Source organism: Streptomyces pseudovenezuelae, assembly GCF_029892565.1.
In the GTDB taxonomy this organism is placed as follows: domain Bacteria; phylum Actinomycetota; class Actinomycetes; order Streptomycetales; family Streptomycetaceae; genus Streptomyces; species Streptomyces pseudovenezuelae_A.
This window is the reverse complement of record NZ_JARXVH010000017.1, coordinates 56,680-114,350: the sequence shown is the minus strand read 5'-3', so window position 1 is coordinate 114,350 and position 57,671 is coordinate 56,680. Positions and strand designations below refer to the sequence as shown.

General features: G+C 70.6%; 48 protein-coding genes, 2 tRNA genes and 1 riboswitch (1 of these 51 running past the window's edge). Of the genes, 19 read left to right on the top strand and 31 right to left on the bottom strand.

Going from position 1 to position 57,671, the window contains the following annotated elements:
* Nucleotides 1–52 precede the first annotated feature (52 nt).
* From M2283_RS39460 to M2283_RS39435, 6 genes are all read right to left on the bottom strand, one after another.
* Entirely contained in the window at nucleotides 53–946 is an 894-nt protein-coding gene (locus tag M2283_RS39460; protein ID WP_280881344.1) for a Bax inhibitor-1/YccA family protein, read from the bottom strand.
* A gap of 176 nt (nucleotides 947–1,122) precedes the next feature.
* Entirely contained in the window at nucleotides 1,123–2,295 is a 1,173-nt protein-coding gene (locus tag M2283_RS39455) for a 4-hydroxybenzoate 3-monooxygenase (protein WP_280881343.1), read from the bottom strand.
* Nucleotides 2,296–2,484: 189 nt separating this feature from the next.
* Entirely contained in the window at nucleotides 2,485–3,156 is a 672-nt protein-coding gene (locus M2283_RS39450) for a hypothetical protein (RefSeq protein WP_280881342.1), read from the bottom strand.
* 109 nt (nucleotides 3,157–3,265) lie between these two features.
* Nucleotides 3,266–5,185: a hypothetical protein gene (locus tag M2283_RS39445; RefSeq protein ID WP_280881341.1), complete on the bottom strand. Its 1,920-nt coding sequence runs from the start codon at nucleotides 5,183–5,185 to the stop codon at nucleotides 3,266–3,268.
* A gap of 123 nt (nucleotides 5,186–5,308) precedes the next feature.
* Nucleotides 5,309–5,527 carry a hypothetical protein gene (locus M2283_RS39440; RefSeq protein ID WP_280881340.1) on the bottom strand — a complete coding sequence of 73 codons (219 nt, stop codon included), beginning with the start codon at nucleotides 5,525–5,527 and terminating at the stop codon, nucleotides 5,309–5,311.
* A gap of 54 nt (nucleotides 5,528–5,581) precedes the next feature.
* A complete protein-coding gene (locus M2283_RS39435; RefSeq protein ID WP_280881339.1) occupies nucleotides 5,582–5,797 on the bottom strand; it encodes a hypothetical protein in 216 nt (71 codons plus the stop codon).
* A 232-nt stretch (nucleotides 5,798–6,029) separates the two neighbouring features.
* Between M2283_RS39435 and M2283_RS39430 the strand changes: the two genes are divergently transcribed.
* From M2283_RS39430 to M2283_RS39420, 3 genes are all read left to right on the top strand, one after another.
* Complete coding sequence (locus M2283_RS39430) at nucleotides 6,030–6,437, top strand: helix-turn-helix transcriptional regulator (RefSeq protein WP_280881338.1); 408 nt, start codon at nucleotides 6,030–6,032, stop codon at nucleotides 6,435–6,437.
* A 183-nt stretch (nucleotides 6,438–6,620) separates the two neighbouring features.
* Entirely contained in the window at nucleotides 6,621–6,872 is a 252-nt protein-coding gene (locus tag M2283_RS39425) for a hypothetical protein (protein WP_280881337.1), read from the top strand.
* A gap of 138 nt (nucleotides 6,873–7,010) precedes the next feature.
* Nucleotides 7,011–7,424 carry a glycosyl hydrolase gene (locus tag M2283_RS39420; protein WP_280881336.1) on the top strand — a complete coding sequence of 138 codons (414 nt, stop codon included), beginning with the start codon at nucleotides 7,011–7,013 and terminating at the stop codon, nucleotides 7,422–7,424.
* Nucleotides 7,425–7,549: 125 nt separating this feature from the next.
* Here M2283_RS39420 and M2283_RS39415 read toward each other — a convergent pair.
* A tRNA-Leu gene (locus M2283_RS39415) sits at nucleotides 7,550–7,633 on the bottom strand.
* 426 nt (nucleotides 7,634–8,059) lie between these two features.
* Here M2283_RS39415 and M2283_RS39410 point away from each other — a divergent pair.
* Nucleotides 8,060–8,860 (top strand): ABC transporter ATP-binding protein, encoded by an 801-nt coding sequence (locus M2283_RS39410; RefSeq protein WP_280881335.1) that lies wholly within the window; start codon nucleotides 8,060–8,062, stop codon nucleotides 8,858–8,860.
* Nucleotides 8,860–11,388: an ABC transporter permease gene (locus M2283_RS39405; protein ID WP_280881334.1), complete on the top strand. Its 2,529-nt coding sequence runs from the start codon at nucleotides 8,860–8,862 to the stop codon at nucleotides 11,386–11,388. The genes M2283_RS39410 and M2283_RS39405 overlap by 1 nt, the downstream gene beginning before the upstream one ends.
* Nucleotides 11,389–11,499: 111 nt before the next feature.
* Here the strand turns inward: M2283_RS39405 and M2283_RS39400 are convergent, their stop codons facing one another.
* From M2283_RS39400 to M2283_RS39330, 15 genes are all read right to left on the bottom strand, one after another.
* Nucleotides 11,500–12,789 carry a cyclopropane-fatty-acyl-phospholipid synthase family protein gene (locus M2283_RS39400; RefSeq protein ID WP_280881333.1) on the bottom strand — a complete coding sequence of 430 codons (1,290 nt, stop codon included), beginning with the start codon at nucleotides 12,787–12,789 and terminating at the stop codon, nucleotides 11,500–11,502.
* A gap of 245 nt (nucleotides 12,790–13,034) precedes the next feature.
* Nucleotides 13,035–14,423 carry an NAD(P)/FAD-dependent oxidoreductase gene (locus M2283_RS39395; protein WP_280881332.1) on the bottom strand — a complete coding sequence of 463 codons (1,389 nt, stop codon included), beginning with the start codon at nucleotides 14,421–14,423 and terminating at the stop codon, nucleotides 13,035–13,037.
* Between the two features lie 443 nt (nucleotides 14,424–14,866).
* Entirely contained in the window at nucleotides 14,867–15,829 is a 963-nt protein-coding gene (locus M2283_RS39390) for a Ppx/GppA phosphatase family protein (protein WP_280881331.1), read from the bottom strand.
* Nucleotides 15,830–15,892: 63 nt separating this feature from the next.
* Nucleotides 15,893–16,429, bottom strand: a complete 537-nt coding sequence (locus M2283_RS39385; protein ID WP_280881330.1) for a DUF501 domain-containing protein — start codon at nucleotides 16,427–16,429, stop codon at nucleotides 15,893–15,895.
* A 23-nt stretch (nucleotides 16,430–16,452) separates the two neighbouring features.
* Complete coding sequence (locus M2283_RS39380; RefSeq protein WP_280881329.1) at nucleotides 16,453–16,929, bottom strand: FtsB family cell division protein; 477 nt, start codon at nucleotides 16,927–16,929, stop codon at nucleotides 16,453–16,455.
* A 135-nt stretch (nucleotides 16,930–17,064) separates the two neighbouring features.
* The gene (gene eno, locus M2283_RS39375; protein ID WP_280881328.1) at nucleotides 17,065–18,351 is read right to left on the bottom strand and encodes a phosphopyruvate hydratase; all 1,287 of its coding nucleotides are present in this window, start codon (nucleotides 18,349–18,351) and stop codon (nucleotides 17,065–17,067) included.
* Between the two features lie 315 nt (nucleotides 18,352–18,666).
* Entirely contained in the window at nucleotides 18,667–19,365 is a 699-nt protein-coding gene (locus tag M2283_RS39370; RefSeq protein WP_280881327.1) for a transglycosylase family protein, read from the bottom strand.
* A 4-nt stretch (nucleotides 19,366–19,369) separates the two neighbouring features.
* A riboswitch (cyclic di-AMP (ydaO/yuaA leader) is annotated at nucleotides 19,370–19,537 on the bottom strand.
* Between the two features lie 215 nt (nucleotides 19,538–19,752).
* Complete coding sequence (locus M2283_RS39365) at nucleotides 19,753–20,700, bottom strand: transglycosylase family protein (RefSeq protein ID WP_280881326.1); 948 nt, start codon at nucleotides 20,698–20,700, stop codon at nucleotides 19,753–19,755.
* Between the two features lie 213 nt (nucleotides 20,701–20,913).
* Nucleotides 20,914–22,176: a cytochrome P450 family protein gene (locus M2283_RS39360; protein WP_280881424.1), complete on the bottom strand. Its 1,263-nt coding sequence runs from the start codon at nucleotides 22,174–22,176 to the stop codon at nucleotides 20,914–20,916.
* Between the two features lie 77 nt (nucleotides 22,177–22,253).
* Nucleotides 22,254–23,273, bottom strand: coding sequence for a nucleoside triphosphate pyrophosphohydrolase (locus M2283_RS39355; RefSeq protein WP_280881325.1), 1,020 nt, complete (start codon nucleotides 23,271–23,273; stop codon nucleotides 22,254–22,256).
* Nucleotides 23,274–23,458: 185 nt separating this feature from the next.
* Complete coding sequence (locus M2283_RS39350) at nucleotides 23,459–24,103, bottom strand: SurA N-terminal domain-containing protein (RefSeq protein ID WP_280881324.1); 645 nt, start codon at nucleotides 24,101–24,103, stop codon at nucleotides 23,459–23,461.
* 144 nt (nucleotides 24,104–24,247) lie between these two features.
* A complete protein-coding gene (locus tag M2283_RS39345; RefSeq protein ID WP_280881323.1) occupies nucleotides 24,248–25,075 on the bottom strand; it encodes a glycoside hydrolase domain-containing protein in 828 nt (275 codons plus the stop codon).
* A gap of 156 nt (nucleotides 25,076–25,231) precedes the next feature.
* The gene (locus M2283_RS39340; protein ID WP_280881423.1) at nucleotides 25,232–26,719 is read right to left on the bottom strand and encodes a serine/threonine-protein kinase; all 1,488 of its coding nucleotides are present in this window, start codon (nucleotides 26,717–26,719) and stop codon (nucleotides 25,232–25,234) included.
* Nucleotides 26,720–26,757: 38 nt separating this feature from the next.
* Nucleotides 26,758–27,387, bottom strand: coding sequence for a hypothetical protein (locus M2283_RS39335; protein WP_280881322.1), 630 nt, complete (start codon nucleotides 27,385–27,387; stop codon nucleotides 26,758–26,760).
* A gap of 153 nt (nucleotides 27,388–27,540) precedes the next feature.
* Entirely contained in the window at nucleotides 27,541–29,655 is a 2,115-nt protein-coding gene (locus tag M2283_RS39330) for an N-6 DNA methylase (RefSeq protein ID WP_280881321.1), read from the bottom strand.
* A 212-nt stretch (nucleotides 29,656–29,867) separates the two neighbouring features.
* On the opposite strand from M2283_RS39330, the gene M2283_RS39325 reads away from it, so the two are divergent.
* Entirely contained in the window at nucleotides 29,868–30,584 is a 717-nt protein-coding gene (locus M2283_RS39325) for a hypothetical protein (protein WP_280881320.1), read from the top strand.
* A 52-nt stretch (nucleotides 30,585–30,636) separates the two neighbouring features.
* Entirely contained in the window at nucleotides 30,637–31,455 is an 819-nt protein-coding gene (locus tag M2283_RS39320; protein WP_280881319.1) for a hypothetical protein, read from the top strand.
* 7 nt (nucleotides 31,456–31,462) lie between these two features.
* Here the strand turns inward: M2283_RS39320 and M2283_RS39315 are convergent, their stop codons facing one another.
* Nucleotides 31,463–32,224 (bottom strand): GNAT family N-acetyltransferase, encoded by a 762-nt coding sequence (locus tag M2283_RS39315; protein WP_280881318.1) that lies wholly within the window; start codon nucleotides 32,222–32,224, stop codon nucleotides 31,463–31,465.
* A gap of 105 nt (nucleotides 32,225–32,329) precedes the next feature.
* Entirely contained in the window at nucleotides 32,330–33,076 is a 747-nt protein-coding gene (locus tag M2283_RS39310) for an HNH endonuclease family protein (protein ID WP_280881317.1), read from the bottom strand.
* Between the two features lie 203 nt (nucleotides 33,077–33,279).
* Here M2283_RS39310 and M2283_RS39305 point away from each other — a divergent pair, with 203 nt between their 5' ends.
* Entirely contained in the window at nucleotides 33,280–33,465 is a 186-nt protein-coding gene (locus M2283_RS39305) for an antitoxin (protein WP_280881316.1), read from the top strand.
* Nucleotides 33,466–33,586: 121 nt separating this feature from the next.
* On the opposite strand, the gene mfd is transcribed toward M2283_RS39305, so the two are convergent.
* From mfd to M2283_RS39290, 3 genes are all read right to left on the bottom strand, one after another.
* Nucleotides 33,587–37,120 (bottom strand): transcription-repair coupling factor, encoded by a 3,534-nt coding sequence (gene mfd, locus M2283_RS39300; protein ID WP_280881315.1) that lies wholly within the window; start codon nucleotides 37,118–37,120, stop codon nucleotides 33,587–33,589.
* A gap of 275 nt (nucleotides 37,121–37,395) precedes the next feature.
* Complete coding sequence (locus M2283_RS39295) at nucleotides 37,396–39,975, bottom strand: ABC transporter permease (RefSeq protein ID WP_280881314.1); 2,580 nt, start codon at nucleotides 39,973–39,975, stop codon at nucleotides 37,396–37,398.
* Nucleotides 39,972–40,760, bottom strand: coding sequence for an ABC transporter ATP-binding protein (locus tag M2283_RS39290; RefSeq protein WP_280881313.1), 789 nt, complete (start codon nucleotides 40,758–40,760; stop codon nucleotides 39,972–39,974). The genes M2283_RS39295 and M2283_RS39290 overlap by 4 nt, the downstream gene beginning before the upstream one ends.
* A 494-nt stretch (nucleotides 40,761–41,254) precedes the next feature.
* Between M2283_RS39290 and M2283_RS39285 the strand changes: the two genes are divergently transcribed.
* From M2283_RS39285 to M2283_RS39275, 3 genes are all read left to right on the top strand, one after another.
* Nucleotides 41,255–42,757 carry an MFS transporter gene (locus M2283_RS39285; RefSeq protein WP_280881422.1) on the top strand — a complete coding sequence of 501 codons (1,503 nt, stop codon included), beginning with the start codon at nucleotides 41,255–41,257 and terminating at the stop codon, nucleotides 42,755–42,757.
* 263 nt (nucleotides 42,758–43,020) lie between these two features.
* Nucleotides 43,021–43,491, top strand: a complete 471-nt coding sequence (locus tag M2283_RS39280) for a DUF485 domain-containing protein (protein ID WP_280881312.1) — start codon at nucleotides 43,021–43,023, stop codon at nucleotides 43,489–43,491.
* Nucleotides 43,488–45,101, top strand: a complete 1,614-nt coding sequence (locus M2283_RS39275) for a cation acetate symporter (RefSeq protein ID WP_280881311.1) — start codon at nucleotides 43,488–43,490, stop codon at nucleotides 45,099–45,101. Before M2283_RS39280 ends, M2283_RS39275 begins: the two co-directional genes overlap by 4 nt.
* A gap of 30 nt (nucleotides 45,102–45,131) precedes the next feature.
* Here M2283_RS39275 and M2283_RS39270 read toward each other — a convergent pair whose 3' ends face one another.
* The 3 genes from M2283_RS39270 to M2283_RS39260 all read right to left on the bottom strand — a co-directional run bounded on the left by M2283_RS39270 (nucleotide 45,132) and on the right by M2283_RS39260 (nucleotide 50,107).
* A complete protein-coding gene (locus M2283_RS39270; RefSeq protein WP_280881310.1) occupies nucleotides 45,132–46,019 on the bottom strand; it encodes a cellulose-binding protein in 888 nt (295 codons plus the stop codon).
* A 226-nt stretch (nucleotides 46,020–46,245) separates the two neighbouring features.
* Complete coding sequence (locus tag M2283_RS39265; protein WP_280881309.1) at nucleotides 46,246–49,110, bottom strand: SUKH-4 family immunity protein; 2,865 nt, start codon at nucleotides 49,108–49,110, stop codon at nucleotides 46,246–46,248.
* A 7-nt stretch (nucleotides 49,111–49,117) separates the two neighbouring features.
* Nucleotides 49,118–50,107, bottom strand: a complete 990-nt coding sequence (locus M2283_RS39260; RefSeq protein WP_280881308.1) for an SMI1/KNR4 family protein — start codon at nucleotides 50,105–50,107, stop codon at nucleotides 49,118–49,120.
* Nucleotides 50,108–50,483: 376 nt separating this feature from the next.
* Between M2283_RS39260 and M2283_RS39255 the strand changes: the two genes are divergently transcribed.
* Nucleotides 50,484–51,104 carry a YwqJ-related putative deaminase gene (locus M2283_RS39255; protein WP_432423188.1) on the top strand — a complete coding sequence of 207 codons (621 nt, stop codon included), beginning with the start codon at nucleotides 50,484–50,486 and terminating at the stop codon, nucleotides 51,102–51,104.
* 73 nt (nucleotides 51,105–51,177) lie between these two features.
* Complete coding sequence (locus M2283_RS39250; RefSeq protein WP_280881421.1) at nucleotides 51,178–51,669, top strand: SUKH-3 domain-containing protein; 492 nt, start codon at nucleotides 51,178–51,180, stop codon at nucleotides 51,667–51,669.
* Nucleotides 51,670–51,744: 75 nt separating this feature from the next.
* Here M2283_RS39250 and M2283_RS39245 read toward each other — a convergent pair whose 3' ends face one another.
* Nucleotides 51,745–53,046 carry a sensor histidine kinase gene (locus tag M2283_RS39245; RefSeq protein WP_280881306.1) on the bottom strand — a complete coding sequence of 434 codons (1,302 nt, stop codon included), beginning with the start codon at nucleotides 53,044–53,046 and terminating at the stop codon, nucleotides 51,745–51,747.
* Nucleotides 53,047–53,273: 227 nt separating this feature from the next.
* Here M2283_RS39245 and M2283_RS39240 point away from each other — a divergent pair.
* The 6 genes from M2283_RS39240 to M2283_RS39215 form a co-directional block, all read left to right on the top strand.
* Nucleotides 53,274–53,345: transfer RNA gene (locus tag M2283_RS39240), tRNA-Gln, on the top strand.
* A gap of 128 nt (nucleotides 53,346–53,473) precedes the next feature.
* Complete coding sequence (gene glmU / locus M2283_RS39235) at nucleotides 53,474–54,922, top strand: bifunctional UDP-N-acetylglucosamine diphosphorylase/glucosamine-1-phosphate N-acetyltransferase GlmU (protein WP_280881305.1); 1,449 nt, start codon at nucleotides 53,474–53,476, stop codon at nucleotides 54,920–54,922.
* A gap of 77 nt (nucleotides 54,923–54,999) precedes the next feature.
* On the top strand, nucleotides 55,000–55,980 hold the full coding sequence (locus tag M2283_RS39230) for a ribose-phosphate diphosphokinase (RefSeq protein ID WP_280881304.1): 981 nt from the start codon (nucleotides 55,000–55,002) through the stop codon (nucleotides 55,978–55,980).
* Nucleotides 55,981–56,175: 195 nt separating this feature from the next.
* Nucleotides 56,176–56,763 (top strand): 50S ribosomal protein L25/general stress protein Ctc, encoded by a 588-nt coding sequence (locus tag M2283_RS39225; protein WP_280881303.1) that lies wholly within the window; start codon nucleotides 56,176–56,178, stop codon nucleotides 56,761–56,763.
* Between the two features lie 73 nt (nucleotides 56,764–56,836).
* Nucleotides 56,837–57,439, top strand: coding sequence for an aminoacyl-tRNA hydrolase (gene pth / locus M2283_RS39220; protein WP_280881302.1), 603 nt, complete (start codon nucleotides 56,837–56,839; stop codon nucleotides 57,437–57,439).
* A 52-nt stretch (nucleotides 57,440–57,491) separates the two neighbouring features.
* A protein-coding gene (locus tag M2283_RS39215) for a hypothetical protein (protein ID WP_432423187.1) crosses the window boundary here: on the top strand, nucleotides 57,492–57,671 show its start. The gene runs 330 nt beyond the window's last position; 180 of the gene's 510 nt are visible here — the first part of the coding sequence; it begins with the start codon at nucleotides 57,492–57,494; its stop codon lies off the right edge, out of view.

Sequence of the window (57,671 nt, the reverse complement as noted above, 5' to 3'; positions counted from 1 at the left end):
CAAAGGGCCCCGGGAGGGTACCCGGGGCCCTTTGCTGCACAACCGTCGGCGACTAGTCGTTGCTGTTGAGGATCGCGATCAGCCGCAGGAACTCCAGGTAGATCCACACCAGCGTCAGCGTGAGACCGAAGGCCGCGAGCCAGGCCTCTTCCTTCGGGGCGCCGTACGCGATGCCGTCCTCGACCTGCTTGAAGTCCAGGGCCAGGAAGCACGCGCCGAGCAGGATGCCGATGACGCCGAAGACGATGCCGAGCGGGCCGCTGCGGAAGCCGAGGCCGTCACCGCCGCCGAAGACGGCGAACAGCAGGTTCACCATCATCAGCAGGACGAAGCCGAGCGCGGCCGCCATCACGAAGCCGTAGAAGCGGCGGTTGACCCGGATCCAGCCCGCCCGGTAGGCGATCAGGACACCGGCGAACACCGCCATCGTGCCGATCACGGCCTGCATGGCCGCGCCGCTCGCGATGCGGTTGTCGACGACGCTGGAGACGACACCGAGGAACACGCCCTCGAACGCCGCGTACGACAGGATCAGCGCGGGCGAGGCCTTGCGCTTGAACGACTGGACGAACGCCAGCACCATGCCGATCAGCGCGGCACCGATGCCGATCCCGTAGGACCGGCTGATGTTCGCGTCGTCGACCGGGAGCAGCGCCCAGGCGAGCGCGGCCGTCACGATCAGGGTGCCGAGCGTGGACGCCGTACGCAGGACGACGTCGTCCATGGTCATCCGGCCGGTGGTGGCCGGTGCCTGCGGCGGCGCGCCGTTCTGCAGGTCAGTCTGGGCGTACGGGTTCTGCGCGTAGGGGTTGCCCGCCTGCTGCGCATACGGGTTGGCCTGCGTGCCGACAGCGGGACCCCCGGCCTGCGGCGAGGCGTTGAAGCCCGCGTAGCCGTTGTCGCGGCTGAACCCCCGTCGCGAGAAGACCGGGTTTCTGCTCCTCATTTCACTCCTCCATGGCCACCTTCGTGGGCCTTGGCTCAAGAGTAATAGGTAGGCAAAGGAATGACCCTAGTGCTTGGGGAGGATCTTTCCCTCGTCGTGCTGCGCAACACGCTACGTGGCCGGGTGATTCCCGCCACCACGGGAGGCCCGATCATGACAGACCTGGGACAGAGAAGTTATAGGGCGAACCCCGTGTACCCCTCGGCCAGGTCGGTCTCGGCGGCCCGGGAGGACACGATCCGCTCCAGCCGCGCCAGCTGCAGCCGGTCCTCGAAGGGAGTGGCGTCGGGGGCGCGGTGCAGAAGGGTCGTCATGTCGTAGGAGAACCGCTCGGCCTGCCACACGCGCCGCAGGCACGTCGCGGAGTAGCCGTCGAGGAGCTCCTCGGAGCCGGTCTCCTTCTTGTACGTCAGTGCCCGCGCGAAGGTCACCACGTCGCCGACGGCCAGGTTCAGCCCCTTGGCGCCGGTCGGCGGCACGATGTGCGCCGCGTCACCGGCGAGGAAGAGGCGGCCGTACCGCATGGGCTCGTGGACGTGGGACCGCATGGGGGTCACCGACTTCTGGGTGATCGGGCCGCGCTCCAGCCGCCAGTCGTCGTCCGTCTCGAAGCGGCGCTCCAGCTCCGCCCAGATCTCCTCGTCGCTCCATGCCTCGGCGTCCGTGCCCTCGGGGACCTGGAGATAGAGGCGGGAGACGGACGGGGAGCGCATGGACAGCAGGGCGAAGCCACGGTCGTGGCGGGCGTAGACGAGCTCGTCGTGCGAGGGCGGTACGTCGGCGAGGATGCCGAGCCAGCCGAAGGGGTACGTCCGCTCGAACACGCGGGTCAGTTCGGCGGGGATCGCCTTCCGGGCGACGCCCCAGGAGCCGTCGCAGCCGACGACGTAGTCGCAGTCGAGGACGCCCTCGACCCCCTCGTACCGGAACCGGACCCGCGGCCGGTCGCCCTCGGCCTCCTCGACGGCCAGCGCCTCCGCGCCGAACAGCAGCGGGCCGCCCTCCTTGAGCTGGAGGGCGATGAGGTCCTTGCAGACCTCGGTCTGGGCGTAGACGGTCACGGACCGGCCACCCGTGAGGGCGGGGAAATCGACGCGGTGGCGTTGTCCCGCGTACCGCAGCTCGATGCCGTCGTGGCGCAGCCCCTCGCGGTCCATGCGCTCGCCCGCGCCGGCCGCGCGCAGCACGTCCACCGTGCCCTGCTCCAGGATCCCGGCGCGCTGGCGCTGCTCGACGTAGGCGCGGTCGCGGCTTTCGAGGACGACCGAGTCGATGCCGGCGCGGTGCAGCAGCCGGGCGAGGAGGAGACCGGCGGGGCCGGCTCCGATGATGCCGACGGTGGTGCGCATCGGGCGTTCCCTTCCCCTGCGTTCGTACAGTGAAGTTTTATTCACTTGATCGCATCGAGTCTGCGCCGAGGTCTTGACGATGTCAACGGTCCGCACCCCTGACTGCACACCCGACCATGGCCGGCCGCCCCGCCCGAGAGGGGCGGTCTCGGGCGGGGCGGCCGGCTTGGCCGGACGGTGGCGGTGCGGTCAGCGACCCGGCCAGCCGTCCAGGTGGCGGTGCATGGTGACGTCGGGCTTCTCGTCGCCCTTCGGGGCGTGCGCGACGGCGTTCTGGAGGACGCCGGTGACCTCGGCGGCCAGGGCGTCGGCCTGGGTCTTGAGGTCGGTCGCGGGCAGCTTGGACCGGGTCAGCGCGTCCAACCGGCGGTGGATGTCGGCGAGTTGACGCTTGGAGCTGCCGTCGAGGGCGAACGCCTTCGGCGTGGAGACCACGAACTGGTAGGCGCCGGCCAGGGTCTGGCAGCCGGTGCACTCCTTGTTGGCGGCGTCGCTGAGGTTCACGGCGTTCAGGCGCGTCTGCTCACCGGCGACGGTGACGATCTGGAAGGACAGCGCGACCGAGCGGCAGTGGTCGTCGACGGAACAGCCCGTCGAGGCGGCGTTGGCCTGGTTGCGCACGGCGGTGGCCTTGGCCGTGCCGAACTGCCGGACGGTGAAGGAGTCCTTCGCCTGGGTGTGGTGGGCCCGGTTGGCCTGCGTGAACACGTGGTCCTCGGCGAACGCGACGTGCGTCGATCCGGTCGCGGCCTGCGCCGGCACCGCGGTCGCCGCCCCGGCGACTCCGGCGGCGAACAGCCCGAAACGGACGGCACGCCGGGTGAGTGGACTTGGGGTACGGACTTTTCGATGGCTGCTCAAGGCATCTCCTCGATGAATGAATCGTCGATACGAACTCCCGGGCACGGCACGTCCGGCCACCGGACGCGAAACACCCGACCGCTCCCGCCCCCGGAACAGAACCGGTCCCTCAGGTCGCCCCCGGCGTATCGCTCGCCGGTGGGGTCGAGGGGACCTCGGTCGGGGAAGGCGGGACGCTTTCCGTGGGGGTCGGGGTTGGGTCGGCCGGGGTGGAGGGGCCGCCGCCGGTGCCGGGGGACGACGGTTCCGGGTCGCCCTGGGTCGGGGCCTGGCTGGGGGCCACCGGGTTCTCGGAGGCCTTTGCGGACGGTGGGGCCGATGCCGGGGCGGACGGGGAGCCGGATGCCGAGGCCGCCGTACTCCCGGATGCGCCCGGCGACGGGCTGCCACCGGGGCCCGCGCTCGCGCCCGGTGTCGACGGTGAGGTCGAACCGGTGCTGTCGGAGGGGCCGTTCGAAGCGCTTCCGTCGGAGGTGGAGGCGTTGCGAGGTTCGGGTTCCTGCGTCGACACCCCGGGTTGCAGGATCGGCGCGATGGGCGGGCGCTTGGGCAGTGGCTGGGGGGTGATCCCCGAGGTCCACGCGTAGCTGAGGCCCGCGAGGCCGGCCAACGCCAGTGCGCAGACGGCGATCCGCAGGCGAGGGCGGCCGGCCGTGGACTTCTTCGCGGAGCGGACCAGGCGGCCGCCCATCTTCACGGACAGGTAGACGATTCCGGCCATCGGGCACAGCAGCATGACGCAGCCGATCGTCCCGACCAGCCCCTCGGCGATCTTCCCGGCGGCGAACGCCGAACCGGTGCCCACGAGTTGCTCGGTCAGCGACCGCGTCATCGTGGCGAGGATCCGCGGCAGGTTCCACAGCGCGTACCCCAACTCGCCGATGAGCAGCGGCACCATGGTCAGCACCCAGGTGGCGACGATGCGCCGGGCCGACTTCTTCAGCCCGGCGACCTCCTTGCGCGCCGTCTTCCCCTTCGCCCCCGGCAGCAGGCTGAGCACGATCGGTTTGATCTTGCCGAAGAGATCCGGCACGCCTGCGAGGTCGCCCAGGATGTAGTAGCCGTCCAGCCGGACGGCCGGCATCAGCTGCTCCATGATCTCGAAGTGGCCTAAGTAGACGGCCGCGAGAAAGAACTGCTGCCCGGTGGCGAAGTACGCCCCCGCCATCGCGAGCATGAAGACGACGTTGAAGTACACCCCGCCCAGGTCGGTCCGGAGCCGCCCGGCCCGACCGATCCGGTAGACGTCGGTGACGTCGGTGTACATCGACGGCCAGATCAGGAAAAGCCCGCAGCCGATGCACCCGGGCCGGGCACCGCCGTACCGGCAGGCGGAGGCGTGGCCGAACTCGTGGAAGACGAGCGAGGCCACGGTGAGGACGAAGACGACCAGGATGAGGACCGGCTGGTCGAGAACCTCCAGCACCGGCTCGATCGCCCCGAAGAAGCCGAACAGCCATACGTCCATGACGACGGCCGCCAGCAGCACGACCGCGACGACCGGCGGCCGGTGCAGCCAGGTGAAGACGCTCGCGATGGCCGCCGTACGCCGCTCGTTGAAGATCACCCGGTGGCCCTTGAGGGCGAGCAGCAGGTCGGAGCGCGGGGCGTCGACCTCGTCGTCCTCCTGGCCCTCGGGGACCGTCACGCCGAGCGGTTCGAGTTTCTTCTCCACCAGGTAGCGGATGTTCTCGCCGCTGACCTCGCGGCCGAACCGCGCGCTGACCCGGTAGGCGATCGTCTCGGTGTCGCGGACGCCGTCGACGCTCGACGCCACCAGATACAGCAGCCGGGACAGCTGCACGACCTGCCCGTCCCCCCGACGGGCGATGTACTTGGGCTCGGTGAATCCCGAGCCCTGGTACTCGCCGTGCAGCTGCAACCCCGCGCTCAGCCGCGGTACGAGCGGCTGTTCGACGACCGGCACGCTGCCCGTGGCGACCTGTTGGTAGGTCACAGGGCGGCCGCCCGGACCGGGCACCGGCCCGGTGCCGTACAGCGCCGTGGGCCCGTCTCCGAGCACCGTCATGTGTGGTTCTCCCCCCAAGTCCGCGCCGCTTCCCCCCGGATGCGGCGGGTTCCCCCCCGGAAAAACGCCACGGGGGCGGACCGCCTCGCAGGCAACGTGCGGTCCGCCCCCGTGGCCGTACCGCTACTGAGTGACGTTGATGGTCTGCGCGGCCGAGGACGAGGCGACCGAGTACGCGGAGTGGTCGTTGATGGCCGCGGACTCGTTGGCCGCCGAGATGTTGGCGACGTGCTTGGTCACGTTGGTGGTGCGGTTGAAGCTGAACTTCAGCTTGCCCAGCGCCTCGCGGCCCGGCAGCAGCTCCGCGGACTCGGTGTCGAGCTCGTGCATGTCCATGCTCATGATGGATGTCCTTTCGGGATGTCTCGGGTTCGGTGTCGAGGTGGAGCGCGGGCGCTACTGCTTGACGCTGATGGTCTGCGCGGCGCCGGAGTCGGCCGCCGACCACGAGGAGTGGTCGTTGAGGGCACCGGACTGGTTGGCCGCCGAGATGTTGGCGACGTGCTTGGTGACGTTCGTGGTGCGGTTGAAGCTGAACTTCAGCTTGCCGAGGGCCTCGCGGCCCGGCAGCAGCTCGGCGGACTCGGCATCGAGCTCGTGGGCGTCCATCATGATCAGTTCCCCCTCAGGGATGGGCGGTTCCGATCGGACGGAGTCAGGTTCCCCCCAGACTCTGTCCAATCTGGTCGGACGTACTGTCCAACGAGATTGGACACTAGGCCCTCGGGGACACGCTCCGCAACCCGTTCGGGCAATCACTCTTTCGGCGGCCCCCGCACCCGCCCGTAGAATCGCCTCCGACATGCACGGACCCGGTGAGCGGCGAGCAGGAAGTGACGCACCAGTGGCCAACGCACTGCAGCAGTTGATCCGCGAGCGCCTCGACCGAAGAGGCTGGTCCTACGGCGACGTGGCGCGCCGCGGCGGTGTCCCGCGCTCCACCGTCCACCACCTGGCCACCACCGAACGCGTCGTCCGCATGCCCCAGTCGGCCACCCTGGAGGGCCTGTCCAAGGGTCTGGAACTGCCGTTGGACACCGTGCGCCGCGCCGCCGCCGAGGCCTGCGGCATCCATGTCTACGGCTCTCCGGCCGGCTCGGACGCCACCGGCACGGCCGCCGGCTCCGCCGACCCCGAGGTCGACCTGCTCATCGCCAGCCTCCAGCAGCTCTCGGCCGACGACCGCCGCCACGTCACCGCGCTCGTCGAGTCCCTGCTGGACCGCTCCGCCCCCCGCGCACCGGAGAAGTGACCTCTCCCGGAGCCTGCGGCGCCGTCCGACGACCTAGGTAGCGCTCTCTTCCGCCAAGTCGGAAAAAGAATTCAACTGCGCCCGAAACCACCGAGATCCCCCGCTAGTGTCTCGTCCTGCCCGAGGAGCGAGAGCCGCACGACCACGGGCTCCAGCGCCTGTCCGGGGGGAAATGTGTTGTTCGTGCACGGCGGACCGGCCACGGCCGTGGTCCGCGGTCCCGACGGCGAGTCGGTCGTCCTGCTCTCCGGCGAACTGCCCGACGAGCTCACCGAGGACTCGGTGGCCGAACTCGTGAACCTCGCCGCCGCCATCCTGGACACGGACGAGCTGACCCTCTTCCGCACCTGTCTGCGCGCGCTGCGCAGCAACGGGATGCGGGCGGGGCGCCGGGTCGAGGTGGGCGGGGCGGTACTGACCGTCTACAAAGGCTGACGCGGGCTCTAGCAGGCGTCTTACGGGCACGTCAACCTCTGTTCTCCAGCATGGTCGCGCCCCGCTCCCCTGGTCGAGACTTCGGTCATCGACCACAAGAGCCTTCGGGCTTGCTAGGGGGAACAGAAGAGGATGCGCGTGAACAAGAAGGTCGCGGCCACGGTCTCGGCGCTGGCGATGACCACCGGACTGCTCGCCATGTCCGGCGCCACCACCGCAAGTGCCGCGGACGGCTGCAACACCAACGTGGTGTCCGGCACCGCCCGTTCGGCGACCGGCGCCAGGGGCCAGCTCTTCGAGCTGAGGTACAACGGCTCCGGGACCAACACCTGCGCCTGGGGCCGGGTCACCAACGGCGCCATCGGCATGCACGTCTGGGTGGACCGCAGCAGCGACGGCGGCCGCACCTGGGAGCCGCAGCTGGGCATCCGCCGGGTCGACGCCGGAACCAGCGTCCACACCGAGGCCTGGCGTGACTCGAACGGCAAGCTGATGCGGGCCTGCGGCGACTCCGGCGACAACACGGCGATCGTCTGCACGGGCTGGTACTAGACCCGGTCGGGCACCTCTGTGGCCGCCTTCAAGGGTTGACACCAACGTCAATAAGGATTGACGCTGAAACTACCCCCGAAAGGGTGAGCGCCCACGCGTCGAATGTCGCCGCGTGGGCATGGAGGTGCCCGGAGCCGGACTTGAACCGGCACGCCCGCGAAGGGGCAGCGAGGTTTAAGCTCGCCGTGTCTGCATTCCACCATCCGGGCAGGCCATGGGCTCCGCGTCGAGGTTCCGAGCCTATCGGGATGCTTCCCTCGAACAGCGGGGCGGTGGACCGATGTTGTCTTATTTTATTGATGCCTGAGGGTGCATCAGCCACTGGAACGAGCCATCCGCACATGCCAATAGCCTTGCGCGGGGGGTGTGGGGCCGCATGCGGAATGACGGAATTTCACCGCCCGAACGAGGGTGCTCCACCGGTTCTCGACGCAAGCGCTTGCGCGCGCGGCCCGTCGAGTCCCTTCGACGGACCCTCTCAGGGGTGACCGTCATCCCCAGGTATGACTCGACGACCGGGGGTCCCTCCCGAGTCTGCCCTCGGAACCGGAACAGCGGCTGACTACACGGGCACATCCGGCAACCAGGATGGGAGACGTCCCCTTCACACGTCGTCCCTTCGAGGAGTGCTTCCCGTGACCACCACACCCGTCGCCGGCCGGACCACCACGGTGGCCGCGCGCGCCACGGATCTGTCGAAGATCTACGGACAGGGCGAGACCCAGGTGGTCGCCCTCGACCGGGTCTCCGTCGAGTTCCGGCAGGCCGAGTTCACCGCGATCATGGGCCCCTCCGGCTCCGGCAAGTCCACGCTGATGCACTGCGTGGCCGGCCTCGACTCCTTCTCCTCCGGGTCCGTGCGCATCGGCGAGACCGAGCTGGGCTCGCTGAAGGACAAGGCGCTGACCAAGCTGCGCCGCGACAAGATCGGCTTCATCTTCCAGGCGTTCAACCTGCTGCCGACGCTCACCGCGCTGGAGAACATCACGCTTCCGATGGACATCGCGGGCCGCAAGCCCGACAAGCAGTGGCTGGACACCGTCATCCGCATGGTGAGCCTGGCGGACCGGCTCAGCCATCGCCCCTCGCAGCTCTCCGGCGGCCAGCAGCAACGCGTCGCCGTGGCCCGCGCGTTGGCCTCCCGCCCCGACATCATCTTCGGCGACGAGCCGACCGGAAACCTCGACTCCCGCTCCGGCGCGGAGGTGTTGGGCTTCCTGCGCAACTCCGTACGGGAGTTGGGACAGACCGTCGTCATGGTGACCCACGACCCGGTGGCCGCGGCGTACGCGGACCGGGTGGTCTTCCTGGCCGACGGCCGGCTGGTCGACGAGCTCTACCAGCCGACGTCCGAGGGCGTCCTGGACTTCATGCGGCAATTTCCTGGGGGAAACCCCCAGACCACCGAGTTCGACGCGAAGGGCCGCACGAGCTGATGTTCCGCACCGCGCTGCGCAACGTACTCGCGCACAAGGCCCGCCTCCTGATGACCGTCCTCGCCGTCATGCTCGGCGTCGCGTTCGTGTCCGGGACCCTGGTCTTCACCAACACCATCTCCGACGCCTACCAGAACAGCTCGGCCAAGGGCTTCGACCAGGTCGACGTCGCCGTGACGCCCAAGTCCCAGGAGGACGAGGGCAATACGATCAACAAGACGCCCGAGCTGACACAGGCTCAGCTCGACACCGCGGCCAAGGTGCCGGGGGCCGCCTCCGCCATCGGCGTGGTGAGCGGCTTCACCGCCATGGCCGACAAGGACGGCAAGCTCATCGGCGGCGGCTTCCAGTCGCAGGGCGGCAACTACTGGGGCGCCAAGGACCCGCGCTACCCACTGACGTCCGGTACCGCCCCGCACGGCGCGGACCAGGTCGCCGTCGACTCGGAGACCGCTAAGCGCGCCGGGTACAAGGTCGGCGACACCATCCGGATCTCCGTCGACGGCCCGGTCCTCACCCCGGAGATCACCGGCATCTTCACCACCGACGACGGCAACGTCGCGGCCGGCGGCAGCCTCGCCCTCTACGACACCGCCACCGCGCAGAAGCTGTTCGGCAAGACGGGCACGTACGACGAGATCGACGTGAAGGCCGCCTCCGGTACGTCCCAGGCGGCGCTGAAGTCCGCACTGGACAAGGCGCTGCCGACCAAGCTCGTGGAGACCGAGACCGGCGGCAAACTCGCCGACGACCAGGCCGAGATGATCGCCTCGTCGATGAGCGGCCTCAAGCAGGGCCTGCTGGTCTTCGCCGGGATCGCGCTCTTCGTCGGCACGTTCATCATCGCCAACACCTTCACCATGCTGGTCGCCCAGCGCACCAAGGAACTGGCGCTGCTGCGCGCCGTCGGCGCCTCCCGCCGGCAGGTCACGCGCTCGGTGCTGATCGAGGCGTTCGTGGTCGGCGTGGTCGCCGGCGTCACCGGACTGGTCGCGGGCATCGGCATCGGCGCAGGCCTGCGCTCCCTGATGAACACGCTCGGCGCCACCGTCCCGGACGGGCCACTGGTCATCTCGCCCGGCACGATCGTGGCCGCCCTCGCGGTCGGCGTCGTCATCACCATGCTGGCCGCGTGGCTGCCCGGCCGCCGGGCGGCGAAGATCCCGCCGGTGGCCGCGATGAGCAGCGTGCACGCCAAGGCGACGACCAAGTCGCTGGTGCTGCGCAACACTTTGGGCGCGCTGTTCAGCGCCGCGGGCGTCGCGACCGTACTGGCCGCCACGGCGATGGACGGCTCGGACGGCCAGGCCCCCATGGGCCTGGGCGCCGTGCTGCTGATCATCGGCGTGTTCATCCTGACCCCGCTGCTGTCCCGCCCGTTGATCGCGGCGACGGCTCCGGTCCTGCGGATCTTCGGCATCTCGGGCAAGCTGGCCCGCCAGAACTCGGTGCGCAACCCGCGCCGTACGGCCGCCACCGCCTCCGCGCTGATGATCGGCCTCACCCTGATCACCGGCATGACGGTGGTGGCCGGCAGCCTGCAGAAGTCGATCGACAAGATGGCCTCCGCCGCGATCAGCGCCGACTACATCGTCTCCATGGCCAACGGCAACGAGCTGTCGACGGACGTCGACAAGAGGCTGGACTCCACCGCGGGCGTCACCTCCACCAGCCCGCTGCGCAACGCCCCTTCGCGCATCGACGGCACCACCGAGTACCTGACCGGCGTCAACGGCTCCGCGATCGGCGAGCTGACCGACCTGAAGGTCGACAGCGGCTCCTTCAAGGTCGGCGGCGACCAGGTCGTCGTCGACGACGACACCGCCAAGTCCTATGGCTGGAAGGCCGGTTCGGACTTCACGGTGCACTACGAGGACGGCAAGGCGCAGCAGCTGACGGTGGCCGGTGTCTACCAGGGCAACGAGCTGATCCGGGGCATCATGCTCGACAACAAGGTCCTCACCCCGCACCTGACCGATCCCGGCGACATGCAGGTCCTGGTGAAGACCGCCGACGGCGCCTCCGGCGCGACCAAGGACAAGCTGGAGAAGGCCCTCGGCACCAACCCGGCCATCAAGGTGCAGAGCAAGCAGGACTTGTCCGACGACATCGCGCAGATCTTCACGCTGATGCTGAACATGCTCTACGGCCTGCTGGCCATGGCGGTCATCGTGGCCGTCCTCGGTGTCATCAACACCCTGGCGATGTCGGTCTTCGAACGCTCGCAGGAGATCGGCATGCTGCGCGCGATCGGCCTGGACCGCAAGGCCATCAAGCGCATGGTGCGCCTGGAGTCCCTGGTCATCTCCCTGTTCGGCGGCGTGCTCGGCATCGGTCTGGGCGTGTTCTTCGGCTGGGCGGCCGGCGAGCTGCTGGGCGCGAAGATGCCGACGTACGAACTGGTCCTGCCCTGGGCCAGGATGGCGATCTTCCTGCTGCTGGCGGCGACGGTCGGCATCCTGGCGGCACTGTGGCCGGCCCGCCGGGCGGCAAAGATGAACATGCTGGCGGCGATCAAGTCGGAGTAGCGGTAGGGATGTCGGAGCGAAGGGGCCCCGCCGCCGGGTGGCGGCGGGGCCCCTTCGCATTCAAGTACCGGGCAAACAAACGCGCTTGACTCCCGGACACGCGCAGGCGGTTCAGTTCCAGGTACGCGCCCGCAACGGCAGTCCGGACCGTCCCGTCTCGGGTGGGCGGACCGCCAGCACCTGGTTGACGCCGATGCGGTTGCGCTCGAAGGCGAGGGCGCTGGCGGCCATGTACAGCCGCCAGACACGGGCGCGGCCGGCGCTGGTCAGCTTGACCGCCCGCCCCCACTCGGCCTCCAGGTTGACCACCCAGCGGCGCAGGGTGAGCGCGTAGTGCTCGCGGATCGACTCGACGTCCCGCACCTCGAACCCGGCACGCTCCAACTGCGTGACGGTGGAGCCGACGGGGGCGAGTTCGCCGTCCGGGAAGACGTACGCGTCGATGAACTCGTCGACGTTGTACGCCGATTCGTCGCCCTGCGGCCGGCGCGCGATCTGGTGGTTGAGCAACCGGCCGCCGGGCTTGAGCAGCCGGTAGAGGTCCCGGGCGTACTCCAAGTACCGCTCCGCGCCGACGTGTTCGGCCATCCCGATGGAGGAGATGGCGTCGTAGGGCCCGTCGGCGACGTCCCGGTAGTCCTGCACCCGGATCTCCACCCGGTCGGTCAGCCCCTCGTCCGCGACGCGCTTACGGGCGAACGCGGCCTGTTCCTGCGAGAGGGTGATGCCGACGACGCTCACGCCGTGCTCGCGGGCGGCGTGCACGGCCATGGAGCCCCAGCCGCAGCCGACGTCGAGCAGCCTCTGACCGGGCGTCAGAGCGAGCTTGCGGCTGACGAGTTCGAGCTTGTCGCGCTGGGCGTCCTCCAGCGTCCCGCCGTCCTCCCAGTAGGCGCACGAGTACACCATCGAAGGACCCAGGACGATCTCGTAGAAGTCGTTGCCGACGTCGTAGTGGTGGCTGATGGCGCGTCTGTCACTGCGTTTGGTGTGCAGATGGGAGCGGGCCCTGCGGACCTCCTCACGGGGCGGGGCGGGCGGCAGCGGCAGCCCGGCGAGCTTCACGAGGCCGCGCGCGGCGGCCCGTACCTCCGGGTCGCGCGCCGCCTGCGCGAGGGACCTGGCGTCCTCCCCGCGCTCCCACACCAGGCCCGCGATGAGTTCGAGGACGGCGTAGAGGTCCCCTTCGATGTCCAGGTCCCCGGAGACCCAGGCACGGGCGAGACCCAGTTCGCCCGGTCTCCACAGCAGCCGGCGCACGGCGCGCCGGTTGCGTACGACCAGCGTGGGCACGCCCGGCGGCCCCGCCTGCGACCCGTCCCAGGCGCGGATGCGCACCGGGAGCGGGACCCCAATCAGTTGTTCGACGAGGCTCTTCAGCCGCAGCGCGGCGTCGGCCATGGCGACCTCCATGACAAGCGATACCGAAATGACCAGTCACTACGTAAACACCAACAGGGCGGCTGCGCAGTCCCCCAGGCGCGTTACGACTGGGCAAAATGCCTGTAGATGCCACGTACATCGGTCGTCGTGCCTGGCGACATACCGGCCCGGGGCATGCCGAAGGGCCCCCCGCACCACGGATGGCGGGAGGCCCTTCGGTTCGTTCAGGTCGTGCGGTTCACGCGGTTGTTGACCGGGGTGGGTCAGGAGGCCTTGGCCTCGGACTTCTCCGGCTGGGCCGCGGCGGCGGGCGCCGGGGCCGGCTTGGCGGCCTCGTAGAACTCCTCGCGGGGGTTCTCCATGGCGCCGAGGGCGACGACCTCGCGCTTGAGGAACATGCCGAGGGTCCAGTCGGCGAAGACGCGGATCTTGCGGTTCCAGGTCGGCATGGCCAGACCGTGGTAGCCACGGTGCATGTACCAGGCGAGCCGGCCCTTGACCTTGATCTTCACCTTGCCCATGACGATCATCGCGACGCCCTTGTGGAGGCCGAGACCGGCCACCGCACCCTTGTTGGCGTGCGAGTAGTCCTTCTGCGGGAAGCCCCGCAGGCCGGACATCACGTTGTCGCCGAGGACCTTGGCCTGACGCAGCGCGTGCTGGGCGTTCGGCGGGCACCAGGCGTTCTCGTTGCCCGCCTTGCGGCCGACGAGGTCGGGGACCTGGGCGTTGTCGCCGGCGGCCCAGATGTAGTCGGTGCCCTGGACCTGGAGGGTCGGGGCGCAGTCGACGTGACCGCGGGGGCCGAGCGGCAGGCCGTAGCGGGCCAGCGCCGGGTTCGGCTTTACACCGGCGGTCCACACGATGGTGTTGGAGTCGACCTCAAGGCCGTTCTTCAGCACCACGTGCCCGTCCACACAGGAGTCCATCGAGGTGGAGAGGTAGATCTCCACACCGCGGCTCTCCAGGTGCTCCTTGCCGTACTGGCCGAGCTTGGGACCGACCTCGGGCAGGATCTTGTCCGCGGCGTCGACGAGGATGAAGCGCATGTCCTCGCGGGACACGTTCTTGTAGTACTTGGCCGCGTCGCGGGCCAGGTCCTCGACCTCACCGATGGTCTCCGCACCGGCGAAACCGCCGCCGATGAAGACGAAGGTGAGCGCCTTGCGGCGGATCTCCTCGTCGGTGGTGGAGTCGGCCTTGTCCAGCTGCTCCAGGACGTGGTTGCGCAGGCCGATGGCCTCCTCGATGCCCTTCATGCCGATGCCCTGCTCGGCGAGGCCGGGGATCGGGAAGGTCCGGGAGACCGCGCCGAGCGCGATCACCAGGTAGTCGAAGGGCAGCTCGTACGCCTCACCGACGAGGGGGGCGATCGAGGCGACCTTGCGGTCCTGGTCGATGGTGGTGACCCGGCCGGTGAGAACCTCCGCCTTCGGCAGCACGCGTCGCAGCGGGACGACGACGTGGCGCGGGGAGATGTTGCCGGCGGCGGTTTCGGGGAGGAAGGGCTGGTAGGTCATGTACGACCGGGGGTCGACGACCGTGACGGTCGCCTCGCCGTAGCGCATCTTCTTGAGAATGCGCCGAGCTGCGTACAGGCCTACGTACCCACCGCCTACTACGAGGATCCTGGGACGCTCCGTGGTGCTCATGCCATCGAGTATCCACCTGCCCCAGGGGGGTCGCTCGTGCGCCCCTTCACAAGCTTGTGGAGGGTGTGTGCTATTCTCCGCGGCCGCCATGATCCAAGTCACCCCACCAGGACGGAACCTCCGCCCGGTACGACCCGTTGTCAATGCCGCGTGAGCTGCCCGTCTGATGTCCCGGACTCACCGCGAGCCGCGCGCCGACCCCTCCCCCGACACCCCCGCGACACCCCCGCGACACAGACTACTGAACACGTTCAACCCCCCTCCGGGCCCCCGGAAGGGCCAACCGGGGGCCTTTCCTGCTCCGACGGGGCCGAATTCCTTGTGAAGAACTTCACGAACTTTCTCGGCGGGGGGTTGTGGAGGGGGGTTCCGAGGGGCTTCCAGGGCGCTCATCAGGTGTCCTGTCTGCTCACTGGAGTGCGTCAGGCCTCCGGCGGAGGGAGTCAGGGACCTCCGCGCACAGGCCCCGCCGCCATGAACGCGATCCCGTCCAGGATGTCGTGTTCGCTCACCACGACCTCCTCCGCCCCGGTCCGCTCCATGATCGAGAGGAGTACGAGGGCGCCCGCGGCGATGACGTCGACTCGGCCCGGGTGCAGCGAGGGGATGGCCTCGCGTTCGGCGTGGGTGGAGGTCAGCAAGGAGTCCGTGATCTCGCGGACCCGGTCGTAGGAGATCCGGGAGTGGTGGATGGCCGCGGAGTCGTACTCGGGGAGGTTCTGCGCGATCGCCGAGATGGTCGTGACCGAGCCCGCCAGGCCGACCAGGGTGCGGGCCTCGCGTAGCGGGACCGTCTTTTCGGCGAGGTCGAGGGCGGACTCGATGTCCGCGCGCATCGCCGCGATCTGGTCCGGGGCGGGCGGATCCGTCACCGCGCCGTCGCGGACCAGGTGGCGCTCGGTCATCCGGACGCAGCCGATGTCCACCGAGCGGGCCGCGCGTACCTGGTCGTCGCCGACCACGAACTCCGTCGAACCACCGCCGATGTCCACGACCAGGTAGGGCTTGGCGAGGTCGTCGCGGCCGGTGAGTTCCGCGGTCGCACCGGTGAAGGAGAGGGCCGCCTCCTGGTCGCCGGAGACGACCTCGGGCTCGACGCCGAGGATGTCGAGGACACCGCGGACGAAGTCGTCGCGGTTGGAGGCGTCACGGGTGGCCGAGGTGGCGACGAACCGCAGTCGTTCGGCGCCGTGTTCCTTGATGATCGCCGCGTACTCCCGGCACGCCGCGAAGGTCCGCTCCAGCGCCTCGGGGGCGAGCCGTCCGGTCCGGTCGACGCCCTGACCGAGTCGCACGATGGTCATGCGCCGGTCCAGGTCGACCAGTTCACCGGTAGCGGGGTCCACGTCCGCGACGAGGAGCCGGACGGAGTTCGTACCGCAGTCGATGGCGGCGACGCGGGTCATGGGTGTGCCCTTCGGTGGTTGTGGGAGCTTCCTTCGAGGCGCCGGTCAGCAGAACTCAGCCCGTCACTCCTCGGCCGGCTTCTCCTTCTCCGGGACCACACACGGACCCTTCGACCACCACTCCGGCAGCATCGCGATCGCCTCGTCGCCCAGCGGGTTCACGCCGGGCCCCGCGGCCAAGGAGTGCCCCACCAAGACGTGCAGGCACTTCACACGGTCCGGCATGCCCCCCGCGCTCGGGAAGCCCTCCAGGACCTCGATGGCGTCACGGCGCGCGAGGTAGTCCTCGTGCGCGGCGCGGTACGCGGCGGCGAGTTCCGGGTCGGTGCCCAGCCGCTCGGTCATCTCCTTCATGACGCCGTTCGCCTCCAGCGTGCCGATCGCCGAGGCGGCGCGCGGGCACGTGAGGTAGTACGTCGTCGGGAAGGGCGTGCCGTCGGGGAGGCGGGGGGCCGTCTCCACCACGTCGGGCTGACCGCACGGGCAACGGTGGGCGATCGCGCGCAGTCCGCGCGGCGGGCGGCCGAGCTGCTGCTCGAAGGCCTCGACGTCCGCGTCGGTGGGCTCGGTGCGCGGGGTGGTCGGCGGAGGCGTTTCCACTACGAACTTTCTCTCTGGTCAGGTCACTGGTCGGAGGCGTCGGACTTGTCGACCCCGTCCCAGACGTTCGAGTACCAGGGGCGGTCGGCCGCCCCCAGGTCGGCACGCGACTGCTTGGTCAGGTCCGGGTCGATCACGACGTAGCCGGTCTCCCCGGGCAGCACGTAGTGCAGCCGCTGCCGGATCTGCTGCTCGGCGTACGCGTCGTCCTGCCAGCGCGCCTTGAGGTCGCGCAGCTGCTCGACCCGCTCCCGGGCCTGCTGCCGCTGCCGCTGCAGATCGGCGACCTCGGCGCGCTGGGAGACGTACTGCCTTATCGGGTAGGCGAGCGCCACGACCAGGGTGCACACGACGAGCGCGAGCAGCGCCGCCCGGCCGGTGAGGCGGGAGCGGCGGGCCTGGCGCTTGGTCTGCGAGCGGTAGACCCGGGCGGCGGTCTGCTCGCCGATCAGCCGGATCCGGGTGGCGGTGGAGAAACGGTCCCGGTCCTTGACGGCCATGTCCCACTTCCCCTTCGCCTTCATCCGAGTTCACACGCGCGTACGTCCCCGCACACGGTACGGGACCGAGTACGGGGACGTACGTACGACGGGCTCGGGCTTGACCCTGTACGGCTCAGCCCTTGGGTGTGGAACTCAGCCCTTGAAGCGCGGGAAAGCGCTACGGCCGGCGTACACCGCCGCGTCGTCGAGGATCTCCTCGATGCGCAGCAGCTGGTTGTACTTGGCGACGCGCTCGGAGCGGGCCGGGGCGCCGGTCTTGATCTGGCCGCAGTTGGTGGCGACGGCGAGGTCGGCGATGGTGACGTCCTCAGTCTCGCCGGAGCGGTGGGACATCATGCACTTGAAGCCGTTGCGCTGGGCCAGCTCGACGGCGTCCAGGGTCTCGGTGAGCGAGCCGATCTGGTTCACCTTGACGAGCAGCGCGTTTGCCGCGCCCTCCTCGATGCCGCGGGCCAGGCGCTCCGGGTTGGTGACGAACAGGTCGTCTCCGACGATCTGCACCTTGTCGCCGAGGCGGTCGGTGAGGACCTTCCAGCCGGCCCAGTCGTCCTCGTACAGCGGGTCCTCGATGGAGACGAGCGGGTAGGCCGCCGCGAGCTCCTCGTAGTACTCGGTCATCTCGGCGGCCGAGCGGGACTTGCCCTCGAACTCGTACTTGCCGTCCTTGTAGAACTCGGACGCGGCGACGTCGAGCGCGAGCGCGATCTGCTCGCCGGGGATGTAACCGGCCTGCTTGACCGCCTCGAGGATGAGGTCGAGGGCGGCACGGTTGGAGTCCAGGTTCGGGGCGAAGCCGCCCTCGTCGCCGAGGCCGGTGGACAGGCCCTTGCTCTTCAGGACCTTCTTGAGGGTGTGGTAGACCTCGGCGCCCCAGCGCAGGGCCTCGGAGAAGGACTCCGCGCCGATCGGGGCGATCATGAACTCCTGAATGTCCACGTTGGAGTCGGCGTGCGAGCCGCCGTTCAGGATGTTCATCATCGGCACCGGCAGCAGGTGCGCGTTCGGGCCGCCCAGGTAACGGAACAGGGGCAGGTCGCTGGCCTCGGAGGCGGCGTGCGCGACGGCGAGGGAGACGCCGAGGATGGCGTTGGCGCCGAGCGAGCCCTTGTTGTCGGTGGCGTCCAGGTCGAACATCGCCTGGTCGATCAGGCGCTGCTCGGTGGCGTCGTAGCCGACCAGCTCCGGGCCGATCTGCTCGATCACGGCGAGGACGGCCTTCTCGACGCCCTTGCCCTGGTAGCGGTTCGGGTCACCGTCACGCAGCTCGATGGCTTCGAAGGCACCCGTGGAGGCGCCGGAGGGAACGGCGGCACGACCCGTGCTGCCGTCGTCGAGGCCGACCTCGACCTCGACCGTGGGGTTGCCTCGGGAGTCCAGGATTTCCCGGGCTACGACGACGTCGATGGACGGCACGAGCATCTCCTTCTTCAATGTGACGCGGCTACGCGGTGCCGCGATGGCTCTGCGGGACGAGCCTAACCGTCCCGGGGCGAACGGCCAGCCGATGGGCCGCCCCTTGGACAGAACCGAGGGTAAATTGTTTCCGAACGGAACAAAAACCGTCCCGGAAACACCGGGAACACCGGAAGCACTCAAGAAAAAACCCCGCTCCGATGCGTACGGGGGAACACGCACCGGAGCGGGGAGCCCGTGGGGACGGGGGAGGCCCTCACGTGTCCTCCATATTGGAAGGCACGTCTGTCAGGGCGCTGTGGTTCAGCTACCAGCCCTCTGTCACTTGAGGTGCAGCTGCTGACCCGGGTAGATGAGGTCCGCGTCCTGGACGATGTCCTTGTTCAGCTGGAACAGCTTCTCCCAGCCACCCTTGACCTTGTGCTTCTCGGCGATCGTGCTGAGGGTGTCGCCCTTGACGACCTTGTACTCGCCGTCGCCCTTCTTGACCTTCTTGCCGGTCGGGGTGGTGACGGTCTTCTTCGCGGCCGGACGGTCGGCGGAGCGGGAGGTGCTCGTCGAGTCGTTCGAGCGGGTGCTGGTGTCGCTGCTCGAGGAGCTGTTGTTCGAGGAGCTGGAGGAGTTCGACGAGCTGCCGCCGCTGTACGCGGCACCGGACAGGCCCGTGCCGCAGACCGGCCAGGCACCCTTGCCCTGCGCGCCGAGAACCTTCTCGGCGACGGTGATCTGCTGCGCCTTGCTGGCCTGGTTGGCCTGCGACGCGTACTGGGTACCGCCGTAGGCGGCCCACGTCGAGGCGGAGAACTGCAGGCCGCCGTAGTAGCCGTTGCCGGTGTTGATGGACCAGTTGCCGCCGGACTCGCACTGGGCGACGGTGTCCCACTCGGAGGACGTGGCGGCGGAGGCGTTGCCGGCCGCCATGAGCGGGGCGGCGATGGCTACACCGGTGACACCGGCGAGCGTGGCGACGCGGGTGGCCTTGGACGGACGACGGTGCTTGCCCTTGCTGGAAAACAGCATGCGAAGATCCCCTCACCGACGCCTGCGAGGTGAGCTGTCGGGTTCGGGCCGGTTGAGTTGCCCGGCCGCGCACCTCTCGGCGCACGGCTTCACCCCAAGCCGGTTCCGGCACTGTCTGCCGGGCCCGGCACTTACCTGGGTCCCCCGCTCCTGCCTACGGCGCTGTGAAGCGACGACTGTTCCCTACGGCCGCTGGCAGGATTCGGCGTTGCGGCACTCGGGGTCCGTGTTGACGAACGGTGATGACCGTAGACACGGAATCCGCGGAAACTCAAAGACGATCAGGCCTTCTGAGAGTCATCCCACACTTTCACCAAACCGGACATTCACTCCGAAGACCGTCGTTAACTCCCCGCGCTTTTCGCCCCGTTCAGTCCCTGTCCGACCCTATTCGACGGGGAGCTGCAGGGTCTGACCGGCCGCGATGTCGTTCGGGTCGGCGCCGATGGCCCGCTTGTTCTCGGCGTAGAGCGCACGCCACCCGCCGTCCAGGCCAAGGGAGTCGGCGATGGAGGCGAGAGTGTCGCCGCCACGGACGGTGTACGACCCTCCCGCGCCGTCGACAGCCGCGCCCTCGTCGGCACTGGCACCGCGGTGCCGGCCGGCGCCGATCGCGCCGGTGTCGACCAGACTCCAAGAACCCTCGGCCTGCTCGGACTTGTCCGAGTCGTCACCCTTCACCCGATCTGTCGACGGGCCGTCGCCTCCCTGCGAACCGCTCGCCGTCGACTCGGACGGGGAGTCGGAGGGCGAGAGGTAGCCGTCCGATTCGTCAGGGTTGGTGGATGAATCGGAGGAAGAGTCAGGAGAGGCCGACGGCGATGTGGACGAGTCCGTCGAGGACGAGTCGTCGGACGTGCCGCCGGGCGAGTTGGACAGGCCGGTGGACCCGGAGCCGTCCGAGGACGAGGAGTCGTCCGAGTCGTCCGAGACCCCGGTGTCGATGTCGGTCGACCCGTCGTCCTTGGACAGCCCCGTGGTCAGCCCACAGGTGTGGAACGCGCCCACGCCCTGGTCGTCCAGGATCTTCTCGGCGACGGCTATCTGCTGGTTGCGGCTGGCCAGGTCGGGGCGCGAGGCGTAGTCGAGACCGCCGTACTGCTCCCAGTCGTCCTGAGACAGCTTGAGTCCGCCGTAGAAACCGGTCCCGTCGTTCTGGCTCCAGGAGCTGCCGGTCTCGCAGTTCGCCACCTTGTCCCAGGTGGTCCCGTCGGCCGCGCTGGCGCTCACCGCGCCGAGGAGCGGGATGGCGATGGCGGAGCCCGTCACGCCGGCCGCGACGAGGAGGGCCGGAGCCTGGCGGGGGCGACGGTGACGACCGTTCCCGGAGAGCATGCGGGGGCCTTTCAGAAGACAGTGGTGACAGTGCGACGCGGGGTGCTGGGCACCGCACTTGAACGGTGAACGTATAGGCAGTCCATTACTTGTCACAAGTTAATGCCGCGTAGATCACGTGAAGATCACAGAGTTGAATGCACGTCATGTTTGCGCAGGTGGACATGAGCGACCGGCAATCGCGGATACGAGCACACCGCGGTCACGGCGCCCTCACACGAGTGGCGTGAACTCGACGGGCAGCGTGCGCAGTCCACGCATGATGAGCCCCCCACGCCATCTCAACTCGGCTGGATCCACGGCGAGTCGGAGGTCCGGCAGCCGGGTGAGCAGCGTGCCGAGCGCGGTCTGCCCCTCCAACCGGGCGAGCGGGGCGCCGAGGCAGTAGTGGATGCCGTGGCCGTACCCCAGGTGCTGGTTGTCCCGGCGGGAGAGGTCCAGGGTGTCCGGCTCGGCGAACCGCTCCGGATCCCGGTCCGCCGCCGCGAGGACGACGAGAACGGGATCGCCGGCCGCGATGTCCTGCCCGCCGACGGTGAGCGGCTGCGTGGCGAATCGCCATGTGGCCAGTTCCACCGGGCCGTCGTAGCGCAGGAGTTCCTCCACGCCGGTCTCCAACAGGCCGCGTTCGCCTGCGGCGAGGGAGTCCTGGAGGCGGGTGCGCTGCTCGGGGTGGGTGAGCAGCGTGTAGGTGCCATTGCCGATGAGATTGACGGTCGTCTCGAAACCCGCGAACAGCAGGATGAACCCCATCGCCGCGGCCTCGTTCTCGGTGAGGTGCTCGCCTTCGTCCGAGGCGCGGATGAGACCGGAGATGAGGTCCTCGCCAGGCGCGGGCTGGGCCGACAGGGCCGCGCGCTTCTTGTGAATGAGTTCGAGGAGATAACCACGCATCTTCTTCACCGACCGCGCGACACCGCCCCGCGGCCCGCCCCCGTGCCGGATCATCATCCCCGCCCAGTCCCGGAAGTCGTCCTGGTCCTCGCGCGGGACGCCGAGCAGGTCGCAGATCGCGTAGATGGGGAGCGGGAAGGCGAACTCGTGGATGAGGTCCGCGGAGCCCTTCTCGGCGAACCGGTCGATGAGGTCGTCGGCGAGCTCCTGGACCCGAGGCGTGAGCTCGGCGACCCGGCGCGGCGTGAAGGCCTTGCTGACAAGCCGACGCAGCCGGGTGTGGTCCGGCGGGTCGATGTTGAGCAGATGGGTCATCAACTCGGCGTTGCGCTCACCGGGGATACCGGTCTTGCCCTTCGCGTGCGCGGGCTCGTCGTGGTGCGCCGGGTTCTTGGAGAGCCGCGGCTCGGCGAGGGCCTGCTTGGCATCGACGTAACGGGTGACCAGCCACGCCTCCACCCCACTGGGCAGCCGCGTGCGGTGCACCGGCGCGTGCTCGCGGAGCCAGGCGTAGGCGGGGTAGGGGTCGGTGGCGAACTCCCAGGTGAAGAGGTCGGGGGCGGTGGGGGTGGGTGAGGTGATCGCGGTGGCGGGGGTGGGCGAGGGGTGGGGTGGGTCGGGCTGGGTGGGCGACGCGTGGGGTCGGTCCGGCTGGTCGGTCACTCCTCGTCGTCCCCCTTCTCCGCGTCCGAGGTCTCTGCTTCCCGACCCGAGGTCTCCACGTCCCGCACCGCGTCCCGGTACGCGCGGGCCGCCGCTCGCAGGGCCGCCTCCGGGTCGACGCCGTCCGCCTCGGCGCGTACCGCCAGCGTGAGCAGTTCGTAGCCGATGCCGTCCCTGAGGGGCAGCGGGACCTCCAGGCCGGCCGTGCGGACGCGGGACGCCAGCTTCGAGGCGAGGGCGAGGCTCGGCTGGCCGAGGGGAATGCCCTCCGTCACCGAGGTGCGCCGCTTCTCTATGGCCTTGGTGCGCAGCCAGTGCTCCTTGACCTCCTCGGGTGTGGAGGCCGTCGCGTCGCCGAAGACGTGCGGGTGGCGGTGGATGAGCTTGGCGACGATGCCGGCGGCCACGTCGTCGACGGAGAAGGGGGCGTCCGGGTCCTCCTCGGCGATACGGGAGTGGAAGACGACCTGGAGCAGGACGTCGCCGAGCTCCTCGCGCAGTTCGTCGCGGTCGTCCTCCTCGATCGCCTCGACGAGTTCGTAGGCCTCCTCGATGGCGTACTTCGCCAGGCCCTTGTGCGTCTGCTGGGACGACCACGGGCACTCGGCGCGGATACGGTCCATGACCTGGACGAGGTCGAGGAGGCGGGCACCCGGCAGGTCGTAGGAGGCGGGGAGCAGCTCCAGCTCGGGCATGTGGACACGTCCGGAGCCGGCGAGCCGGGCGAGGCCGTCGGTGAGGGCCGGTTCGCCCTCACCCGTGGAGACGACGACCACCGTCCGCCCGCCGGCGCACGCGTCGACCAGTTCCTCGGCGCTCGGCGACACCTCGTCGACCGCTATTCCCGCCTCGCGCAGATACGGCAGCTGCGGGTGGGCGCCGTCCGCGCACAGCACACGGTCGGCGGCGTGCAGGGCCTGCCAGGCGGGCCAGGACAGGAGGCCGGGTGCGACACGGTGGCTGGTGGTGAGCAGGACGATGCGGCCGGGAGGCGCTGCGGGGCTGGTTGCGTTCACGATTCGAAGCTAACGCACGGCGACGACGGTCCCCGCGAGATATCCACAGGGCGGGAGGGATCATCGGATCATCAGGCCGTTGCCCCCGGGCCGCGGCGACCGGGCCGCGGCGACCGGGGCAGTTGGGGCAGTCGGCGCCGCCGTACCGTTCCTTCTGCTGACCGCCTACGCGTACCGCTCGCCGCTCACGCCGTCCCCTGCGTCGCCGGTGCCGTGACCTCTCGTACCCACGGAGTCTTCGCGTCGACGCGGCTGCTCTTCTGGACGTCCCAGGAGCCGTAGCGCGGGTTGAGGTCGACGTGGAGTTCCTTGGAGGCCTTGGACAGGGCGTTCCAGAAGGCCGGCTTGCTGGTGTCGGTGCCGAGGGACTGGGCGAGCTTCTGGGCCTCCAGCTGGAGGCGGAGGTTGTCGTCGAGGCGGGCCGGGGCGACGCCGTACTGCTGCAGCCAGGCCGTCTCCAGCGCCTTGGAGCCGCCGACCTGCTGTTCCAGGCCGGTGCGCATCTGCTGGATCTCGTGGCGGGAGACGGTGACGCCCTCGTCCTGGGCGGCGCGGTGCAGGACCCGGTCCAGGACCATGCCGTGCAGGGTGTCGCGGGTGAGGCTGCCGGTCTGCGCGACGGCCTGCTTGTACTGCGCGTCGTCCGACACGGCCGCGCGCTGCGCCGAGCGCACCTCGCCCACCCGGTTCTCCAACTGCGCGACGGTGATCCGCTGGCCGCCGACGACGGCCGCGGCGCCTGGGTGCGCGTCGCTCCCGCAGGCGGTGAGGAGCGGGGCCGCGATGATCGCGGCGGTGAACAGGAGCGCGGAGCGACGGCGGCGGTGCAAGGAAGCCTCCCGAGGAGATTGTGCGACGGTGCACAAAGTCTTGCGGTGATCGATGGTAGGCAGTGGGTCGGCTGTGGCCAACCCATTCGACCAACGATTCACCAGGACTTCGGGCACCGCCGCGCCCGACGGGCTCTGTCGGGATCAGCCCGTGATGGCCACCGGGCCGTCCCACGCGTCGCGGTCCACGGTGATCGTGTAACCGCCGCGCATCTCCTTGCTGTTGACCATGTACTGGTGACCACGGCTGTGACCGGTGTACTGGGTCGCCCCGAACGGCCAGTCCTTGGTCGTGGTGTTCTGCTTGTCCCACAGCGCGTACCAGAGGTTGCCCGGAAGGTCCGTCTTGTCGGTCGCGTTGGCGATCGCCTTCGCGCTGGAGCTGGTGAAGCCGTAGTAGCCCGCGCGGTACGTCTTCGTACGCAGGACCTTGTCGAAGGCGCGCACATAGGTGAGCACGGCGTTGTTGCACGCCTTGTTGGTGATGTCGTACGACTCCATGTCCAGGTAGATCGGGCTGCCGGCCTTCATCCCGAGCGCCGACGCCTTGGAGACCGCGTCCGTCGCGTCCTTGGTGCCCAGGGAGGCGGCGGTGGAGGCGGTGAGCTTCTCGGGGCTGGAGCCGGTCTGGCAGGACGGCTGGGCGCCCACGTAGAGGGGGATGAGTTTCCAGCCGGCCGCGCTGACCGACTTCACCCAGGAGGCGGTGAGGTTGGGCTGGGCGCAGCCGCGGTTCTTGCCGCCGATGTAGACGGCGGCGGCGCCGTAGAGGCCGCCGTGCCAGGCCTTCATCGCGGAGAGGGAGGGCGCGGTGCAGGTGTCGAAGGCCCGCCCCGTGTACGTCTTCTGCGCGGGCCAGGTGGTGGCGGCCATGGAGCTCTGCGCGGCGAGGCCGGCCCCCGCGACGACGGCTGTGCCGGCGACGGCCCACGTGATGTATCTGCGCTTCTTGGACTGCCGATGGCCGGCCATGAGTACCCCACCCCTGGTTGTGCGTTGGCGCCCTCTTTTAAAGAAGAGGGCGCTTTGTCTGGCGAAAAACGATCCGCAACGTATCCGGTGGCGCCCAAGTGTTCGGGAAACCCCGCCCCTTGAGGATCACAAGTTTCCCTCCGTGCCCGGCAAAAACTAGCCGCGCACCTGCCCCAGCCACTCCAACGTCCGCCGGATGTCCACCGCGAGCGGGTGTCCGGGGCCGCGCAGCCGCTCCACGTCGTGCAGCAGGCGCGCGAGCGTGTCGTGGGCGGCGCCGCGGTCGCCGAGGGCGAGCAGGAGGTGGCCGATGCGCCGACGCACGTCGTGGGCGAGCTCGGGGTCGCCGGCCACGTACTGGTTCTCGTAGTACGGCAGCAGTGCGCGGTATTCCGCGAGCGCCGCCGCCGGTTCGCCGAGCGACTCCAGGCACTGGGCGGCCTCGTAGCGGAACCGGAGTGACTGGGGGTCGGCCTGGCCCGCCTCGGTGGCGCGTTCGTCGGCGAGGCGGCGCAGTTCGGGCAGTGCGCGCCGGTACTGGCCGTCGTCCATGAGGGTGGCCGCGTACTGCTTGCGCAGGGTGCGGACGACCGGGGAGTGCTCGCCGTGCTGTTCGGCCGCCGTGGGCAGGATCGCGCCCAGGATGTCGACGGCCTGGGTGATGCGGCCCTCGCCCAGGAGGCGCTTGACCTCGTCGACGGCGTGCGCGACATCGGGCTTCTCGGCGACGGGCGGGGTGACCGCGGCGGGCTGGGACGCGGGCGTGCGCGCGCGGTCCGGCCAGGGGGCGTGCGGGCGCAGGAACGGGCGCGTGGGGTCCAGCGGCGCCCCCGAGGGCATCCCGCGCGCGGGCAGCAGCGGTGCCAGCTGCTCGTAGACCTCCTGCGCGGACGCGGGGCGGTGCTGCGGGTCCTTGGCGAGCAGGCGCAGGACGAGCGCTTCGAGCGGCTCCGGCACCTCGGGGCGGACGCGGCGCACGGGCAGCGGGGGCTCGTACAGGTGCCGGTGCAGCACGCCGAGGGCCGTGGAGCCGGCGAACGGGACGTCCCCGCTGAGGAGTTCGTGCAGGACCACACCGAGCGCGTACAGGTCGGTGTACGGGCCGACCGCGCCGCCCATCGCCTGCTCGGGCGCCATGTAGGCGGGCGAGCCGATGGGCGTGCCGGTGTGGGTCAGGCGCGTGGTGTCGGCGTCCATGACGGAGGCGACGCCGAGGTCGAGGACGGTGACCGTGCCGTCCTGCTTCACCATCACGTTGCGCGGCTTGAGGTCGCGGTGGACGATCGGCACGGCGTGCACGGCGCTCAGTACGGCGCACAGTTGCGCGGCGACGGTGACCGCCCACGGCCACGGGTACGGGTCGTGCTCGGCGAGGTGGTCGGAGAGGTCGGCGCCGTCGATGTACTGCATGACGAGGAACAGCTCCTCGCCCTCGCTGCCCGCGTCGTGCACCGTGACCAGGCCGGGGTGGTCGACCTGCGCGGTCACCCGGCACTCGCGCACGAACCGGCGGCGCAGTTCGTCGGCGTCCTGCCCCGCCACCTTGTCGGGGCGCAGCAGCTTCACCGCCACGCGCCGGTCGAGCCGTTGGTCGTACGCCGTCCAGACCTGGCCCATGCCGCCCTGTCCGATGAGCGTGGACAGCGCGTAGCGGGACGCGACGACCCGGCCTTCCGCCGTGGTCACCTTCCGCCCTCGTGGTTCCCGTCCTGGTGGCCGTCGTGCCTGCGCAGGTAGTCGCTGAGTTCGTCGAGTTCGGCGCGGACCTGGTCGATACGGGCGGGCGCGGGGCGCTGCTGCGGGGGCGGCGGTACCGGGGTGTGGGGCGGGGTGGAGGGCGGAGTGTGGTGCTGGGGCGGCTGCGGCATCTGGGTCTGGTGCAGGGGCGGTTGGGGCACGGGCGTGGCGCTGAAGGGCGTCGCGGCCTGCGGATAGCCGTACCCGGACTGCACGGTCGGGCCCTGGGGCGGATAGCCGGTGAACTGCCGCTGCTGCTGATGGATGCGGATGTCCGCCACGAGGAAGTAGGCACTGCTGAACAGGCCCAGGAGAATCACCGCCGCCATGGCGACGTCGGTCCTGGTGTCGCTCTCGGGCAGCGAGCCGACCACGGCGAAACAGCCGATGGACACCGGCAGGCTCCCCCAGGCCAGCGCCCAGTCGATCTTCCGCCCGCGCAGGAAGGCCACCCGGAACAGCGGAACGCAGGCGAGGATCCCGCAGCAGAGGGTGCCGATCACGGCGAACATCACGCGCAAGGTGACGACGTTGCTCTCACTGCGGGCGGGCGGCACCGCGCCGTGGCCGTACATGACTGCTCCCGGGCCCGTAATCGATGTGGGGTTCGAGCGTATAGGCCCACACCGACATGCGGTCCCGGGTTGTACCGAACCGTTGTCGTGCTGGTCAATTCATGCGACGGCGTCCCGGTCCGGCGCCTCAGTCCCGTGTATCCGCCCGGCGTCTCAGTCCGGCGCGACCGTCCCGTCCGTCAACCCGTCGTACATCCCGCGCACGAGCTGCTCCCCCAGCCGGCCCGCGCGCCTGAGCGCCCGCTCGAAGTCGTCGAGGGCGCGGAACCGCGCGCCGTAGCGCCGCTGTTCGTCCAGCGGGAGCCGGGGCAGCTGGAGCCGGCGCACGTCCAGGCGCGTGGCCGTGGACGCGTAACTGCTGGCCTGGCGGTTGTTGGCGGTGCCGCGCAGGAAGCCGGCGAGGAACCACGCGTCCAGCGCCGTCGGATCGGGGCGCAGGAGCACGAGGTTGCGCCCCAGGGCGGCGCCCCCCGTCGCGTCGTCGATCACGCGCGCCACCGAGCCCCCGCCGAGCACCGGCAGCACCACATCGCCCGGCTCCGTCAGCACCGCCTCCTCGTCGCTCTCGGGCAGCGTCCCGGAGGGCGCCGTACCGGCGAGGACGTCATGGTCGGTGAGGACGGGCACGCGCGCGTGGCCACCGTTTCCGCCGCTGCGCATCACCACCGCTCCCCCGCGCGCGAGTTCACCGACGGTGGTGAGCGGCCAGCGCGCGAGCCGCGCCGACTCGGCGGGCGGCGGGGTGAGGTCGGCGGTCAACCGGAGGGTCTCGCCGAGGCGTTCGCGTACGACGGTGAGCGCGTCGGCGCCGTCCGCCGCCGTCGGGGGCGGGAGGTGGCGGCCCGGGGCCAGGTCGACGTCGTCGTCGAGGAGTTCGATGACGGGCAGGGCGCGCGCCACACCCGGGCGTTCCTGGAGGGTGCCGGCCCGGTCGAAGGCCTGCCAGGCATCGAGTACGGCCTCGCGCACCTCCCGCCAGTCGGGCCCCCCGCGCCCCTCGGTGGCGTACTGCCCGGTGTCGACGAGCAACACCTCCGGCTGCGCGGGCGCCTTCTCGGGCCGCCGCAGCACCCACAGGTGGAGCGGGATGTTGTACGGGGGTGCCGCGCCGATCGGCAGGGCGATCACGGCACGCAGCGCGCCGCGCCGCAGCAGGTCGGCGCGGATCCGGCGGCCGGAGCGGCGGGAGGCGGTGGCCGGCGGCATCAGCACGACGGCGGTGCCGCCGTCGGCGAGCCGGGCGAGCGCGTGCTGCACCCAGGCCAGCTCGGACTCGTTGCGGGCCGGGAAGCCGTACTCCCAGCGGGCGTCGTAGGCGAGTTCGTCGTGACCCCAGTTGCGCTCGTTGAACGGCGGATGACACAGAACCGCGTCAGCGCGCAGCTCGGGGTACGCGTCGGCGCGCAGGGTGTCACCGGCGGCGGCGCGCACGGTCACGCGCGCCTGCAACGCGAGCCGCAGCGCCGTGAGCGCGGCGAGTTCGGGCGCGTTGTCCTGGGCGTACAGCTCCTGCTCGGGACCGGGGCCGACGGCACGCAACAGGGCGCCGGTGCCGCAGGCGGGATCGAGGAGGGTACGGGCGGGGCCGGCCAACTCGACCATGAGGGCGGCGAGTTCACCTGGGGTGAGCGTGTACTGGCGCGGGTTGGCATCGAGGTGCCGCCGGAGCAGGAACTCGAAGGTCTCCCGGGTTCCCGTCCCTGCGGGCGTTTCGACGGCCAACTCGGTGGCCAGTTCCGCGACACCGCGCAGGAGGGGTGCGGAGGGGAGGAGTTCGGGGCCGGTGGGGGTGTGAACGGCGGGGTGGGTGTTCACGGCCGACCCAGGGTTCACAGCGGAAGTGCCCTTCACAGAGGCGCCCTTCACACCCCCCGCCCCGAACCTCGGCACCAGCACCCCTTCCAGCGCCCCCGGCAACATCGCCGCGAGCCGCTCGTCCGAGCCCGCGCTCGCCTCCAGCCACACCGTGGGGCGGTCGTGGATGAGCAGCAGGACACAGCCCGCGTGGGTGAGGCCGGTGAGTGGGCCCTCCGGGTGGCCGGCGAGTTGTTGCCAGACGCGCTCCCGGAGCGGGACCTCGGCGAGTTTGCCCTGCTTGCGCAGCCACGACTCGACCTCGGCGAGGCCGAAGGACGGGCTCGTCTCGGTGCCGCCGACCGGCTTGGGGAAGTCGGCATGGCGGCGGCGCCAGTTGCTGACGGCTGCACGGCCGACGCCGGCGAGCCGGGCGATTCCGGCGGCGGTCACCTCAGTCGCGTTGTCCTGCACCGGGCGGCTCCCCTCGTCGTTCCGCGTCCGCGCCCCGCATCCGCGTGTGATCCGAGCATAGCGACGTACGCGGCATCCATCGGTTCACGGCCGTGTACTCACTCTAACTTGTGAATCGTGTTGACTCGGTTCACAAGCTTTGGTCTCATTGACCCAGCGAACGAGCGACGCCCACCGGCGGCGGTCGCCACGCCATGTGGGGGGACACAGACATGGGCATGAAGGGCAAGATCGCGCTGGGTGCGGTCGTCGGGGTCGTGGTCATCGGCGTCGTGTCGGCGAACTCCGGCGACAACGGATCCGGATCCGGTACGTCCGGCGCCTCCGACAGAGCCGGCTCCGGCGGCAGGGGTTCGTCCGCGTCCGCGCAGCACAGGTCCGGCGGCGCGAAGGACTCCGGGGACAAGAAGAAGGCCGCCGCCGAGAAGAAGGTGGCGTTCGCGGGGGACGGGGAGTTCCAGGTCGGTGCGGACATCAAGCCGGGCACGTATCGCACCACCGGGAACAGCGACGGCATGTGCTACTGGGAGCGCGCCAAGGACGCCAAGGGCGAGATGGACTCGATCCTGGCCAACGACAATGTGAGCGGCGCCAGTTACGTCACGGTCAAGACCACGGACAAGATCTTCAAGTCCAACGGCTGCAAGGACTGGGAGGCCGTCGACGCGAAGGCGAAGGGCACGCCCGCGTCCGGGATGGCCGGCGACGGCGGCATGTTCGCGGTCGGCGGCGACATCGCGCCCGGCACCTACCGGTCCACCGGCAACACCGCCGACTCCTGCTACTGGGAGCGTGCCAAGGACGCCAAGGGCGACATCGACTCGATCGTCGCGAACGACAACGTGACCGGCACAGCCGTCGTCACGATCACCGCGTCGGACGGCTACTTCAAGACCGTCGGCTGCAAGGACTGGAAGAAGGCGGGCTGACCGGCCCCCTCGTCCCACGGACCATCACCACGTATCCCCAGGGGGAATTCACATGCCTCGCAAGGCACTTACCGCTCTCGTCCTCGCCACCGCGGCCACCGCCGCGCTCACCGCCTGCCAGTCCGGCCAGGGCACGGCGGACAGCAAGTCCAGCCCAACTGCCAAGCCCAGCAAGCCCGCAGACCCCTTCGCCGGCCTCAGCGCCGCGGAGATCGCCGACCGTTCGATGAAGGCCACCACCGGCGCCGAGTCGGTGCGGATGAAGGGCGACATCCAGGACGAGGAGGCCGGCGGCTCGATCCACGTCGACATGACGCTCAGCACGAAGAACGAGTGCGCCGGCACCCTCGGCATGGGCGGCACGGGCAAGGCCGATCTGATCAAGACCGGCGACACGATGTACATGAAGTACGACGAGGCGTTTCTGCGTCAGCAGAGCAAGGGCGAGTCCAAGGCGACCGTCGACGCGACGGTCGCGATGCTCGCCGGGAAGTGGGCCAAGATGTCCACCAAGGGCGCCGACGCCGAGGACATCGCGGGCTTCTGCGACCTGGACTCGGTGCTCAGCGACGCCGAGGACGCCGGTTCGGGCGGCGGCTCGTCGGACGGCACGGCCTCCTCCACCGCCGCCACCAACGCGACCCGCGCCGGTACCGCCGAGGTCGACGGCGCGAAGGCGGCCGTACTGAAACTGAAGGACGGCAAGGACCGGTACACGATGTACGTCGCCACCGAGGGCAAGCCGTATCTGCTCCGGCTGGACAGCACCGGCACCGACGCGGGCTCGCTCGTCTTCAGCGACTACGACAAGCCGGTTCCCGTGCGGAAGCCCACGGGACAGGTCCTGGACCTGGACGCGCTCGGCAGTTGACCCACCGTCACAACCCGTGCCGCATCCAGACGTTGGGCTCGACGTACGCCGCGTACCCGCGCTCCGGTTCGCAGTGCACCGGCACCAGCGCGCCCGGCACCTCCAGGTCGCCCTGGGTGTCGAAGGGCAGCCCGGTCCAGTCGCGCCACTGCTGCAGGGAGCCGGAGACGGTCATCGAGGCCGGTGCCACCCGTTCGATCGTGGCGCCGGCCCGGGCGTGGACGCGCAGCCAGGGGTCGTGGGGCAGTCCGTCGGACCGTACGCGATAGGCGTACTCCTCGATGGGGGTGTGCGGTTCGAGGTGTTTGGCGCTGGGGCGGACCGGGGCGACGACCTCGGTGAAGCCGCGGGCGCGGGCGGTGTCGCGCAGCGCCGAGAGCATCCGGGCGGACAGTCCGCGGCCCTGGACACTGGGGGCGACGACGATCGCGATCGCGCTGACCGTGTCGGGGCGGACGCCTCGGCGCAGGTCGGCGAAAGCCCACAGGAGGACCTGGTCCCAGCCGCGGGCGGGCAGTTCGCCGGGGCCCTCGGTGCCACCGCGGTCCTCGGTGCGCAGGGCGAAGGGGACGCTGTAGGCGTAGGCGACCACCTCGCCGCGTTCGTCCTCGGCGGCGAGGGCGTACTCCGCGAAGTCGACGGCGAGGCGGCCGTAGCAGGCGTCGCCCACCCCGTCGTGACGGACGAACTCCGGCCAGCTGTCAGCCATGGCGAAGACCTTCTGGACCAGGTCGGGGCGCTCGGCGAGGCTGGACACCTTCAGCTCCATACGGTCACCGTAGGCGCGCGCCCCGTCCCCGGAAACCCGTGTGCACGCCTCTCGCCCCGAGCGAACCCGCCCGGACGCGCCCTCACCGCGCCCGCAACCGGCCTCTCAGCCCGACGTGAACCGCGCGGGCGCCTCCGTCGGGTTGCCCCCGGACGGCAGCTTCTGCCCCGAGCACGTCTTCAGCACCTTCTCCATCGCCGACTTCTCGGCGGCCGTCACCCACAGCTCGTACTTCTTCTTCACGGCGACCTGCGCGGCGACGTACGTGCAGCGGTAGGACTTGTTCGGCGGCAGCCAGGTGGCCGCGTCCCCGTCGCCCTTGGAGCGGTTGGTGCTGGAGTCGACCGCTATGAGGTTCAGCGGGTCGTTGGCGAGGGCTATGCGCTTGCGGCTGTCCCAGTACTTGGCACCCTTCTGCCAGGCGTCGGAGAGGGGCACGACGTGGTCGATGTCGACCAGGCTGCGGCCGCGCTGGTAGGTGACGTGCTTGCCCGAGTAGGGGTCCTTCTCCAGGACGCCGTACGACACCTTGCAGTCGCCGTCGCTGAACTTCACGTTCTCCAGGTCCCGTTTGAGGATGTCGTCGCGGGTGTCGCAGCTGTTGGAGTCCGTGTCCGCCCAGGCGCTGCCGAACCTGTCCCGGTCGTAACCGGTCTTGGGGGCACGCCCCTTGACGGTCAGCGCCTCCGCGGCGGTGAGCGCGGCACCGCCACCTCCGCCGCCGCCCGCGTCGCTGCCCGTGGACTGTTCCGGTCCTGGCGCTCCGGTCGTCATGTCCTTGCACCCGGCAAGGCCGCCCATGCCGATCACCAGCACGGCGACAGCCGCGGTCCCGCCCCTCAGACGCCTCACAGTGCGTCCCTCCCCTTCAACCCCGCTCCGCAAGGAGCGTCCCGACCCCGCAACAGGCGTCTTCCCAGTACTTGTCGGTGCACACCGTAGCGAGCGGGCGCACAGGGTTACTCAGGAGGTCCGGACCATTTGTGCCCACAGTGTGCGCTTCGCACATTTCGGACGTATCGTCGACGGTGAGTCACCTCCGGAAGGAGCTCTGGATGGGCATCCTCGACAGGTTCAGGAGCAACCGCCAGGCACAGGACAAGGCCAAGGACATGTCCGACATGGCGGAGAAGAAGGTCAACGAGAAGACGGGCAACAAGTACGAGGGCCAGGTCGACCAGGCGCAGCAGAAGGCCGAAGGCGCCCTCGGCATGGACCGCGACAAGCCCGAACAGCCGTAGGCCGGCAGGCCCCACGGAGGAGTCACAAGAGCAGACCGGAGGCCGCCCGCGGAGAGCAACGTCCCGCGGGCGGCCTCTACTTATGACACCGACGGCTTCCGGAACGCCCCCGGCAACCGGTCTACGACCCCAGAATCGACGTCAAGAACTCGCCCACCCACCCGAGCAACTCCCGCCCGACCAACGGCTTTCCGCCCACCTTCGCCGTCTTCGGCCGCGGCACCAGCACCTGGTGGGCCGTCGGCTTGATGACGGTCCCGGGGTACAGCCGCTTGAGGCGCAGTTCCTGGGACTCGCGCAACTCCACCGGTGCGAAGCGGATGTTGGTGCCCTGCAGGACGATCTCGCCGACGCCGCACGCGCGGGCGAGCATGCGCAGGCCGGCCACCAGGAGGAGGTTCTCCACCGGTTCGGGCAACTTGCCGTAGCGGTCGGTGAGTTCCTCGCGTACGGACTTGACGTCCTCCTCCGTGGTGGCGGAGGCGATGGAGCGGTAGGCCTGCAGGCGCAGGCGCTCGCCGGGGGCGTAGTCGTGCGGGACGTGCGCGTCGACCGGGAGCTCGATCTTGACCTCCAGGAACGGCTCCTCCTCCACCCCGCCCTCCAGGGAGGCCCGGTAGTCCGCGACCGCCTCGCCGACCATGCGGACGTACAGGTCGAAGCCGACGCCCGCGATGTGCCCGGACTGTTCGCCGCCCAACAGGTTGCCGGCGCCCCGGATTTCGAGGTCCTTCATGGCGACGTACATGCCCGCGCCCATCTCGGTGTGCTGGGCGATGGTCGCGAGCCGCTCGTGGGCGGTCTCGGTCAGCGGCTTCTCCGGCGGGTACAGGAAGTACGCGTACCCGCGCTCGCGGCCGCGGCCGACCCGGCCGCGCAGCTGGTGGAGTTGGGAGAGGCCGAAGTTGTCGCCGCGCTCCACGATCAGGGTGTTGGCGTTGGAGATGTCGATGCCGGACTCGACGATCGTGGTCGAGACGAGGACGTCGTACCGCTTCTCCCAGAAGTCGACGACGACCTGTTCGAGGGCCGTCTCCGACATCTGGCCGTGGGCCGTGGCGATCCGTGCCTCGGGGACGATCTCGCGCAGGCGGGCGGCGGCGCGGTCGATGGACTCGACACGGTTGTGGATGTAGAAGACCTGGCCCTCGCGCAGGAGTTCACGGCGGATGGCCGCGCCGATCTGCTTCTCCTCGTAGGGGCCGACGAAGGTCAGGACCGGGTGCCGCTCCTCCGGGGGCGTGGTGATCGTGGACATCTCGCGGATGCCCGTCACCGCCATCTCCAGGGTGCGCGGGATGGGGGTGGCGGACATCGTCAGTACGTCGACGTTGGCGCGCAGCTTCTTCAGCTGCTCCTTGTGCTCGACGCCGAAGCGCTGTTCCTCGTCGACGATGACCAGGCCCAGGTCCTTGAACTTGGTCTCGGAGGAGAACAGGCGGTGGGTGCCGATGACGACGTCCACCGAGCCCTCCCGCAGGCCCTCCAGGGTCGCCTTCGCCTCGGTGTCGGTCTGGAAGCGGGACAACGCCCGTACGTTGACCGGGAATTGGGAGTAGCGCTCGGAGAAGGTCCCGAAGTGCTGCTGGACCAGCAGGGTGGTGGGGACCAGGACGGCGACCTGCTTGCCGTCCTGGACCGCCTTGAAGGCGGCGCGGACCGCGATCTCGGTCTTGCCGTAGCCGACGTCGCCGCAGATCAGGCGGTCCATCGGGACCGACTTCTCCATGTCGTCCTTGACCTCGGCGATGGTGGTCAGCTGGTCGGGGGTCTCCACGTACGGGAAGGCGTCCTCCAGCTCGCGCTGCCAGGGCGTGTCCGGCCCGAAGGTGTGCCCGGGGGCGGCCATGCGGGCGCTGTAGAGCTTGATCAGGTCGGCCGCGATCTCCTTGACGGCCTTCTTGGCGCGCGCCTTGGTCTTGGTCCAGTCGGCGCCGCCGAGGCGGTGCAGGGTGGGGGCCTCGCCGCCGACGTACTTGGTGATCTGTTCCAGCTGGTCGGTGGGGATGTAGAGGCGGTCGCCGGGCTGGCCGCGCTTGGCGGGGGCGTACTCGACGACGAGGTACTCGCGGGTGGCGCCCTGCACCGTCCGCTGGACCATCTCGATGTAGCGGCCCACGCCGTGCTGCTCGTGGACGATGTAGTCGCCGGCCTCCAGGCTGAGCGGGTCGATGGTCTTGCGGCGGCGGGCCGGCATCCGCGCGCCGTCCTTGCCGGCCGCCTTCTGGCCCGACAGGTCGGTCTCGGTGAGCACGGCGAGTCTGAGCGCCGGGTCGACGAAGCCGTAGTCGATCGAGCCGCACGCCACGTGCACGACGGAGGGGCCCAGGTCGGTGAGGTCGGTGGTGTCCAGGCGGGCCGCGATGCCCTCGCCGCCGAGCACCTCGACCGTGCGGGCGGCGGGGCCGTGCGCCTCGGTGACGTAGACCGTGCGCCAGCCGTCGGCGAGCCAGCCCTTGGTGTCGGCGAGCGCCTTGGCGGTGTCGCCGCGGTAGGTCTCGGGCGCGTGCATGCCGAGCTTGAGGGTGTCGTCGTCCAGCTCCTCGTCGGCGGCGAACGGCGACACCGACCACCACATGATGTCCAGCTCGCGCGCCCGGTCGCGGACGTCAGCGATGGACCACAGGGAGGCCGCGCCGACGTCGATCGGGGCCTCGCCGCCGCCCGCGGTGGCCGCCCAGGAGGCGTGCAGGAACTCCTGCGAGGTGGCGACGAGATCGGCGGCACGCGTGCGTACCCGCTCCGGATCGCATACGACGGCCATCGCGCCCTTGGGCAGCACGTCGAGCAGCAGCTCCATGTCGTCGACCAGGACGGGCGCCAGGGACTCCATGCCCTCGACCGCGATGCCCTCGGCGATCCGGCCGAGCAGCTCGCCGAGCTCGGGGTGCTGTTCGGCGAGGGCACGCGCACGCGCGCGGACGTCCTCCGTCAACAGGAGTTCACGGCACGGGGGTGCCCACAGGCCGTGGTCGGCGACTTCGAGGGAGCGCTGGTCGGCGACCTTGAAGTAGCGGATCTCCTCTACGTCGTCGCCCCAGAACTCGATGCGCAGGGGGTGTTCCTCGGTGGGCGGGAAGACGTCCAGGATCCCGCCTCGTACGGCGAACTCGCCGCGCTTCTCGACCAGCTCCACGCGCGCGTAGGCGGCGGCGCCGAGGGCGTCGACGACCGCGTTCAGGTCGGCGGTCTGCCCGGTCCGCAGGGCCACGGGCTCCAGCTCGCCCAGCCCCTTGACCTGCGGTTGCAGCACGGACCGTACCGGCGCGACGACGACCGACACCGGGCCCGTCTCGGGGTCGTCGGGCCGGGGGTGGGTCAGGCGGCGCAGGACGGCGAGGCGGCGGCCCACGGTGTCGCTGCGCGGGCTGAGCCGCTCGTGCGGGAGCGTCTCCCAGGACGGGTACTCCACCACTCCGTCGGCCGGCAGCAGCGAGCGCAGGGCGGCCGCCAGGTCCTCCGCCTCGCGGCCCGTCGCGGTCACCGCCAGCACCGGGCGGCCGGTCTCCCGGGCCAGGGCGGCGACGGCCAGCGGACGGGCCGCGGGCGGACCGACCAGGTCGACGTGCATGCGGTTGCCGCCGGCGGCCGCCGCGATCGCTTCAGCGAGGGCGGTGTCCTTGACGACGGCGTCGAGCAGACCGTGCAGGCTCATGAAGGAGTGCTTCCGTCCGGGGGGTCCGAGGGGGGTGGGCAACGCGAAGGGCCCGACACGCGTGGCGGGCCGGGGGGTTTCCAGGGTACGTCGCCGGGGGCGGTGTCACCGGGCGGAGTGGATACGGGGGCTCCGCTCAAGGGTCAGGGGGCTCTCCTCAAGGGTGCCGGACCACGCACACGACAGCGGCCCGGCGCCGGTGAGTCCCCCAAGACTCCCCGGCGCCGGGCCCTCCCCCGCAACCCCCGTATGCGGTGGCTTTACCCCCCTGTCCCCTATTCCGTGGCGATCGCGTTCAGGACGTTCATCCGGCCCGCCCGGAAGGCCGGGATCAGGGCGGCGATCAGGCCCACGAAGGCCGAGCCGACGAAGACCGCGATGATCGTCGGCCAGGGGATGTCGAGGACCTTCAGGCCCTCCAGGGCGAGGAGCTTCTGGGCGGTGGCGCCCCAGCCCATGCCGAGGCCGAGGCCCAGCAGGGCGCCGAAGAGGGCGATGACGATCGACTCCAGGCGGATCATGCGGCGCAGCTGGCGGCGCGAGAGGCCGATGGCCCGCATCAGGCCGATCTCGCGGGTCCGCTCGACCACCGAGAGGGCCAGGGTGTTCACGACACCGAGGACCGCGACGATGATCGCGAGGGCCAGCAGGCCGTAGATCATGTTCAGGAGCTGGCCGATCTGGTCCTTCAGCGCCTGCTTGTAGTCGGTCTGGTCGCGCACCTTGTACTGCGGGTAGTCGTGCAGCGCCGACTTCAGGGACTTGTACGCGGTGTCCTGCTGTCCGTCCTTGGCGCTGGCGAAGACCAGGCCGTCGAGCGGCATCTTGTCGGCCGGCACGTACTTGGCGAGCGTGGCGATCGACATGTACTTGGAGCCCGCGTCGATCACGACGTCACTGCTGGTGATGGCCCGGACCGTCAGGTTCGCGGTGGCGCCGTCCTTGAAGGCGAGCTTGATCTTCGAGCCGAGGTGGATGTCGTGCGCCTTGGCGAACTTCTCGTGCACCGACATCGAGTCGGGCAGGTAGGCGTCCTTGAGGTTGCCCGCGACGGTCTTGGTGCGCAGGTCGGCCGCGTAGGTCGGGTCGGCCGCGGTGACGTCGGTGTCCTTGAGCGTCTTGCCGTCGGGGGTCGTGTAGTCGGCCTCCGTCGTCTTGTACTCGGTGACCCGGGAGAGACCCGGCGTGTCCTTGACGGCCTTCACGGCCTGCGGGGTGACCAGCTGTCCGCTGTCGCTCTGGATGATGAAGTCCGTGCCGACGGTCTTGTCGAGCTGGTCCGAGGCGGAGGCCACCATGGAGGAGCCGACCACCGACAGACAGGCGACCAGCGCGAGCCCGATCATCAGGGCGGCGCCCGTGGCCCCCGTACGCCGCGGGTTGCGCAGCGCGTTGCGCTCGGCCATCCGTCCGACCGGGCCGAAGATCCGCAGCAGGACCGCGCCCAGGACGCGCACCATGCCGCCGACCAGCAGCGGGCCGATGACGACGAAGCCGATCAGGGTCAGCACCACGCCCAGGCCGAGCCAGAGCGAACCCTCGCTCGCCTTGTTCGCGGAGGCGGCCACGTAGAGGCTGTAGCCACCGGCGCCGGTCAGCACCAGGCCCAGCAGGGCCCGGATCCAGCCGGCCCTGGCGTCGGCGGGAGCGCCGGCGTCGCGCAGCGCGGCCATCGGGGAGACCTTGCCGGCCCGGCGGGCGGGCAGATAGGCGGCCAGGACGGTGACGACGACGCCGAGCAGGAGGCCGATCGCCGGGGTCGTCCAGGCGACGGTCAGGTCGCTGGTCGAGAGGTGGATGCCGAGCTTGCCCATGAGCTTCATCAGGCCGACCGCGATGCCGACGCCCGCGCCGACGCCGAGGACCGAGCCGACGACACCGAGCAGCAGCGCCTCCACCAGCACCGACCGGTTGACCTGCTTGCGGCTGGAGCCGATGGCCCGCATCAGGCCGATCTCTCGGGTGCGCTGGGCGACCAGCATCGAGAAGGTGTTGATGATCAGGAAGATGCCGACGAGGAAGGCGATCCCGGCGAAGCCGAGCATCGCGTACTTCATGACGTTCATGAAGCCCTCGACGTCCTTCTGGTTGGCGTCGGCGGTCTCCTTGGCCGTCTGCACCTTGAAGGTTGCGCCGAGTTCGGCGGCCACGTTCTGCTTGAGCTGCGCGTCGGTGACACCGGACGCGGCCGTGACGTTGACGTTGGTGTACACGTTCGGCTCGCCGACCAGGGTCGACTGCGCGGTCTTCGTGTCGAGGTAGAAGATCGCCGCGCCGGGGTTGGTGATCTGGAAGTCGGCGATGCCGGAGATCCTGGCCTTGAAGTTGCCGATCGCGCTGATCACGCCGATCTCGTCACCGAGCTTGAGGTGGTGCTTGTCGGCGGTGTCGGCGTCGACCATGACCTGGCCGGAGCCCTTCGGCGCCGCGCCCTCGGTGATCTTCATGGTGCGGGCGTCGTTGCTGTTCCAGCTGCCGACGATGGTCGGGGCGCCGCTGGAGGGCGAGAGGTTGTCCTTGTCGGCGTCGACGACGGTGACGGAGGTGGAGAAGACGGTCCCCTCCGCCGACTTCACGCCGTCGGCCGCCTTCACCTTGCCGAGCACGGAGGCCGGCATGACCGGCGGCTTGCCGTTGTCGGAGGTCGTCTCCCCGCTGTCCGAGGCGCCCTTGGCGCTGACGGTGACATCGGAGGAGGTGGCCGCGAACAGCTTGTCGAAGGTCGTGTTCATCGTGTCGGTGAACACCAGCGTCCCGCACACGAACGCGACCGACAGCAGCACGGCCACCGCCGAGAGGGCCATCCGGCCCTTGTGCGCGAAGAAGTTGCGCATCGAGGTCTTGAGCACGGTCATGACGTACGCCCCCGGGCGTCGAAGTCCTTCATGCGGTCCAGGACGCCCTCGGCGGTCGGCTTGTACATCTCGTCGACGATCCGGCCGTCGGCGAGGTACAGCACCCGGTCCGCGTACGAGGCGGCGACCGGGTCGTGCGTGACGATGACGATGGTCTGCCCGAGCTCGTCGACGGAGCGCCGCAGGAAGCCCAACACCTCCGCTCCGGCACGGGAGTCGAGGTTTCCGGTCGGCTCGTCGCCGAAGATGATCTCGGGCCGCGCGGCCAGGGCGCGGGCCACGGCGACGCGCTGCTGCTGGCCGCCGGAGAGCTGGCTCGGGCGGTGCCTGAGCCGGTCGCTCAGGCCGACGGTGTCGACGACCTGCGCCAGCCACTGCTTGTCGGGCTTGCGGCCCGCGATGTCCATCGGGAGCGTGATGTTCTCGATGGCGTTGAGCGTCGGCAGCAGGTTGTACGCCTGGAAGATGAACCCGATCCGGTCCCGGCGCAGTTGCGTGAGCTTCTTGTCCTTGAGCCCGGTGATCTCGGTCTCGTCGAGGTAGATCTGCCCGCCGGTGACGTTGTCGAGCCCGGCGAGGCAGTGCATCAGCGTGGACTTGCCGGACCCCGAGGGCCCCATGATCGCGGTGAACTGCCCCCGCGCGATGTCCACGTCGACGTGGTCGAGGGCGACGACCCGGGTCTCCCCGGACCCGTACGCTTTGAGGACCTGGCGAGCCCTGGCGGCTACGGCCGTACGCCCTCCAGTGCCCCCGTGCCTGGGAATGGTTACGGCCGAAGTCATGGTATTTCTCCTATGTCGGTCATGAAGGTGACGCACGTGTGCCGCGTCGGTTCGGTCCTGCCGGCCTTGCCCGGCTCGGTCCCGCCGGTCCTGCGTTGTGCTGTCGTCGATGAGTCTGTCGTCGAAGAGGGGTCCGGCGCGCTGGTGCCCAGCACCCTCTTCTACGGGGGAAAACCCCACCCCCACCGGTTCGGTGAACCACCCCATCACCGTCCCGCCACCGCTCCCCAGCGGCATAAAGCCAGGTTAAGTACGCCCCGGGCCCTTCTCCTCCTCCAGGGGTACGAACCCTCCCCGGGCCGTAGTACGGAGAGACCCCTAGGGGCAGTCCACCGTCAGGTGGACCCGGTCTCAGGGTTCGCTCCACCCCCTCGGTCCACCCACCGGTCCACCAGACCTTCCGCCCTCCCGCCACGTCAGGGTCAAGTGGGAAGCTGTTCGACGGCGGATAGGTGCAAGGGGAAAGGAATCACGTGGACCAGGGGGACACGGACATGGGCCAGGAGGACACGGACATACGGGCGTCGGTGACGGACAAGCGCCCGCGGGACACCCGCAGACGGGGCGCCGTCGTCGCCGCGCTGATGCTCGCCATGGCCCTCGCGGCCCTCGACTCCACGATCGTCTCCACGGCCGTCCCGCAGATCGTCGGCGACCTCGGCGGCTTCTCCTACTTCTCCTGGCTCTTCTCCGGCTATCTGCTCGCCGTGACGGTGACGCTCCCGGTCTACGGCAAGCTCTCGGACACCTTCGGCCGCAAGCCGGTGCTGATCGTGGGCGCCGCGCTCTTCCTGCTCGGTTCGCTGCTGTGCGCGGTGGCCTGGAACATGCCCGCCCTGATCGCGTTCCGCATCGTCCAGGGCCTGGGCGGCGGGGCGTTGCAGGGCACGGTCCAGACCCTGGCCGCCGACCTCTACCCGCTCAAGGACCGCCCCAAGATCCAGTCCAAGCTGTCCACGGTCTGGGCGGTGTCGGCGGTCGCGGGCCCCGGCATCGGCGGACTGCTCGCGGCCTACGCCGGCTGGCGCTGGATCTTCCTGGTCAACCTCCCGGTCGGCGCGGTGGCGTTGTGGCTGATCGTCCGCTATCTGCACGAACCGGCAAGGGAGTTGGTCCGGCGCCCGCGCATCGACTGGGCGGGCGCGCTGGCGGTGTTCGCGTGCGGCGGCGTCCTGATCACGGCGCTGGTGCAGGGCGGGGTGGCCTGGCCGTGGCTGTCGGCGCCGTCAATCACCTTGTTCGCCACGGGACTTGCGCTGGTCGGGGTCGTGGTCCTGGTCGAACGCCGGGCGGCCGAGCCGATCATCCCCGGCTGGGTGTGGCGGCGCCGCACGATCGCGGCGGTCAATCTCGCCCTGGGCGCACTGGGGTTGCTCATGGTCGCGCCGACCGTGTTCCTGCCGACGTACGCGCAGTCGGTGCTCGGCCTGGCCCCCGTGGCCGCCGGATTCGTGCTGTCCGTCTGGACGTTGACCTGGCCGGTGTCGGCGGCGCTGAGCCAGCACGTGTACCGGCGGATCGGCTTCCGCAACACCTCGATGATCGGCATCGGCACGGCGACGCTGATCCTGTTCGCGTTCCCGTTCCTGCCGTACCCGGGGGCGGCCTGGCAGCCGACGCTGCTGATGCTGCTGCTCGGCGCGGCCCTGGGTCTGTTCCAACTCCCGCTCATCGTGGGCGTCCAGTCGACGGTCGGCTGGTCGGAGCGCGGCACGACGACGGCCTCGGTGCTCTTCTGCCGCCAGACCGGCCAGACCATCGGCGCCTCGGTGTTCGGCGCGATCGCCAACGGGGTGCTGGCCGCACGGCTCGGCGGCGCGAGCGACCTGGACGCGGTGACGCGGGGCCTGGACGCGGGCGCGGTACCGGAGGCGACGCGGCGGGCGGTCGCGGACGCGGTGCACGCGGTGTACCTGGGGGCGGGGGGTGCGGCGGCACTCGCGTTCCTGGTGCTGCTGTTCATGGCGCCGAGGCGGTTCCCGGTCCTCAAGGAGTGAGGGTCCGGGGGTGGTCCGACGCGGAGAACGCGGACGGATGCGGAGGGCGTGTAAAGGTCTCAGGGCCCTCAAAAGTCTGAGTTAACGCGGGTAACACCGCAGGTCAGCGAAGTAGGCGCGTATCGGCCAACCAGTTTGGCGAAACCCTCGCGCATCGCCGGTACCGACGAGTAGCGTGCGTGGCTCCGCTCCCTCCCCACCCCCCCCACGCACACCTCCCTGCGGTCCGCCGCCACGGATCCGAGCCACGCAAGGAGCACGGGATGTCCTACGACCCGTCCTCGTCGTACCCGCACCGAGATCCGCAGTACCCGGGGCAGCCGTATCCCCGGCACGACTCGTCCCCCTCGTACGACGCCACGTACCCCTGGCAGCCGCCCCTCGACCCGCCCGAACCCGCCAGGCGGCGCCGCCCCGAGCGCCCCCCGCTCGGGCACCACAGCGACCTGCGGGTCCTGCGCAGCGCCTACCGCTGGCAGCGGCGCACCGCGAGCCTGGCCGCGCTCGGGTACTTCACCCTCTTCCTGATCCTGTCGGCCTTCGCGCCCTCGGTCATGACGAGCACCGTCACCGAGGGCCTGCCGGCCGGACTGCTGCTCGCGCTGCTCCAGATCCCCGTGACCTGGCTGGCGATCGGCCTGTACGAGCACACGGCCCGCCGCTACGTCGACCCGATCGCGGACCGCATCCGCAAGGAGTCCGCGCTGGACGCCAAGCGAGAGGCGGCCCGATGACCGACGGTTTCAGCGGGAACTCCCAGGCCATGTCCCTGGTCGCGTTCTCCGCCATCGCCACGCTCACGCTGCTGCTGTGCGTGATGACCGGCCCCGACCGCGACGACCTCGACGAGTTCTACACCGGCTACGGCTCCCTCTCCCCGCTGCGCAACGGCCTCGCGATCGCCGGCGACTACATCTCCGCGGCGAGCGTGCTGGGCACCGGCGGTGTCATCGCGTTGTGCGGCTACGACGGGATCGTGCTGGCGCTGAGCACCGCCCTGTCGCTGATGCTGCTGATGTTCCTGCTGGCGGAACCCCTGCGGAACGCGGGCCGGTTCACCATGGGCGACGCACTGGCGCGGCGGATGCCGGGGCGGGGCGTGCGGATGACCGCCTGCGTGGTGACCATCGCCGCGCTGCTGCCGCTGATGCTGGTCCAACTCGCGGGCACGGGACAGCTGTTGGCCTTCATCCTCGGCTTCTCCGGCGACTCCCTGAAGACCGCCTGCATCATCGGTCTTGGCGCGCTGATGATCAGTTACGCGGCGATCGGCGGCATGAAGGGCACCGCGCTCATCCAGATCCTGAAGATCGTGATGCTGCTCGGGTCCGGGGCCGTGATCGCCGTACTCGTGCTGCGGCGGTTCGACTGGAACCCGGGCACGCTCTTCGACGCGGCCGCCGCGCAGAGCGGGGTGGGTTCGTCGTTCCTGCACTCCGGGCTCCAGTTCACGGGCGGTTCCCAGCCCCGACTGGACATGATCGTCTCGGAGTTGACGGTCGTCCTGGGCGGCGGCTGTCTGCCGCACGTCACCATGCGCATGTACACGGCCTCCAGCGCGCGGCAGGTGCGGCGGTCGATGTCGTGGGCGGTGTCGGCGGTGGTGCTGTTCGTGCTCGTCGTCACGGTGGTCGGGTTCGGTGCGACGGCGCTGGTCGGGCGGGCGGCGATCGCGCAGGCGGACCCACAGGGCAACACGGCCTATCTGCTGGGCTCGCGGGCGGCCTTCGGCCCGGACGTCTCCACTGCGGAAACGTTCCTCTTCACCACGGTCACCACGGCGATCTTCCTGACGCTCCTCGCCTCCGTCGCCGGCATGATCCTCGCCTGCGCCAACTCCCTCGCCCACGACGCGTTCGCCGCGCGCGTGCGGGAGATGACGGCGCGGCGGGAGATGACGCTGGCCCGCGTCTCGGCGCTGGCGGTGGGCGTCCCGGCGATCCTGCTGGCCACACTGGTCCAACACCGCACCCTGCAGCCCCTGGTGACGCTCTCCTTCTGCCTCGGCGCCTCCGCCATCGCGCCCGCCCTGGTCTACAGCCTCTTCTGGCGCCGCTACACCCGAACGGGCCTGCTCTGCACCCTCATCGGCGGCACCACCGCGGTCCTCCTCCTGATGCCCGCCACGAACCTCGTCACCGGCTCCCCCAACTCCGCCTTCCCGGAAGCCGACTTCAACTGGTTCCCGTTCACGACGACCGGCCTCGTCACCATCCCCCTCGGCTTCGCCTTCGGCTGGCTGGGCTCGGTGATCTCCGGACGGAGGGCGCGGGAGGAGGAGCGACGACAGTACGAGGCGGTGGAGGCGTGGATCTTGGCGGGAGCGGTGCGGAGGGGCGGGTGACGGGGGGTGGGCCAAGGGAGTCGGGTTACGTCACTCCCCCGACGCCGAGCCCGTCAATGCCGTAAGGCTGCTGCGTACGTAGTCCATCTGGGCCTGTACGTCGTCCCAGCGTTCGCCGTGCTCGCGCAGTACCCGCTCCGTCTCCCGAGCCGTGCGCTCCTCGCGGACGCGTGCCTCGGCGAGGATTTCGGTGGCGCGGGCGTGTGCGTCCTCCTGGCAGCGGCGGGCGGATTCCTCGGCCTCCGCGAACGCCCGCTTCGCCTCGGAGAGGGACGCCTCCGCGCGGGCCACCCGTTCGGCCTCGCGGGTGTCCAGGCCGGCCTCGCGCTCGGCCGCCGCGCGCTCCGCCTCGGACCACCGTTCGTCCTGCTCCTTGGCCTGCTCGGCGAGCATTCCGGCGGTGCGCCGGCGCACTTCGCGAAGCGCGGCGAGGGCCTCGCCGCGCCCCTCCTTCACCTCACGCCGGGCGGAGACGCGGATCTCGTCGGCCTCGGCCTGCGCGGCGAGCAGACGGTGGCGGGCGCGTTCGTCGGCCTCGGCGCGTACCTCGTCGGCGTGCGCCTGGGCCGCGTCATGCACGCCGGTGGCGTACTCCTGCGCCGTGTCCAGCAGGCGCCGCGCCTCCTGACGCGCGCCCTCCCGCACGGCCGCGCCCTCCTCCTGACCGAGCTGGAACAGGTGCCGCGCGCGCTCCCCGAGCGTCTGGTAGGTCTGCGGCGCGAGCTGCGCCACGGTCTCCCGCAGCCGGGCCGTCTCCTCCTCCATCTCCCGGGCGAGCACGGTGAGCCGGGCGGCCCGCTCCCAGGCGGCGTCCCGGTCGCGGGAGATCCCGACCGCGTACGCGTCGACCTGTTCGGGGCGGTAACCGCGCCCTCGTACGGCCACGAAACCGTGGGTCGGGACCGCTGCGCTGCTCATCCTGGAACCCCTCTCCGCCGAACGGACGCGAAATGATGATTTCCCGCACATCCTGATGTATCGGACGGAAGTGTTCATAACGCGACACTCCGCGCACAGGTCACGGTCAGTACGCGTATGTACCCGAACAGGAACGAGAACGGCACAGGGAGGGGGCGGGAACGCAGAGGGGCCGGGCCGGTCACAGTGACCGGCCCGGCCCCTCGACGGCGTCAGGGGCGGCGCCTCACAGCAGGCCGTCCCACATCTGCTCCAGCAGGACCGACCACCAGCTCTCCGGCGATCCGAGCGACGCCGGGTCGAGGGAGGCCAGCTGGGCCTGGAAGTCGACGGTCCAGCGGCCCGCCTGCTCCTGGTTCAGCCCGTACCGCAGCCGCCACATGCGGCCGAGCAGCCCGAGGCACCGCTGGAACTCGGGCAGGCCCGTGTTCACGAACTGCGGTGGCACCGACGCCCCGCCGGGTCCCGCCTCCACGGGGACCGCCACGATGTTGGCCGTCCCGTACTGCACACAGATCGCCTTGCCGAAGTCGCTGCCCATCACGAGGTACGAACCCGCGTCCGGCGCCGGCCGCACCCCGCGCTCCTGCGCCAGCTCGGCCAGCGTCGGCACCGGCCGCCCCGGCTGGGCCTGCGCCCAGAAGAAGGGGCCGAGGTCCATCGGCAGCCCCGCCGCGACCAACGAGTGCGCCACGACCGGCGGTACGCCCTGCCGGGACACGGCCGCCTGCTCGAACCGGAACAGGCCCGGCCCGAACGCGGCCGCCAGTTCCTGCGCGATCGCCTCCGGCGGGATCGGCGGCGCCGACTGCACCGGCGGCAACGGCGCACGCACCGGCGCCGGGCGCGCGGGACCGTCGGCGACCTGGTGCAACTCGCCCTGGTGCGCCAGCAGTTGGTGCATGCCCTGCTGCCGGCTCGCGTGATCCGTGCCGTACGGCGCGATGCTCGCGATCCGCGCCTGCGGCCACTGCTCCCGGATCATCCGCGCGCAGTACGCGCCCGGCAGCTCACACGACTCCAACTCCGTGTGCAGCTCCAGCACTTGGTCCGGCGGCACGTTCATGCCGCGCAGCTCGTGGAAGATCTGCCACTCCGGGTGCGGGGTACCCGGCGCCGAGCGCCGGATCAACTGCTGCTCGGAGCCGTCCTGCGCGCGGTAGCGCAACACGGCCTGATAGCCGGGGCCCACGGTCGGCTGCCCCTGCGGCTGCGGATACCCGTACGCCGGCGGCTGACCGGGCGCCTGCCCCGCCGGGGGCATCGGCGGCTGGGGAGCGCCCGGCTGCATGCCGGGTGCACCGGGGGCCTGCGGCGGCGGAGGCGCGCCGGGTCCGCCGACCGGGGGCCCGGACAACACGGTCTCCGCATGGTGAACGGCGCCTCGCGCACCGCCTCCGGAGCCCTGGGCACCGGGCATGCCGGGACCGCTGGGCGGCTGGGGCGCACCGGGAAACGCGGGTGCGCCTGGGGTGCCGGGAGCACCGGGAGCACCGGGAGACTGCGGTGCACCAGGGGCGCCCGGAGGCTGCGGCGCTCCCCCACCGGGGCCCGTCCGACCGGGGTCGGCAAACATCGTGGCGGCCTGGTGGACGCCACCGGGCGGCGTACCGCCGGGCGGGTTCGGCGCACCGGGCGGGTGAGGGGCACCCGGAGCCTGCGGCGCACCGGGCGGATTGGGCGCACCCGGAGCTCCCGGACCCTGCGGCGCACCCGGTCCCTCGGGGCCGAGCGACGACACCATCTGCGTCGGGACGTACCCGCCCGCCGGCGCACCGGGCCCCTGAGCGGGCGGCGGAGGCGTACCCCCCGGCCGCGCACCCGGAGTTCCGGGAGCGCTCGGCGGAGGCGGCGGGTTGCCACCCGCACCCCGTGCACGACGCGGCGGAGGCCCGGCCTTGCTCGTGGCCGCATCGGCGATCTCCCCGGCGTCCGGCGGCGCGAGCGGCGCAGCCGGCACACCAGGACCGGCGGGCGGCTGGGGGGCGCCGGGAGCACCTGGAGTACCGGGCGCACCCTGCGGATAGCCGTAGGAAGAACCGCTCGGCCCGGCCGGCGGAGTTCCCGGCGCACCAGGACCAGCCGGCGGCTGCGGCGCACTCGGAGCGTCCAGCGGGTAACCGTAAGAGGAGGCATTCGGCCCGGACTGCGAAGTCCCCTGCGCACCGGGCGAGTTGGGGCCACTCTGCGGGAAACCGTACGAGGAACCGCTCTGCGCAGGCGGCGGCGTCCCCTGCGCACCGGAACCACCGGCGCCCTGCGGGTACCCGTACGGCGCGCCGCCGGGCCCGGGCGGAGGCGTGGCCCCCGGCCGGCCGGAACCGTCGAGCGCCCGTTCCTCCGCCGTCGGCGGCAGTTGGCTCCCGCCCGACATCAGCGAGGTCTGGGCGTCGGGGGGCGTGGCGTTGTTCGAGTCGCTCAGCGGCGGCGCGAACACGGTGGCCGGCAGCGGTACGGAACGGTCCTCGCCGCCATCGGCGTTGGTGTCGGTCCCGGCCCACGGCGTAGCGCCGTCGGGCACCCCCGTACTCCGCCCACCGGGCGTTCCACCCCCCGCGCTGCCTCCGGCCTCGGGCCACTCCGCGGCACCGCCGGCCGGAGCCCCGGCCTGCGTCTCGGGCAACGCCCCACCGGCGGAAGCCGCGGCCGCCCCCGAACCAGCACCGGCACCGGCACTCGCCCCGGAACCGCCGGAGGTACCGCGTCGATCCTGGATGCCCAGCTTGTCCGCCGCCTCCTGCAACCACTCCGGCGGGCTCAACAAGAAGGACGTCTGGTTCAGATCCACCCGCGCCGAGGCCGACGCCGGCACCGCGTCGGTGGGTTCGTCCGGGCGGCCGTACTCCTCCTCGTAGCGGCGGACGACCTCGCCCACCGGCAGCGCGGGCCACAGGGTCGCCTCGCCGCTGTCCCGGGCGATCACCAGCCGATGGGTGCCGCCGTCCGAGCGCGGTCCGTCGGCGCGGTCCTCGGCCCACACCACGAAGCCGAGCTCGAACTCCCGTACCCGCACCTCGCGGTGCTGGTACGACGGCACGTCGCCGTTGATCCATTCCTCCGCGCGCTCCTGCGCCTGCGCGAACGTCACCATCGAGAAGTCACTCCCCCACCGAAGCCGCCGTCGGCACCGCCTGCGCGAAGCCGCCGTCCACCATCAGGTTCGCCACGGTCTCCAACTCCGGCGGAGAGCCCGCGAGTCGGGAGAGGAACGTGTCGAAGTCCTCGCCGCACGGCAGCAGCAGCCGCGCCACGCGGTCGGCCGGCGGCATCGAGGGATCGACGTCGCGGGCGTCGTCGTAGGCGCAGAACCAGACCGAACCGATCCGTTCGCCCTTCACCTTCACCGCGAGCAGGCCGCCCTGGACGAAACCGACGCACAGGTAGTCCTTGGTGAGATGGTCGCGCAGGCACTTGTTGACGTAGACGAGGTCGTTGACCGCCGCCTCCTCGCGCACCGTGAAGAAGGGCTGGTCGATCAGCAGCCCGAGGCCGGCGTCGAGCGCCGTGCCCACCGGCGCGCAGCCGCCCGCCGCCTTCAGGAACGAGCGGTAGGCGCCGGGCAGCCGGTAGCCGAGGTCCTCCTCGACGCCCTGCACCTGCGCCTCCGTCACCGCCACCCCCGACTTCGGCAGCCCGAAGTGGGTGGGGCGGGTCTCCTGGAGCGGGCGCGTGCCGCGCTTGTTCTGGTCGACGTTGCCCGTCGCGATGCCGCCGTGGTGCCGCAGCAGCGCCTTCACCTCGACCGGGACCAGTTCGAGGCGTCGGCCGCCGCGCACGTGGTGCCAGGTCCAGCCGTGCGGGGTGGCCACCGCGGGGATCGTGTCCCACAGTTCGTGTCCGGAGGCGGCCAGGGCCGCGTTCGCCGACACGTAGTCCGTCAGGCGCAGTTCGTCGACCCCGAAACCCTCCGGCGGATCGGCGATCTCCACGGCGGCACGCGCGTAGGCGGAGAAGTCGGGGTAACCGTGCTCGTCCACCCGCACCCCTCTGGGGTGACGGGCCGCCCGGACCGGATCCGGGAAATGCACGACCTGCCCGGCGTAGGCCGCGTTCGGCGGCGCGGCTTGCCCGAGCCGACCTGTCGTCATGGCGGTTGCCCCCTGCGGCACTCTGTACGGCGCGCGGTGGCCGGCCCGGCCGTCCACTGCACCCCGTATCGACTGTCTCGTCCGTCTCGACGTCCGTCTGGACTTCCGTCTCGACCTCACCGCGTCCGACACCACGTGCCGACCGCCGTGTGGCACCAGGCGTCGACCGCACGGACGCGGTGCGGACAGCCTATGCGGTACGACCGCACCGGTCACCGGGCGCCGGTCAGCCGCCCTCCGCTTCCGTGACCGGCGGTCACAGAGCCGTGACTGCCCGCCCAAACCCGGGCGTGTCGCGACGCCCCAGCTTCCGCACCAGCCACGGAATTTGGCACTCTGTGTCCTCCGGGGGGATGCTCGGGAGGGGATGACGATCATGAACGCGACGCAGACGGGTCCGCACACGGACCCCGGCGGCAGACCGTCCGGCGGTTCCGGTACCGGTCGGGCGGGCGATCCGCGCGGTGGTGCGTACGCCGACCAGCACGGCGGTGCGTACGGCGATCCGCGCACCGTTGGGTCCGGCGATCCGCGGGTCGGCTGGAGCGCCGAGGCCTCCCACGCGCCCGTCCTCCACCATCGCCGTGACGGCATACTCCCGACCGTCGCCGCCGCGCTGTCCGTGCGCGGCGCCACCCTCACCGGCACCGCCGCCCGCGGCGATCAGCCGCCTGAGCTGCACCCGCTCGTCCAGGACTTCCTGGACACCCTGACCAGCGCCCAGCGCGACCGTTTCACCGGCCGGTGCGCCGAGACGATCCTGATCTCCCGGCACATATCCGCCGTCGACGCCGACCGCAGCAAGCGCGCCGCCCGCAAGCCGCTGACCAACGGCGAGGCCCGCCGGGCCCTGAAGCAGTCCAAGCTCACCGCGCGCCGCATCCGCGAGGACGGCGACCCCCTGCACGGCAGCTTCGCCGCGCCGTGCCGCGCCTGCGCCGCCCTCAGCGCCCATTTCGGCGTCCGCGTGGTCGACCCGGCGGCGGCCGACGACTGACCCTTCTCCCCTCCGCCCCCGCACCAAGGCGCCCCGTCGGCGCCCACCCATGACCTCGACGAACGAAGGGCAGATGCACGCCGACCGCACCTCCACGAGATTCGCCGTCCCCCTCGACGCCGCGCTGCGCGCCGCGGGGTGGCAGCCCGGGCGCTGGGACATAAAACAGGCCGAGTTCTGGGCCGACGCGCTGCGCGAGCACGAGTCGCCGGCCGGCCACCGGCACGCCGTCTTCCCGGCCGCCGTCGAGGCCTGGGCGGAGTTCGGCGGCCTGCACCTCAAGCCCACCGGCCCCGGCCGCCAGATCGCCCCCGCCGCCGTCCACCTCGACCCGCTGCACGGCCTCCACATGGCCCGCACCCTCGGCGACCTCGGCCGCGCCCTCGACACCGAGGTCACTCCCCTGGGCACCGAGACCGACACCCACGCCCTCCTGGCCATGGACATGGAAGGCCGCGTCTACGCCCTCGACCACACCGGCGACTGGTACCTCGGCCCCACCATCGAACAGGCCCTGACCACCTTGGTCACCGGCATGGACCCCCCACGCCTGACAGCGATCTGACCGCAGCGGCTGCAAGGCCCGCCGGGAAAACCCACCGGCACCCGGCCGCAAATCCCCCGCCGAACCCTCGGAGGGCTACGCCGGGATGACCGCCGACACCCGGTAACCCCCCGCGTCCGTCGGGCCCGACACAAAAACGCCGCCCAGGGCGGAGACCCGTTCCTTCATGCCTACGAGGCCGTTGCCGCCGGACGGGAGGCGGGCGGAGGAGGCTGAGGAGACCTCGGGGGGTGGTTCGTTCTCGACCTGCATGGCGATTTCGGAGACGCGGTGGGCGAGGCGTACGTGGGTCTTCGCGCCGGCCGCGTGTTTGTGGACGTTCGTCAGGGCTTCCTGGACGACGCGGTAGGTCGTCTCCTCGATCTCCGCGGCGTACAGCCGGGTCTCGCCCTCGACCGACAGGTCCACGACCATGCCCGCGGCGGCCGACTGGCCGATCAGTTCCTCCAGTTCCTCCAGGCAGGGGCCCTCGCCGTCGTCCACGACGCGCGACGCGGCGACCGCGGCCGCCACCCCCACCGCCACCAGGGGCATCGAAGGCGCCGGGCGCCGGGAACCGTCCCCGCTGCGCAGGACGCCGAGCATCTCGCGGAGTTCCGTGAGCGCCTGGCGGCCCATGTCGCCGACCAGCGCGGCGTTCTTGACGGCCTTCTCCGGGTCCTTCCGCGCCACCGCCTGCAGCGCCGCCGCGTGCACGACCATCAGGCTCACCCGGTGCGCGACGACGTCGTGCATGTCCCGCGCGATCCGGGTCCGCTCCTCGTTGCGGGCCCACTCGGCCCGCTCCTCCGCCCGCTCGGCCAGCAGCTGCAACTCGCGCTCAAGGCTGTCCGCCCGCTCCCGCAGGCTCTCCATCAGCCGCCGCCGCGCCCCGACATAGAGCCCGAGCAGCAGCGGCGGCGCGGTCATCCCGACCGCGGTGGTGATGGCGGCGAAGGGGACGAACCAGTCCCCGAGGTCGAGATCCCCGCGCGCCATGTCCTGCCGTACCCGCACGAACATCACGATCAGCATCCCGACCAACGACATCCCGGCCAGCGAGGCGATGATCCGGCGCGGCAACTCCGAGGCGGCCAGGGTGTAGAGGCCGACGATGCCCATCAGGTAGCCCATCTGGGCCGGGGTGATCGCGATCGCCACCAGCACGACGGCGATCGGCCACTTCCGCCGGAACAGCAGCGCCGAACCGGCCAGCACCCCGAACACGATGCCCGCGGCGAGCGGGATCCCCGCGTCCCGCGCGAACCGGATCCCCTCGAACGCACACTCCACCGCGGACAGCGACGCCAGCCCGACGTCCAGCACGGCACTGCGCCACCTGGTCCACCACCACGGCCCTCCCCGGCCCGTGGTGTGTTCTTCCCCCGTCGTGGTCATGCCTCCAGCCTACGGGCGCCACGCCCCGGTTTTCCGGTGAGTTTCGACGACTGGCCTACACCACACCCCGTAATCGAACGAATGCGAAACCGCACGATTTCCCGTGGGGCGGACGGGGCGGGTCCGCCCGGCAGCGGAGATGTACCGTCGCATCGAAGGCTGGTGGTACGGCATAGTGGGAGCCGCCACCCGGCAGCCGACTGGATCTCCGGTCCGGTCGAGCTCATTCCCCCGTGGTGTAATTGGCAGCACAGTGGCTTTTGGTGCCATTTGTCCGGGTTCGAGTCCTGGCGGGGGAGCAACACCCTCTTCCAGCAACGCACTTCGGGCCCTGACAGCACTGTCAGGGCCCACTCTCATGTCCCCCATGAAACGCCCCGGTATCCTTCGGATGTCCCCACCTCATCCACAGCCGAAGGGCAACCCCGTGAGCGCCATTCGCCCGGCAGCCGTCGTCGTTCTCGCAGCGGGTGAGGGCACCCGTATGAAGTCGGCCACACCAAAGGTCCTGCACGAGATCTGCGGCCGTTCCCTGGTGGGCCATGTGCTCGCCGCCTCGCGCGAGTTGGCGCCGGAGAACCTCGTCGTGGTCGTCGGGCACGCACGCGAGAAGGTCACCGCGCATCTCGGCGTGATCGACCCCGCCGTACGCACCGCGGTCCAGGCGGAGCAGAACGGCACCGGGCATGCCGTACGGATGGGTCTGGAGGAGCTCGGCGGTTCCGTGGACGGCACCGTCGTGGTCGTGTGCGGGGACACCCCGCTGCTGACCGGCGCGACGCTGCGTCAGCTCGCCGCGACGCACTCCGCGGACGGCAACGCCGTCACCGTGCTGACCGCCGAGGTCCCGGACGCCACCGGCTACGGGCGGATCGTGCGCGACGACGTCACCGGCGCCGTCGTCGAGATCGTCGAGCACAAGGACGCGAGCGAGGCGCAGCGGGCGATCCGGGAGATCAACTCGGGGGTGTTCGCGTTCGACGGGCAGTTGCTGGCCGACGCGTTGAAGAAGGTGCGGACGGACAACAGCCAGGGCGAGGAGTACCTCACGGACGTGCTCGGGATCCTGCGGGAGGCCGGGCACCGGGTCGGGGCCTCGGTCGCCGGGGACCACCGGGAGATCGCCGGGATCAACAACCGGGTGCAGCTGGCGCAGGCGCGGCGGATCCTCAACGACCGCTTGCTGACCGCCGCCATGCTCGGCGGGGTGAGCGTCATCGACCCCGCGACGACCTGGATCGACGTCACCGTCACCTTCGAGCAGGACGCGATCGTGCACCCGGGCACCGAGTTGCACGGTTCGACGCACCTCGGCGAGGGCGCGGAGGTCGGCCCCAACAGCCGGCTGACGGACACCCTGGTCGACGCCGGGGCGCGGGTGGACAACACCGTGTCGTACTCGGCGCACATCGGGGCGAACGCGAGCGTGGGGCCGTTCGCCTACCTCCGGCCCGGCACGCGGCTCGGCGTCAAGGGCAAGATCGGGACGTACGTCGAGACGAAGAACGCGACGATCGGGGAGGGCACGAAGATCCCGCACCTCTCCTACGTGGGGGACGCGACGATCGGCGAGTACACCAACATCGGTGCCGCCAGCGTGTTCGTGAACTACGACGGACAGGCCAAGCACCACACCACCGTGGGCTCGCACTGCCGTACCGGTTCGGACAACATGTTTGTGGCGCCTGTCACGGTCGGGGACGGTGCCTACACCGCCGCCGGGTCCGTGATCACCAAGGACGTACCGCCCGGTTCGCTGGCCGTGGCCCGTGGCCAGCAGCGGAATATCGAGGGCTGGGTGGCCCGCAAGCGCCCGGGGAGCGCCGCGGCGAAGGCCGCGGAAACGGCTTCCCGCCAGGCCGAGAGCGAGGACTGACCGGAAACGGGTGCCTCGAACACGGCGTACCGTGATAAACGCACACCCAGTTGAATGACCTCTGAGGAGACAGTGCTGTGACCGGGATCAAGACGACCGGCGAGAAGAAGATGATGTTCTTCTCCGGCCGCGCCCACCCCGAGCTTGCCAAGGAGGTCGCCCAGCAGCTGGGTGTCGGGGTCGTCCCGACGAAGGCCTTCGACTTCGCGAACGGCGAGATCTACGTCCGTTTCGAGGAGTCGGTTCGCGGTGCGGACTGTTTCGTGATCCAGAGCCACACGGCTCCCATCAACCAGTGGGTCATGGAGCAGCTCATCATGATCGACGCGCTGAAGCGCGCGTCGGCCCGCTCCATCACCGTGATCGTGCCGTTCTACGGCTATGCCCGGCAGGACAAGAAGCACCGCGGCCGTGAGCCGATCTCGGCCCGTCTGATCGCGGACCTGATGAAGACGGCCGGTGCGCACCGCATCCTGACGGTCGATCTGCACACCGACCAGATCCAGGGCTTCTTCGACGGCCCGGTCGACCATCTCTTCGCGCTGCCGCTGCTCGCGGACTACGTGGGCCGCAAGGTCGACAAGGACAAGCTGACGGTCGTCTCCCCGGACGCCGGCCGGGTGCGGGTGGCGGACCGCTGGTGCGACCGCCTCGGCGCACCCCTCGCCATCGTGCACAAGCGCCGGGACAAGGACGTCGCCAACCAGGTCACCGTGCACGAGGTGGTCGGCGAGGTCGAGGGCCGGGTGTGCGTGCTCGTCGACGACATGATCGACACGGGCGGCACGATCTGCGCCGCCGCGGACGCGCTGTTCGCCCACGGTGCGGAGGACGTCATCGTGACGGCGACGCACGGTGTGCTGTCCGGGCCCGCCGCGGACCGGCTGAAGAACTCCCGGGTGAGCGAGTTCGTGCTCACCGACACCCTGCCGACGCCGGGTGAGCTGAGCCAGGACCTGGACAAGATCACCGTGCTGTCGATCGCGCCGACGATCGCGAGCGCGGTGCGCGAGGTCTTCGAGGACGGCTCCGTGACGAGCCTCTTCGACGAGCAGTAGGCCGAGCGTCAAGTCCTCGCACTCGTAGATCGATTTCTGGTACGGCCTCCCCGCCGAGTAAGCTGACGCAGTTGCTCGGCGAGGGAGGCCGTATCCGTTCGTGGATACGGCGGTCCGTTATCGACGCGCTCTTCGTAGCAGGCCGATGTTCGGCCGGGTGACCACCTTCCCCACGTTTTTCTACGAGGAGTGAACATGTCCGAGGTCAAGCTCGCCGCCGAGTCCCGCACCGAGTTCGGCAAGGGCGCCGCCCGCCGCATCCGCCGTGACAAGAAGGTCCCCGGCGTGGTCTACGGCCACGGTGTCGACCCGCTGCACATCACGCTGCCGGGCCACGAGCTCCAGCTCGCCCTGCGTACCCCCAACGTTCTGCTCACCCTGGACATCGAGGGCAAGACCCAGCTCGCGATCCCGAAGGCCGTCCAGCGCGACGCCGTCAAGGGCTTCCTCGAGCACGTCGACCTGCTCACCGTGAAGAGCGGCGAGAAGGTCACCGTCGAGGTCTACGTCCACACCGAGGGCGAGCTGGCCCCGGGCGCCTACCTGCTCGAGCACGTGCTGAGCACGGTGACGGTCGAGGCCGAGGCCACGCACATCCCCGAGTCGGTCACCGTCTCCATCGCGGGCCTGGAGGCCGGCGCCTCCATCGCCGCCAAGGACATCCCGCTCCCCGAGGGGACCACCCTGGTCACCGACGAGGACGCGGTCGTCCTCCAAGTCCTGGCCGCCCAGGCCGAAGAGGCCGCCGCGGACGACGCCGAGGGGGAGTCCGCCGAGGTCTGATCCTCACCTCATCACCGTTTCGTCAGCCGCTGCTCCCGTCCGGGGGCAGCGGCTGGCGCGTATCAATGGAGACATGGACGTGACGACCGACGCCAATGCCCCCTGGCTGATCGTGGGGCTCGGGAATCCGGGTCCGGAGTACGCGAGGAATCGGCACAACGTGGGCTTCATGGTGGCCGATCTGCTGGCCGAGCGGATCGGGGGGAAGTTCAAGCGGGCCGGGAAGGCGCAGGCGCAGGTCCTGGAGGGGCGGATCGGGCCGCCGGGACCGGCCAACCGGCGGGTGATCCTGGCGAAGCCGATGTCGTACATGAACCTGTCCGGCGGACCGGTGAACGCGCTGCGCGACTTCTACAAGGTGCCCCTGGCCAACGTCGTGGCCGTGCACGACGAACTCGACATCGACTACGGGACCCTGCGGCTGAAGCTGGGCGGCGGGGACAACGGGCACAACGGGCTGAAGTCGATGACGAAGGCGATGGGTCCCGACTACCACCGGGTGCGGTTCGGGATCGGCCGGCCGCCGGGGCGGATGCAGGTCGCCGACTTCGTGCTGAAGGACTTCTCCGGTGCCGAGCGCAAGGAGCTGGACTACCTGGTGGACCGCGCGACCGACGCGGCGGAGGCGCTGGTCCTCGAAGGGCTGGAGCGGGCGCAAAGCACGTACAACTCCTGACTTGTCGCCCGCCCGGGCCGACCCGAGTTGACCGCGCGCAGGGCCATGGCCAATGATCCGGGCCATGCCCGCCACAGCCCCCACCTCGCGTCAGGCCTCGGTCGCCGCGCTGCGGTTCGGGCGGCTCGCGGCGATGGGCACGGTCGCGGTACTGATCATGATCGCCGGTGTGTGGGCGTCCTGGGGCAGCGCCCAGTACGTGATGCTCACCAAGGGGCGCGAGCGGGGCACG

Bases quoted from the DNA above. Each gene is read 5' to 3' on its own strand.
- M2283_RS39460 (WP_280881344.1), bottom strand. From the start codon at position 946: ATGAGGAGCAGAAACCCGGTCTTCTCGCGACGGGGGTTCAGCCGCGAC.
- M2283_RS39455 (WP_280881343.1), bottom strand. From the start codon at position 2,295: ATGCGCACCACCGTCGGCATCATCGGAGCCGGCCCCGCCGGTCTCCTC.
- M2283_RS39445 (WP_280881341.1), bottom strand. From the start codon at position 5,185: ATGACGGTGCTCGGAGACGGGCCCACGGCGCTGTACGGCACCGGGCCG.
- M2283_RS39440 (WP_280881340.1), bottom strand. From the start codon at position 5,527: ATGAGCATGGACATGCACGAGCTCGACACCGAGTCCGCGGAGCTGCTG.
- M2283_RS39435 (WP_280881339.1), bottom strand. From the start codon at position 5,797: ATGATGGACGCCCACGAGCTCGATGCCGAGTCCGCCGAGCTGCTGCCG.
- M2283_RS39405 (WP_280881334.1), top strand. From the start codon at position 8,860: ATGTTCCGCACCGCGCTGCGCAACGTACTCGCGCACAAGGCCCGCCTC.
- M2283_RS39400 (WP_280881333.1), bottom strand. From the start codon at position 12,789: ATGGCCGACGCCGCGCTGCGGCTGAAGAGCCTCGTCGAACAACTGATT.
- M2283_RS39395 (WP_280881332.1), bottom strand. From the start codon at position 14,423: ATGAGCACCACGGAGCGTCCCAGGATCCTCGTAGTAGGCGGTGGGTAC.
- M2283_RS39390 (WP_280881331.1), bottom strand. From the start codon at position 15,829: ATGACCCGCGTCGCCGCCATCGACTGCGGTACGAACTCCGTCCGGCTC.
- M2283_RS39380 (WP_280881329.1), bottom strand. From the start codon at position 16,929: ATGGCCGTCAAGGACCGGGACCGTTTCTCCACCGCCACCCGGATCCGG.
- eno (WP_280881328.1), bottom strand. From the start codon at position 18,351: ATGCTCGTGCCGTCCATCGACGTCGTCGTAGCCCGGGAAATCCTGGAC.
- M2283_RS39370 (WP_280881327.1), bottom strand. From the start codon at position 19,365: ATGCTGTTTTCCAGCAAGGGCAAGCACCGTCGTCCGTCCAAGGCCACC.
- M2283_RS39365 (WP_280881326.1), bottom strand. From the start codon at position 20,700: ATGCTCTCCGGGAACGGTCGTCACCGTCGCCCCCGCCAGGCTCCGGCC.
- M2283_RS39345 (WP_280881323.1), bottom strand. From the start codon at position 25,075: ATGGCCGGCCATCGGCAGTCCAAGAAGCGCAGATACATCACGTGGGCC.
- M2283_RS39335 (WP_280881322.1), bottom strand. From the start codon at position 27,387: ATGTACGGCCACGGCGCGGTGCCGCCCGCCCGCAGTGAGAGCAACGTC.
- M2283_RS39325 (WP_280881320.1), top strand. From the start codon at position 29,868: ATGGGCATGAAGGGCAAGATCGCGCTGGGTGCGGTCGTCGGGGTCGTG.
- M2283_RS39320 (WP_280881319.1), top strand. From the start codon at position 30,637: ATGCCTCGCAAGGCACTTACCGCTCTCGTCCTCGCCACCGCGGCCACC.
- M2283_RS39315 (WP_280881318.1), bottom strand. From the start codon at position 32,224: ATGGAGCTGAAGGTGTCCAGCCTCGCCGAGCGCCCCGACCTGGTCCAG.
- M2283_RS39305 (WP_280881316.1), top strand. From the start codon at position 33,280: ATGGGCATCCTCGACAGGTTCAGGAGCAACCGCCAGGCACAGGACAAG.
- mfd (WP_280881315.1), bottom strand. From the start codon at position 37,120: ATGAGCCTGCACGGTCTGCTCGACGCCGTCGTCAAGGACACCGCCCTC.
- M2283_RS39295 (WP_280881314.1), bottom strand. From the start codon at position 39,975: ATGACCGTGCTCAAGACCTCGATGCGCAACTTCTTCGCGCACAAGGGC.
- M2283_RS39290 (WP_280881313.1), bottom strand. From the start codon at position 40,760: ATGACTTCGGCCGTAACCATTCCCAGGCACGGGGGCACTGGAGGGCGT.
- M2283_RS39285 (WP_280881422.1), top strand. From the start codon at position 41,255: ATGGGCCAGGAGGACACGGACATACGGGCGTCGGTGACGGACAAGCGC.
- M2283_RS39280 (WP_280881312.1), top strand. From the start codon at position 43,021: ATGTCCTACGACCCGTCCTCGTCGTACCCGCACCGAGATCCGCAGTAC.
- M2283_RS39275 (WP_280881311.1), top strand. From the start codon at position 43,488: ATGACCGACGGTTTCAGCGGGAACTCCCAGGCCATGTCCCTGGTCGCG.
- M2283_RS39270 (WP_280881310.1), bottom strand. From the start codon at position 46,019: ATGAGCAGCGCAGCGGTCCCGACCCACGGTTTCGTGGCCGTACGAGGG.
- M2283_RS39265 (WP_280881309.1), bottom strand. From the start codon at position 49,110: ATGGTGACGTTCGCGCAGGCGCAGGAGCGCGCGGAGGAATGGATCAAC.
- M2283_RS39260 (WP_280881308.1), bottom strand. From the start codon at position 50,107: ATGACGACAGGTCGGCTCGGGCAAGCCGCGCCGCCGAACGCGGCCTAC.
- M2283_RS39255 (WP_432423188.1), top strand. From the start codon at position 50,484: ATGAACGCGACGCAGACGGGTCCGCACACGGACCCCGGCGGCAGACCG.
- M2283_RS39250 (WP_280881421.1), top strand. From the start codon at position 51,178: ATGCACGCCGACCGCACCTCCACGAGATTCGCCGTCCCCCTCGACGCC.
- M2283_RS39245 (WP_280881306.1), bottom strand. From the start codon at position 53,046: ATGACCACGACGGGGGAAGAACACACCACGGGCCGGGGAGGGCCGTGG.
- M2283_RS39225 (WP_280881303.1), top strand. From the start codon at position 56,176: ATGTCCGAGGTCAAGCTCGCCGCCGAGTCCCGCACCGAGTTCGGCAAG.
- pth (WP_280881302.1), top strand. From the start codon at position 56,837: ATGGACGTGACGACCGACGCCAATGCCCCCTGGCTGATCGTGGGGCTC.